The organism is Pandoraea pulmonicola, assembly GCF_000815105.2.
GTDB classification, from domain to species: Bacteria; Pseudomonadota; Gammaproteobacteria; order Burkholderiales; family Burkholderiaceae; genus Pandoraea; species Pandoraea pulmonicola.
In genome coordinates, this window is sequence record NZ_CP010310.2 from 1 (window position 1) to 57671 (window position 57671).

32 protein-coding genes and 2 pseudogenes are annotated in these 57671 nt (G+C 60.4%); 21 read left to right on the plus strand and 13 right to left on the minus strand.

Annotation, left to right across the window (positions count from 1 at the left end; all coding sequences use genetic code 11):
- The 6 genes from dnaA (at position 1) to avs1c (ending at position 13063) form a co-directional block, all read left to right on the plus strand.
- The gene (gene dnaA / locus RO07_RS00005) at positions 1 to 1551 is read left to right on the plus strand and encodes a chromosomal replication initiator protein DnaA (protein ID WP_039406925.1); all 1551 of its coding nucleotides are present in this window, start codon (positions 1 to 3) and stop codon (positions 1549 to 1551) included.
- Positions 1552 to 1791: 240 nt separating this feature from the next.
- Positions 1792 to 2898 (plus strand): DNA polymerase III subunit beta, encoded by a 1107-nt coding sequence (dnaN, locus tag RO07_RS00010; protein ID WP_039406928.1) that lies wholly within the window; start codon positions 1792 to 1794, stop codon positions 2896 to 2898.
- 180 nt (positions 2899 to 3078) lie between these two features.
- A complete protein-coding gene (gene gyrB, locus RO07_RS00015) occupies positions 3079 to 5556 on the plus strand; it encodes a DNA topoisomerase (ATP-hydrolyzing) subunit B (RefSeq protein WP_039406930.1) in 2478 nt (825 codons plus the stop codon).
- 227 nt (positions 5557 to 5783) lie between these two features.
- The gene (avs1a, locus tag RO07_RS00020) at positions 5784 to 6962 is read left to right on the plus strand and encodes an AVAST type 1 anti-phage system MBL fold metallo-hydrolase Avs1a (protein WP_039406932.1); all 1179 of its coding nucleotides are present in this window, start codon (positions 5784 to 5786) and stop codon (positions 6960 to 6962) included.
- Entirely contained in the window at positions 6955 to 12786 is a 5832-nt protein-coding gene (gene avs1b, locus RO07_RS00025) for an AVAST type 1 anti-phage system protease Avs1b (RefSeq protein ID WP_039406935.1), read from the plus strand. Before avs1a ends, avs1b begins: the two co-directional genes overlap by 8 nt.
- A 64-nt stretch (positions 12787 to 12850) precedes the next feature.
- Positions 12851 to 13063, plus strand: coding sequence for an AVAST type 1 anti-phage system protein Avs1c (avs1c, locus tag RO07_RS00030; RefSeq protein WP_218026553.1), 213 nt, complete (start codon positions 12851 to 12853; stop codon positions 13061 to 13063).
- 159 nt (positions 13064 to 13222) lie between these two features.
- Here the strand turns inward: avs1c and RO07_RS00035 are convergent, their stop codons facing one another.
- The 3 genes from RO07_RS00035 to RO07_RS00045 form a co-directional block, all read right to left on the minus strand.
- The gene (locus tag RO07_RS00035) at positions 13223 to 15544 is read right to left on the minus strand and encodes an AAA family ATPase (protein WP_039413683.1); all 2322 of its coding nucleotides are present in this window, start codon (positions 15542 to 15544) and stop codon (positions 13223 to 13225) included.
- Positions 15545 to 15900: 356 nt separating this feature from the next.
- Positions 15901 to 17601 (minus strand): eCIS core domain-containing protein, encoded by a 1701-nt coding sequence (locus tag RO07_RS26465; RefSeq protein ID WP_237171347.1) that lies wholly within the window; start codon positions 17599 to 17601, stop codon positions 15901 to 15903.
- A 642-nt stretch (positions 17602 to 18243) separates the two neighbouring features.
- Positions 18244 to 20022: a ShlB/FhaC/HecB family hemolysin secretion/activation protein gene (locus RO07_RS00045; RefSeq protein WP_174234873.1), complete on the minus strand. Its 1779-nt coding sequence runs from the start codon at positions 20020 to 20022 to the stop codon at positions 18244 to 18246.
- A 401-nt stretch (positions 20023 to 20423) separates the two neighbouring features.
- Here RO07_RS00045 and RO07_RS00050 point away from each other — a divergent pair, with 401 nt between their 5' ends.
- From RO07_RS00050 to RO07_RS00075, 6 genes and pseudogenes are all read left to right on the plus strand, one after another.
- Complete coding sequence (locus tag RO07_RS00050; RefSeq protein ID WP_160118088.1) at positions 20424 to 29363, plus strand: two-partner secretion domain-containing protein; 8940 nt, start codon at positions 20424 to 20426, stop codon at positions 29361 to 29363.
- 7 nt (positions 29364 to 29370) lie between these two features.
- On the plus strand, positions 29371 to 29805 hold the full coding sequence (locus RO07_RS00055) for a hypothetical protein (RefSeq protein ID WP_039406941.1): 435 nt from the start codon (positions 29371 to 29373) through the stop codon (positions 29803 to 29805).
- Between the two features lie 371 nt (positions 29806 to 30176).
- Positions 30177 to 30527 carry a hypothetical protein gene (locus RO07_RS25625; RefSeq protein ID WP_147284580.1) on the plus strand — a complete coding sequence of 117 codons (351 nt, stop codon included), beginning with the start codon at positions 30177 to 30179 and terminating at the stop codon, positions 30525 to 30527.
- A gap of 18 nt (positions 30528 to 30545) precedes the next feature.
- Entirely contained in the window at positions 30546 to 31769 is a 1224-nt protein-coding gene (locus RO07_RS00060; RefSeq protein ID WP_052266888.1) for a hypothetical protein, read from the plus strand.
- Positions 31769 to 32074: a DUF3630 family protein gene (locus RO07_RS00065; RefSeq protein WP_039406943.1), complete on the plus strand. Its 306-nt coding sequence runs from the start codon at positions 31769 to 31771 to the stop codon at positions 32072 to 32074. The genes RO07_RS00060 and RO07_RS00065 overlap by 1 nt, the downstream gene beginning before the upstream one ends.
- A gap of 821 nt (positions 32075 to 32895) precedes the next feature.
- Positions 32896 to 33009 (plus strand): annotated as a pseudogene (locus RO07_RS00075) (transposase); the annotation flags it as partial.
- A gap of 3 nt (positions 33010 to 33012) precedes the next feature.
- On the opposite strand, the gene RO07_RS00080 reads toward RO07_RS00075, so the two are convergent.
- Positions 33013 to 33636 carry an FMN-dependent NADH-azoreductase gene (locus RO07_RS00080; RefSeq protein ID WP_039406946.1) on the minus strand — a complete coding sequence of 208 codons (624 nt, stop codon included), beginning with the start codon at positions 33634 to 33636 and terminating at the stop codon, positions 33013 to 33015.
- A gap of 92 nt (positions 33637 to 33728) precedes the next feature.
- Here RO07_RS00080 and RO07_RS00085 point away from each other — a divergent pair, with 92 nt between their 5' ends.
- Positions 33729 to 34085 (plus strand): ArsR/SmtB family transcription factor, encoded by a 357-nt coding sequence (locus tag RO07_RS00085; RefSeq protein ID WP_039406949.1) that lies wholly within the window; start codon positions 33729 to 33731, stop codon positions 34083 to 34085.
- Positions 34082 to 34531: an SRPBCC family protein gene (locus RO07_RS00090; protein ID WP_039406951.1), complete on the plus strand. Its 450-nt coding sequence runs from the start codon at positions 34082 to 34084 to the stop codon at positions 34529 to 34531. Before RO07_RS00085 ends, RO07_RS00090 begins: the two co-directional genes overlap by 4 nt.
- Positions 34532 to 34656: 125 nt before the next feature.
- Here RO07_RS00090 and RO07_RS00095 read toward each other — a convergent pair whose 3' ends face one another.
- Positions 34657 to 36162: a hypothetical protein gene (locus tag RO07_RS00095; protein ID WP_147284579.1), complete on the minus strand. Its 1506-nt coding sequence runs from the start codon at positions 36160 to 36162 to the stop codon at positions 34657 to 34659.
- A gap of 293 nt (positions 36163 to 36455) precedes the next feature.
- A pseudogene (locus RO07_RS26470) lies at positions 36456 to 36590 on the minus strand (transposase); the annotation flags it as partial.
- A 1399-nt stretch (positions 36591 to 37989) separates the two neighbouring features.
- Here RO07_RS26470 and RO07_RS00105 point away from each other — a divergent pair.
- On the plus strand, positions 37990 to 39549 hold the full coding sequence (locus RO07_RS00105) for an amino acid permease (RefSeq protein ID WP_052266889.1): 1560 nt from the start codon (positions 37990 to 37992) through the stop codon (positions 39547 to 39549).
- A gap of 99 nt (positions 39550 to 39648) precedes the next feature.
- Here RO07_RS00105 and RO07_RS00110 read toward each other — a convergent pair whose 3' ends face one another.
- The 3 genes from RO07_RS00110 to fmdA all read right to left on the minus strand — a co-directional run bounded on the left by RO07_RS00110 (position 39649) and on the right by fmdA (position 44310).
- Entirely contained in the window at positions 39649 to 42315 is a 2667-nt protein-coding gene (locus tag RO07_RS00110) for an autotransporter domain-containing protein (protein WP_052266890.1), read from the minus strand.
- Positions 42316 to 42701: 386 nt separating this feature from the next.
- Positions 42702 to 43046, minus strand: a complete 345-nt coding sequence (locus tag RO07_RS00115) for an FmdB family zinc ribbon protein (RefSeq protein WP_039406960.1) — start codon at positions 43044 to 43046, stop codon at positions 42702 to 42704.
- A 25-nt stretch (positions 43047 to 43071) separates the two neighbouring features.
- On the minus strand, positions 43072 to 44310 hold the full coding sequence (gene fmdA / locus RO07_RS00120) for a formamidase (RefSeq protein ID WP_039406963.1): 1239 nt from the start codon (positions 44308 to 44310) through the stop codon (positions 43072 to 43074).
- 423 nt (positions 44311 to 44733) lie between these two features.
- Between fmdA and gdhA the strand changes: the two genes are divergently transcribed.
- Positions 44734 to 46077, plus strand: a complete 1344-nt coding sequence (gdhA, locus tag RO07_RS00125; protein ID WP_039406966.1) for an NADP-specific glutamate dehydrogenase — start codon at positions 44734 to 44736, stop codon at positions 46075 to 46077.
- 217 nt (positions 46078 to 46294) lie between these two features.
- Here gdhA and RO07_RS00130 read toward each other — a convergent pair whose 3' ends face one another.
- Positions 46295 to 46909, minus strand: a complete 615-nt coding sequence (locus tag RO07_RS00130) for a DUF4142 domain-containing protein (protein WP_160118087.1) — start codon at positions 46907 to 46909, stop codon at positions 46295 to 46297.
- A gap of 349 nt (positions 46910 to 47258) precedes the next feature.
- A complete protein-coding gene (locus RO07_RS00135) occupies positions 47259 to 48614 on the minus strand; it encodes a sigma-54-dependent transcriptional regulator (protein WP_039406968.1) in 1356 nt (451 codons plus the stop codon).
- A 216-nt stretch (positions 48615 to 48830) separates the two neighbouring features.
- Here RO07_RS00135 and RO07_RS00140 point away from each other — a divergent pair, with 216 nt between their 5' ends.
- Positions 48831 to 49787 carry a sigma 54-interacting transcriptional regulator gene (locus tag RO07_RS00140; RefSeq protein WP_039406970.1) on the plus strand — a complete coding sequence of 319 codons (957 nt, stop codon included), beginning with the start codon at positions 48831 to 48833 and terminating at the stop codon, positions 49785 to 49787.
- A 66-nt stretch (positions 49788 to 49853) separates the two neighbouring features.
- Here RO07_RS00140 and RO07_RS00145 read toward each other — a convergent pair whose 3' ends face one another.
- A complete protein-coding gene (locus RO07_RS00145) occupies positions 49854 to 50483 on the minus strand; it encodes a DUF892 family protein (protein WP_039406972.1) in 630 nt (209 codons plus the stop codon).
- Between the two features lie 118 nt (positions 50484 to 50601).
- Here RO07_RS00145 and RO07_RS00150 point away from each other — a divergent pair, with 118 nt between their 5' ends.
- Together RO07_RS00150 and RO07_RS00155 are read left to right on the plus strand one after the other, a co-directional pair.
- Positions 50602 to 51909 (plus strand): Nramp family divalent metal transporter, encoded by a 1308-nt coding sequence (locus tag RO07_RS00150; RefSeq protein ID WP_237171348.1) that lies wholly within the window; start codon positions 50602 to 50604, stop codon positions 51907 to 51909.
- A 159-nt stretch (positions 51910 to 52068) separates the two neighbouring features.
- On the plus strand, positions 52069 to 52872 hold the full coding sequence (locus tag RO07_RS00155) for a class I SAM-dependent methyltransferase (protein ID WP_039406974.1): 804 nt from the start codon (positions 52069 to 52071) through the stop codon (positions 52870 to 52872).
- Between the two features lie 74 nt (positions 52873 to 52946).
- On the opposite strand, the gene prpR is transcribed toward RO07_RS00155, so the two are convergent.
- Positions 52947 to 54953 carry a propionate catabolism operon regulatory protein PrpR gene (prpR, locus tag RO07_RS00160; RefSeq protein WP_084072805.1) on the minus strand — a complete coding sequence of 669 codons (2007 nt, stop codon included), beginning with the start codon at positions 54951 to 54953 and terminating at the stop codon, positions 52947 to 52949.
- Positions 54954 to 55178: 225 nt separating this feature from the next.
- On the opposite strand from prpR, the gene RO07_RS00165 reads away from it, so the two are divergent.
- Both RO07_RS00165 and RO07_RS00170 read left to right on the plus strand, forming a co-directional pair.
- The gene (locus RO07_RS00165) at positions 55179 to 56060 is read left to right on the plus strand and encodes an isocitrate lyase/PEP mutase family protein (RefSeq protein ID WP_039406977.1); all 882 of its coding nucleotides are present in this window, start codon (positions 55179 to 55181) and stop codon (positions 56058 to 56060) included.
- Between the two features lie 149 nt (positions 56061 to 56209).
- The gene (locus tag RO07_RS00170; protein ID WP_084072371.1) at positions 56210 to 57550 is read left to right on the plus strand and encodes an MFS transporter; all 1341 of its coding nucleotides are present in this window, start codon (positions 56210 to 56212) and stop codon (positions 57548 to 57550) included.
- Positions 57551 to 57671: the final 121 nt, after the last annotated feature.

The following is a 57671-nucleotide window of genomic DNA, read 5'->3' on the forward strand; positions in this document are numbered from 1 at the left end:
ATGAACGATTTCTGGCAACACTGTGCGACTCGACTCGAACAAGAGCTGACGCCCCAGCAATTCCGCACCTGGATCAAACCGCTGGCGCCGCTCGACTTCGACGAACAGGCGCGCACGCTCAAGATTGGCGCGCCCAACCGCTTCAAGCTGGATTGGGTGAAAAGCCAGTTTTCGGGCCGTATCCAGAGCATGGCAGCCGACTATTGGAACGCACCCATCGAGGTGACGTTCGTGCTCGATCCCAAGGCCGGCATGCGTGTGCCGTCGTCCACACCCGCCCCGGCGCCTGCGCCGAGTGCAGCCCCTGCACCGGTGCCCGCCAGTGTGGCGCGTGCAAACCCGACTGCTGCCGCCGCGCATGCCGCCGTTGCAGGCGGCCATGCCGCGAATGGCGCCAATGCGGGCGACGCCGCGTCGCTCGATGGTGAACGTCCCGACCTGGAGGCGAGCGAGGCCGAAGCCGTGCGCCGCAACTGGCGTGTGACGCCGCAGGAGCCGGCGCAGATCAGCGAAGTCGAGTCGATCTACGAGCGCTCGAAGCTCAACCCGGTGCTCACCTTCGACAACTTCGTGACGGGTAAATCGAACCAGCTCGCGCGCGCGGCGGCCATTCAGGTCGCGAACAACCCGGGCACGTCGTACAACCCGCTGTTCCTGTATGGCGGCGTTGGCCTGGGTAAAACCCACTTGATTCACGCCATCGGCAACCAGTTGCTGGCCGAGAAGCAGAATCCGCGCATTCGCTACATTCACGCCGAGCAATACGTGTCCGACGTCGTCAAGGCGTACCAGCGCAAGGCGTTCGACGAATTCAAGCGCTACTACCATTCGCTCGATCTGTTGCTGATCGACGATATTCAGTTCTTCTCGGGCAAGAGCCGCACGCAGGAAGAATTCTTCTACGCGTTCGAGGCGCTAATTGCGAACCGCGCCCAGGTGATCATCACCAGCGATACGTACCCGAAGGAAATCACCGGCATCGACGACCGGCTGATTTCGCGTTTCGATTCGGGCCTGACGGTTGCCATCGAGCCGCCGGAGCTCGAAATGCGCGTGGCGATTTTGATCAAGAAAGCGCAGGCCGAGGGTGTGGGATTGTCGGAGGACGTGGCGTTCTTCGTCGGCAAGCACCTCCGTTCGAACGTGCGTGAACTGGAAGGTGCGTTGCGCAAGATCCTGGCGTACTCGAAGTTCCACGGTCGCGAGATCACCATCGAGCTGACGAAGGAAGCGCTGAAAGATCTGCTCACGGTTCAGAATCGTCAGATTTCGGTGGAAAACATCCAGAAGACGGTCGCGGATTTTTACAATATCAAGGTCGCCGACATGTATTCGAAAAAGCGGCCTGCCAATATTGCAAGGCCGCGGCAGATTGCGATGTATCTGGCGAAGGAACTGACGCAGAAGAGCTTGCCGGAAATCGGCGAGTTGTTCGGCGGCCGCGACCATACGACGGTGCTGCACGCGGTACGCAAGATTGCAGAAGAGCGCGGCAAGGATGCGCAGCTCAACCACGAGTTGCACGTGCTGGAGCAGACGCTCAAGGGGTAAACCGCGGCTCTCGGACGGGGCGGCGGGCGGGGTTGCCTGTCTCCCTGTGGATAAGCTGGGGGCGGTTTGGGGGGAACTGGCGTTTTCGGGCACAATAGCGGGTCGGCGCACAATGCGTCCCCGACTCGTCCACAGCGTTTTCCGCCCTGTTATCCCTTCCGCAGAAGTTTGATTGATAAGGGAATTTTCGGGTTTTCAGTCGAAACCGGCACCCGTTAACAGTTACTACGAAGGATAAATATGCAATTGGTCAAAACTCAACGAGACAATCTGCTGCGGCCGCTGCAAATTGTGAGTGGCATCGTCGAGCGTCGCCATACGTTGCCAATTCTGGCCAATTTGCTCATTCGCAAGCATGGACAGGACATTTCGTTCCTGTCGACCGATCTGGAGTTGCAGATCACGACCACGGCTGATTGCGGTGTTGGCGCCGACGATATGGCGACCACCGTGGCCGCGCGCAAGCTGCTCGACATTCTGCGCAACATGCCGGATGCCGAAGTGGCGCTCTCGCTGGAGGATAAGCGTCTGATGGTGAAGTCGGGCAAGAGCCGTTTCCAACTGCAGACGCTGGTCGCGGACGAATTCCCGACGGTTGCCGAAGCCAAGGATTACGCCGCGAGCTTCGCGCTGCCGCAGCGTGCGTTCCGCCAGTTGTTGGGCATGGTGCACTTCGCGATGGCGCAGCAGGACATCCGTTATTACCTCAACGGCATGCTGCTGGTCGTCGATGGCGAGAAGATCGAAGCGGTGGCGACGGACGGACACCGTCTGGCGTACTGCAACGCGACGATTGCGGGCGAGAAGTTCACGCGTCAGGAAGTGATCATTCCGCGCAAGACGATTCTCGAGCTGCAGCGTCTGCTCGAAGACATCGACGATCCGGTGCAGATCGACGTGGCGCCGAACCAGGTCAAGTTCCGTTTCGCGAACGTCGAGCTGGTGTCGAAGCTGGTCGAGGGAAAGTTCCCCGACTTCAACCGTGTGATCCCGAAGGGTTACAGCAACAGCTTCGTGATCAGCCGCGAAGAGTTGCATCGCTCGTTGCAGCGTGCGGCGATCGTGACGTCGGACAAGTTCAAGGGGGTTCGTTTCATCCTGGCGGAGAACCAGCTCAAGATCAACGCGACAAACGCCGAAGCTGAAGAAGCGCAGGAAGAAATCGAAATCGATTACGCGGGCGAGTCGTTGGATATCGGCTTTAACGTGACGTATCTACTCGACGTGCTGTCGAACCTGAAGGTCGAGCAGGTGAAGGTGAGCCTCGGAGATGCGAATTCGAGCGCATTGATCACCTTGCCGGATAACGACGAGTTCAAGTATGTCGTGATGCCGATGCGCATTTGAGCGGACATACCGCCATACGCGCCGCCATATATGCGCGAAGGGGCCGAGCGCCCCTTTGGCGTTTCTAGAGAATTATCCTTTTGCGGGATAAGCCGCCTTCGGGGCGCCAAAAGCGCGCTGAAGGTGGCAGGTCATGAAGCAGTAATTCGTCAGAAATGACGCAGTAACCGGAAGATTGTCATGAGCGAACAGCAAAAGCAGGCCGAAAGCGGCTATGGTGCAGCCTCCATTCAGATCCTCGAAGGTCTGGAGGCTGTGCGCAAGCGTCCCGGCATGTACATTGGCGACACGTCGGACGGCACGGGCCTGCATCACCTGGTATTCGAGGTGCTGGACAACTCGATCGACGAGGCGCTGGCCGGTTACTGCGACGACATCCACGTGATCATTCACGCGGACAATTCCATCTCCGTGACGGACAACGGTCGCGGCATTCCCACGGGCATCAAGTTCGACGACAAGCACGAGCCGAAGCGCAGCGCGGCGGAAATCGTGATGACCGAACTGCACGCGGGTGGCAAGTTCGACCAGAACAGCTACAAGGTGTCGGGCGGTCTGCACGGCGTGGGCGTGTCGTGCGTGAATGCACTTTCCACGTACCTGAAGCTCACCGTGCGCCGTGACGGCAAGAAGCACTTCATGGAGTTCAACCGTGGCGTGCCGCAGAACCGCGAGATCGAGGTGGTGGACGGCGTCGAGACGTCGCCGTTGAAGCTGCTGGGCGACACGGACAAGCGCGGTACCGAGGTGCACTTCCTGGCCGACGAAACGATCTTCGGCAAGGTCGAATTCCATTACGACATTCTCGCCAAGCGCATGCGCGAGCTGTCTTTCCTGAACAACGGCGTGCGGATTCGTCTGACGGATCAGCGCACGGGCAAGGAAGACGATTTCGCGTTTGGCGGCGGCGTGAAGGGTTTCGTCGAGTACATCAACAAGTCGAAGGCGGTACTGCACCCGACGATCTTCCACGTGACGGGTGAGCGCGACGGTATTGGCGTGGAAGTCGCGATGCAGTGGAACGACAGCTACAACGAGGCGGTGCTGTGCTTTACGAACAACATTCCGCAGCGTGACGGCGGGACGCACTTGACCGGTCTGCGTGCGGCGATGACGCGCGTGATCAACAAGTACATCGACGAGAACGAGTTGGCGAAGAAGGCCAAGGTCGAGACGACGGGCGACGACATGCGTGAGGGGTTGACGTGCGTGCTGTCGGTGAAGGTGCCGGAGCCGAAGTTCTCGTCGCAGACGAAGGACAAGCTGGTGTCGTCCGAAGTGCGTGCGCCGGTGGAAGAATACGTGGCCAAGGCGCTCGAGGAGTTCCTGCAGGAGACGCCGAACGACGCGAAGATCATCTGCTCGAAGATCGTGGAGGCGGCGCGCGCGCGCGACGCGGCACGCAAGGCTCGCGAGATGACGCGCCGCAAGGGCGTGCTCGACGGCGTGGGTCTGCCGGGCAAGCTGGCGGATTGCCAGGAGAAGGATCCGGCGCTGTGCGAGATCTACGTGGTTGAGGGCGACTCGGCAGGTGGGTCGGCGAAGCAGGGTCGAGACCGTAAGTTCCAGGCGATTCTGCCGTTGCGCGGCAAGGTGCTCAACGTCGAGAAGGCGCGTTTCGACAAGCTGATTTCGAGCGAGCAGATCGTGACGCTGATCACCGCGCTTGGCTGCGGCATTGGCAAGGACGACTACAACATCGACAAGCTGCGTTATCACCGGATCATCATCATGACCGATGCTGACGTGGACGGCGCGCACATCCGTACGCTGCTGCTGACGTTCCTGTACCGTCAGGTGCCGGAACTGATCGAGCGCGGTTACGTGTACATCGCGCAGCCGCCGCTGTACAAGATCAAGCACAACAAGGACGAGCGTTACATCAAGGACGAGGCCGAGCTGGGCCAGTATATGTTGAAGCTGGCGCTGAACAATGCCGAGCTCACGCCGTCGGCGGGGGCTGCGCCGATTTCGGGCGACGCGCTGGGCGAGCTCACGCGCAGCTATCAGTTGTCGGATGGTGTGATCGAGCGTCTGAGCCGCATGTATGAGGCGTCGGTGCTGACGGCGGTGACCGAAGGCATCGAGGTCAATCTCGACACGGAAGCGTCGGCGCAGGCGTCGGCGAAGGCGTTGGAAGCGGCGTTGAGCGACGATCCGCTTGCGCCGGAGATCACGATTACGGCGGTGATGGAAGACGTCGAGAATGCGGATCCGGTGCCGTCGCTGCGCGTGGAGCGTCGTCATCACGGCAATGTGAAGGTGACGGTGATCGATCAGGACTTCCTGCAGACGGCGGACTATGCGCAGTTGCAGAAGACGGCCGAGACGTTCAAGGGGCTGATCGGCGAAGGCGCGACGATCAAGCGCGGCGAGCGTTCGCAGCCGGTGACGAACTTCAAGGCGGCGATGAAGTGGCTGATGGCCGATGCGGAGAGCAAGGTCTCGAAGCAGCGCTACAAGGGTTTGGGCGAGATGAACGCGGAGCAGCTGTGGGAAACCACGATGGACCCGACGGTGCGCCGCCTGCTGCGCGTGCAGATCGAAGACGCGATCGCCGCCGACGGCATCTTCACGACGCTCATGGGCGACGACGTCGAACCACGCCGCGCGTTCATCGAAACGAATGCGCTGCGGGCGGGGAATATTGATGTTTGAGGTTGTCTGTAGCGGGAACCATAACCTGAGATTTTGGGAAGTATCTATTGAGATTCTTATTGAATGACACGTCTCGATAGTTCACATCGATTCCTTGCTTACGATAGCTTGCTTCGGCAAGCAAAACGGCCACCTCATCGAGGTGGCCGTCTGTTTTTGTCGGCTAGCATCGCTGGTCGTGCACACCAGGAAAAGTACATTTAACGTAGAAGCAACAACCTACTTACATGTTTAGACTGAAGATGTACCCTGCCAAGAACGGCGATGCCTTCCTTGTTGACGCCGGCGGAACGTACCTCCTCATTGATGCTGGCTTCGCGAGTACCTACCAAGACTTCATTGCGGCGGACTTGGCGCAGCTTGCAAAGGAGGGAGGTCGGCTCGACCTGGTCGTCTGCACGCACGTCGACGCCGACCACGTAGGCGGCCTTCTGGAACTCTTCTCCGGCAATGGCACTTTTGCCAAACGAGGCATTGAGGTCGACGCCGTCTGGCACAACAGCTTACGGTCGTTGCCCGCCCCGACCGCAGAGCCTGACGGTTTTCATGACCGCATGGTTCTTGAAGCGATTCGGCGGCGTGGATTTCAGAAAGCTCCGATATCTTCGCCGAATCCCATAAGCGCTCGACAAGGAAGTTCACTCGCCAAGCTCCTTCGACAGCATGGCTACACTTGGAACTCGGGGAACGGCTCGAGCTGCATCAGTGAAGGTGACGCACTTACTTTGCCGGGTGATGTGAGTGTACACGTCATCGGGCCTACGACCGCCCGTCTCGAAGAACTGCGCAACCTGTGGCTGAAAGAGGTCCGAAAGCTCGGCTACAAGGGTTCGTCGCAGCCCAGCGACCTCATTGACGACGCGTATGAGATGTGGTGCGCCAGTCTGCCAGACCCTTCCTTTCCCCAAGCCACGCCCATAGCAGCTAACAGACGTCTGCGACTCGCCGACGTCTACACGCCAGACACCTCCATCACGAACGGCAGCTCCATCACGCTCATCATCTCCACGGGAAACAAGCGAGTCCTCTTCCTCGGAGATGCCTGGGCTGAAGATGTCGTAGCAAAGCTGCGCTCGCTTCATGCGCCGACTACGCCCATCATCTTTGATGCCATCAAGGTCTCACATCATGGGAGCTTCCACAACACGAGCGTAGACCTTCTATCGGTTGCAGACTCGCCCTGCTTCCTCATCTCATCCGATGGGACCCGCCATGGCCATCCGGACTTCGAGGTGCTAGCCGAAATCGTGGACCGTCCGGCGCCATTCAAGAGGCACCTATTTTTCAACTATGAAACGGCTGCGTCCAAGCAGCTTGAATCACATAAATCAAAGTCCGGCACAGCCTTCAGCATCCATGTGGCTGAGAACGACTGGATTCAAGTGGGGGAGAACAACTATGACTGAAGACGAAATCAAGCAGGCCACGTGCCAAATCCTTGGCAAGGACGAGTCCGGGACCGGGTGGCTTATCAAGGGGGACCTCGTCCTCACTGCATATCACTGCGTCGAAACTGAAGTACGTGCTGACGAACCCGTCATCGTTCAGTTTGGAGTTGGCTCATCCGCGTTTAAGCATACGGCGGTCGTTGGCCCACATGACGAAGACCTCGATATTTGCCTGCTGCAACTATCAAGCCCACTAAGCGTCGAACCCATACCCATTGACGCCGATGGCCTGCGTCCGGGCGAGAGGTGGTTCGCATTCGGTTATCCGGTGGCAAAGCTACAGCTGGGTCATGTCGTCAAAGGCGAAATTCAGCAAATGTTACCCGAGCGGGTGCATGGCGTTGACCTGGACCTGTCTGTAGAGCCAGGAACGCATCTATCGGACTACCACGGGCTCTCGGGCTCCGCGTTCATGGTCGGTGCCGTCTGCAAAGGTCTGCTGCGACTCAACATAGACAGTGCCATCGGAGCCTTGAGTCTCTCAATGCTGAAGCCCTTCCTGAGGGCGAACGGTCTGCTTACTGATGAGCCGGCCGACAATGAAGACCCTGGACCAATCGGAACGCGGCCAGCCTTTGACGCACTCTTCGAGTCTGCTATCGTCAACAAACGCGGTGGATACGTCTTTGTCGAAGGCTCGCACGGCGTCGGCAAGTCTACGTATTGCCAACAATTCAGGCCGGAGTCACCAGAGCTGGATAGGCTTGGCGTGTACCAGTTTACCGAGCGCGCCCGTGGCTCATCGCCAGCGCACCAAGCCCAACCAGAGGTTTTCTTCGACTGGGCAAACTCCCTGCTCTCCAAAAGGGCAACGGGCAAGCCAGCTCGGCTGATGGAGCTTTCGTACAGCCAGCTCATTGAAAAGACCGACGAGGTACTTCAATCTTTGGCGAAGCGCTGTGCGAAGGCAGGAAAGGTGGGCGTGCTCTTCATTGACGGCATCAATGAGGCAGCCGCAGCAGGCGAAGAAACCCTAAAACGATTCGTCAATCTGCTGCCGCAAAAGGTGCCTGACGGCCTGGTGGTGGTCATTACCGGCGTCGGGCTAGATTCGCTTGCCAGCAGTCTCGGGACAATCCTTCAGAGTGGGGAGCGATTAACCCTCCCGACCCTCGACCGCGACATCCAATACGGGGTTTGTGTCGAGTTTCTTGACAAGGACAAAGCAACCGCAGAAATCGTGGGAACACTTTGCGACCGAGCGATGGGACACCCGCTCTACCTTCGATATCTCGCTGATTTGGTGAACAGCGGAGCCACACAGGGTGACATTGCTGAGCTGCCGGTGTTTAGCGGCTCTATTCAGGACTACTACGAGACTATCTGGGCTAAGCTTGAGGCCAACACTGACGTCGTCAACCTGCTAGGCATCATTGCTCGTCTGCGTTGGGGTATCCCGGCCAGCAATTTGACAAGGATGCTGTCCTCTGCCGAATCGGGAGTGTTCCCCTCCGCACTCCTCCGAGTTCGGCATCTGCTTGTGAATCCCGAAAACACTGCAATTTATCACCCGTCATTCTCAGAATTCGTGGTGCACAAGACGGCATCTATCGGCGAAAGGGTGCACGGACGTATCGCGGAATTTTGCAACGCAAAGAAAAGCGGCGACTATGGAGTTCTGAACAAGGTCTACCACGGACTGAGGGGGGGCCAAGAGCATCTGCTGCTGGCCATTCAAGACTGTCGGCAGGAGTGGGTTGACGACTCTGTGCTACTCGGCGCAGAGCCAGATGTCCTGCTTGCGGATGTTGATGAAACCCTCGCTGCGGCTACCAGCGTCGGGACAGCAACCGACATCGTTCGCCTGCTGCTTCTCTCCCAGCGTCTAACCTTTCGGTACAACACCCTGTTCGTGCGGTCAGCCGAGCTCGTGGCTCTGGCACTCATCTCAATTGGAAAAACTGAGAGCGCGCTTCGGCACGTCGTCCGCAACGGTCGCCTCGTCGTCTCGGCGGATGAAGCTTTTGCCATTGCAAACACCCTGACGCAACAGGGCAGCCCCGAGCAGGCCATAAAAATTCTGGAGCTTGTTCAGCGTGAAATAAATGCAGTCTTTGAAAAACTGCACTCCGAGGACGGTGTCAGCACCCACGAATTCCTCAGCGCAGTGACCCTTCGACTGCATGCTTTTTCCCTTGCGCAAGCCGCAGGTGACGACCCACCGTTCACCAGATTCCTTCGCGCCATCGTCGAAGGCATCTTGCTACGTCCCGATGGCAACTTCTCGCCAGATGAGGGAGCTGAAATACTTCGGCAACTGAGTGGAGAGATGATGGGAGCGCGACTTTGCCTCAAAGGCGAATATCGATCTTTCCTGAGCCTAGACGTGCTGGCCGACGTGGACCCGCGCCACCAACTGCTTGTTTTTCTGCAGACTTTGGCGCATGCCGAAATGCACTCGGAGCACTATGGGGTCGCGCTCCAGCGTGAGATGGTTGACCTTGTGCTCTCGGACGTTGAAAGAGTTATCGGCGCACCTCTGCGCCCCGAGGACCGACGGTTCGTATTCACAGACACGTTGATTGAAGCGGGCGCGGATCCCGGCCTCGTCGAGTCGTACTCCGCCGGCGTAGATATGGGCGACGGGACGCTGCCCTTCTACGAGAAGAATCGAGCGGAGCCTGACGAAGCCATCTTCGAGAGTGCCATGCTGCGCCTTCGAGCATCCTCCTTCCTTGAGAACGGATATGCCGAGCCTTCCGTGCAAATGCCGACCGCCGAGGATTGGGAAGGGGCGCTCGAGGCCATCGCGCGAGCCGTTGCATGGTGCGACGGCAAGGGCCGGAGGGCCATGGCGGCAAAAGACCAAGCTGGCCTAGACGCCGTATGGTCATTTGTGGCCGATACCCTTCTTCCTTGTTTCGAGTTCAAGCTTGAATCGCGTATCCACTGGGATTCAAGCTACTTAATTCCCGAGACCGTGGTTCCGCGGCTATACCGGCGCGTCGCAAAGCTGGTGCTTGATTGTTTCCCGACGAAAGCAGCGGTCTTGCTCGACGCAATAGAGCGCGGGTTCGACGTACAGCTTGGCCTCTACAACGAAGGGTTTCGACAGGCGCTCCAAGGGGCGCTTCGCCTCTTCATCAAGCTCGCCCCCGAAGGGCCGAACGCGGATAAGGCCTTTTCGCTCGTATTGCTCTGGAGGGACTACGTCGCAGAGAACGTGGAGAACAGGTTTGAGCTCGTCCCAGAGCTTCTGCAAATTGTCCCGCTGTTGGCCAGGCTAAAAGCGCCCGAGGAGGCGCTTAGAACTTATAAATCGGTGCTGACCTTCTCGATGGGGCCGAGCTGGTACAAGGAAGACCAGCTGTCCATGATGACCAGCACCTTGGAGACGCTACCCGCTACGTCGCCCGTTCAGGCTTCGTCGCTCGCCCAAATCGCTGGCCTCTTGGAGCGTGCCACGGGCGAGATGACGTTCCAACGATTTATCCGTGCCGACAAGGGCAATTTCATCGGACAGCTCTGCCGTCGGTCGCTTTTCTCGGATGCGGTCAGATACTTCCAACATCAGAGCTGTGGAACCCTCGACGAGTTGTTCGCGCAGGCGACGAGTGGCAACCTCGACCGCGTCTCACCCCTTGTTGGTATGCGGTTTCCTGGGGCAGCATTGGAGGAGCAGGCCGCCCTGCTCGCGCTATTGAACCACACCCGTGAACAGGTGAGCTGGCAGTTGCGTTGGGCACTCCTTGAGGTGTACCAACATGGAGACGAACGGCACCTGACCGACTGGGGGCGAGAGTACGCCGCCATCATTTCGGAACTGGTCAATAGTCCAGATGACTTGGCGCGGGCAAAGGCCCGAGTTCGCTCGATTGCAACCTCGTTGAACACTGAGCGAGCCTGGCTGCTGTTAAGAACCCTTGTCCCAAGCCTGCCGGCTGACCTTCGCTCCGACTACGCGCCTCTCTTGGATGAGGTGAAGTCCAACCTCGACGAGCGCCAGATTGAACAGCTGACATCGAGCTTCGGTCTTCGCTATGGGCAAGATGACGGAGACAAGACTCCGAGACTTGAAGCTGGCACCACGAAGCCGACCGATGACGTAGCCGAGGAGGATGCCGACGATGACCGGCTGTTTATGCCCGGGACGTTTGGCAAACCTTCAGCAGTACGGGACGCCGCTACTAAAATTAAAAGCGCACGCGCACAGATGGGCCGACGCAACTTCTCTGCGGCGATTCAAGAGTGCATCGGGGCACTGCAGACCCTGCAGGCAGGGGGATGGTCGGTCTGGTCGGACAACCATTCCGGCAGCGACGCCGACCGACTCATCAGCGCTCAAGTCCAGAACGCCGATGAGCTCGCCAGACTGTATGGACCACTGGCCCTCGAAGAGCGCCATACGCAACGCTGGGCGATTGCATCCCACCTCATATCTCTGGTTGGACAAAAGGTTAGCGCAGCCCAGCAGGCTGAACTGCTAGCGGTAGCCATTGACCACGTCAGGCAAATCGTGGGCGGCGCCGCACCGGAGCCGTTCGAATACATCGGTAACTCTGCGGCTGGTGCTGCGTCTGAGGCCCTCCTTGAACTCTTGCTTTGGACACTAGACCATCCAGCTTGGGAACGCCGTGACAGCGGTGCGGCCATGGTGCTGTGGATTACCCGTACGAACGGAGATTGGCTCTCAAAACTCGCCCCTCTTGCTGTCTCGATGGAAAGGCGAAACCGAGCAGATATCGCTTCTGCAACGCTGGACATCCTTTCTCGTGAAGACTCGGTGGGGTTGTGGCAACGCATCGAGCCGCACATTGAACTTGCACAGGTTCTCGAGCAGTGTCGGCATGTTGGTCGGTTCGCGACGTTCATGCGAATCGCTGAGCGCGCTAGCAAACGCGGTGTCGATTCGGCCGTGACGGCCTTCAAGACGCTGCAGGAGCGATTCCCTGAGGCCTGTCCCATTTCCACTTCTGCCCCAGACAAAGGACCGCCAAGTTTTGTGCCACCGACGCTGCACGAGCTTTGGCGCGATTTGTCCGGATTAGGTGTCCTTACCGAAGGCGCTCTACAAGCGTTCGCAGCTCAGATGGCCGACTCCTGTTTGCCGCTGACGGTCGAAATGGCCTGCGCGTTGGAATCGCTTGTCGCGGAGGGCGGGCGAGAAGACCCGAATCTTCCAACGGGCCGTTGGGCTTCAACCGTTCGCCATGTGCTGAACACCACGCTCTTTCAGCCCATGCCTATTAGCAAGCTCAAAAGGGCCGAGGCCTTGCTCAGGGCCTACAACCCAGAGAGTCTTGTGGAACCCGACAACGGAAGGAACCTGCTGACAAGCCTGGTGGCGTGCGTGGAAAGCGGGAGAGAACGAAACTACCTGCCATCTTATGGAGACTTGGTCTTCCTAGATTTTCAATGCCTCCTGGAAATGGAACGACGTACCATTCACGTGGAGCTTACATCGCATCTTGTGCCTCCTGGGCAGTCACAGCCAGTACCGCCTACTCCACCTACCTTCAAGGCGACCGAGCTTGCCCGGCCAGGACCGGATGAGCCCATAGCTGTCTGTGGCAGAGTCCTGCCGACCATTGCTTACTTCGGTTCAGTTAGTCCGGCTATTCCAACGCCTCGATTTGTGCAGCTTGTGAGGGCTCAGGCGTCGAAAACCGTTCGGTACCATTGGAGAGATGGAGGTACTCTGACGAGCTCGGCTTCAAGTCGTCGACACGAGACCGCCTTACTTGCGATTGAGCGGGACGCGCTTGCACTGCCTGAAGGCTGGCAAATTGTATGGATTCTGCGAGTAAATGGTAAAGTCCGAGCGGTCCTTTACAAATTCTAGAGAACACAACGGTATGTTTACGCCTATGCACACGCCCTCCACTAGGGCCGAGTTTGAAGAGCGCATGAACTATGCGCGGGAGCAACTGATAAACGGGAAGATGCATTTCGCCAAGGGCCTTCGAGGCCCAGATAGTTTGCTCAATGTGCGCTACCTCCCAAACCGTCGAATTGACCTTCTCAGTATCGACGAGATGGCACGGCTGACCGCAAACCAGACCTATCAGATGCGCAACATGGATTTCGGCGAAATGCTCTCGGATGACAAAGGGCGGTAAGCAGCGACTTGTCGCCGTGGTGCGCGGGCCCTCTGTCCAGTACTGCGCCTTCTAATTGTTCGCTGCACTGCGGTAGAAGCTGGTCTAACTCTTTGAGTGAAAATGAGCGGGCACCGAACACTCTCATCTTGCTTGGGCTCAACGCGCTGACTTTGTCAGTCATGTGCACATTGCCATCATTCGCTCGAAGTGGTGTTTGTCGGACCACTTCAGCATATCTAGCACGTCGCGCAAGACAGATGGCGCCTCTGAAAGCAACGACTCGCTCTCGTGGTCCCCAGCGATGTTGGGGGCATGAGAATATGTGTCCAGAAAGCGGGAAATGCGCGTAGTTTTCGGCCCATCGTATTTCAGCTCATCCAGGCGTTGAATCATGGATTCGCGGCCGGGAACCTTGAACGCCAGAAAGGACTCAACCAAACGCCTTGCAAGATTCGGCAGTTCGTAATAATCCTGCATCGGCACGTTATTGGGCAGAGAGCTCGCGTCGACCACCCGCCGGAAGAGATAGTGATATTCTGACTCGAAATTCTTTAGCAGCGGGTCCATCTCGTGAATCGACGAGCTACGTATTCCGTCTCGTGTAGTGGCCCGTAGCATGAAAAATCTCGATTCCTTCTTGGGTACGTGCTGCAGCCAATTCTTGACGAGCCTGAGAAACGTGAAATTGTGCGTCATCACAAAAAGCTGCCCCACATCGACAAGCTTACGCTTCATAAACCCGAAGGCGCTGTAGATTGCATTGGAGTCGAGACTTGAGATTGGGTCATCTACGACCACGATACCGTTGGCGAGGTCAAATGACCTGTCATCAAGTGATTTCAGAAAATAGAGGAATGCAATCGCTGTACGCTCCCCCTCGCTCAAGTGCGTAGCCACGCCGCCTCGCCGTACTATGCGGTAACCGGTATCCTCCGCTGAAACTTGTATCTCATCATGTCCAAGGTATGTCACAAGGTCACGGTTGAGCTCATCAGCTGACCGCCGATGCTCCAAGATGGTCGATTCCAGCTGTTGAGCTTCTTCATCTGCTTTTGTCTTCTCGCCGCTAGCCTGGGTAGCTTTGGACTTGGCATGTTCAAGCTCGGACTGCTCTTGCCGCCAGTCAGTAAGAACCGCACTGAGTTCGTGTCCGAGCAACCGTTCGCGAGCCTTGATAACCTCTTCGGCAAACGAATTTGTCTTCTCGTTATGCTTCTCGACAATACCTTTCAGGGTCTGAAGTGCTGACCTTCCAACGAATTCGCCAATAACTGCGGGAACGCCCGTGCCAAGCACCTCGAAGAATCGTCGCATCATTAACTTGTTCGTGTCCGGTACGCCATCACCACCGAGAATCAAGTCCTCAAGGTCAAGCATCTTGAAAACATGCTCTTGCTTGAAACGAAGTGCAGAGGCAAGAGCGACGAGTATTTTTCCGACGTTGTTTAGGTGTAAATCGAGTTGGCCTAATGCTTTTTCATACTCCTCTTGAAGGTCTGGGTACAACTCCGTCGCTTTGGGCAAAGCCGATACCGACACCGATTGGGCTGCACTCTCGACCCGTATCGTCAACGCCTTCAACGATTCTGTAAAGCGACGAAACTCGTCATTGAAGTGAGCTTCGATCTGACGCAAACGGCCCGCAGCTATCGGTTGTTCGCAAAATTGGCAGATAGCTGAGTCGCCATCATGCGTATGAAGAGCCAGACCTGCTCGAATCAAGGCCGCCAACGATGGATTTGACGCAAGGCTGTCGATGACCTGCGAGGCGACGGTTTGTTGAAGTGCGTTTCGTACGCCCGCGTAGAGATTGCTGACATCCGGGAAGCTAATGTCGGAAACTCGCACGTGAGGCAGCGGCTTGGCTACCTTGAGTTCCATGTCCCTCGCATATTCCGCATCCGAGAGTTGAGGTTTAGGCGCTAGGTGGTATACACCAATATCTCGGCGAAAATCGGCAGCGTTGTAGTTGTTGAACTTGGCACCCTGCGCGACGAGAAGATTCTTAATCGTTCGAGCTGTGGCTGTGGCGAAATCTTCGAGAGACTTTGATGCACGCCGTTCTTGCTCGTTTGCCTCTTGTACTTGTCTGGCAAGCTCCGACAATTTGACCTTTAGGGCGTTGAGCTGCCCCTGCTTTTCTGCGCTGTCCTCCCCGAACACGTAAACAGGCGCCAGCTGAGAATTGACACTTCCAGAACTTTCGAAGACGCTGTTAGCGACGGTCGCGTGATTGAACACACGGACCTGAGGTCGTGCATTTGCTGTGGACAACGCACTTCCGGAAACCCGATTTCCCCCAAAGATGAAGTCTATCTGTCCGTCACGTATATCGGAATGAACCTGAAGCGCCTTGAACAAGTTAGATAGCGTGGTTTTACCGCTTTCATTCCAACCGTAAAGGAGGTTGTAGCGTCCAAACCCTTCTAGGTCATGAGGCCACGAAAAGTCTTTGAATATTCTGTAGCCACGAATCTTGTCAAAACGCTCGAACCGCATCTTCCTCTCCTCGGATGTCTTTTGGGTATTGGTACATTGTCGGGTGACAAAGAAAGCGAAAATCTCGACAAGTGTAGAAGTCGCTTGATACATCCGGGACTTCGTCACTGTGATGCGCAAATTTTTTAGCCCCCACTGACCAATCGAAAAAAGGCAAAAACTGCCCGCTAGACCCCTGCTGCTCGGTCGGCTTCGCCTATGGATTCGCTAACGAACCGGCCGTACAAGGAAGGGGAATGCACGCGCTAATGCTTAATGTTGGCTGAAAGGTGCAGGCAGAGACTACTGATATCAGGACGCGTCCGGTTCAGCGTTCATGAACCTCGACATGACGGACCTCCGGGAGCCTGCGCCCCTCAGTCCTCGTCGGAGTCGAATTCTTCGTCGCGCAGCGGTGCCAGTGGGTTGTCGTCGGAGTCGCTCCCCGACTCGTCGTCCGAGTCGTCTTTCCCGACACGCGAAAAATTCAGCTTGATCGGTTTGAGGTCGCTTGGGGGTATGTGCGTTGCCGAGAATTCGTGATGCGTGCGGACTTCACGGGTGGGAACGCGTTTGTCGTCGACGGTGACAATCTCCTTATTGCCCTTTGTCGTCGCGACACCCTTCGCGATCCGATGGGGAGACATTTCATATGCCGCCTTGGTTCCGGGCGTCATCGAGCCGCGCTCGAAGTGGGAGTGAATGCGGTTGCTCACGCGCACATTATTGGTGGAATGGCTGCCAAGGTCGGGAATGTTGCCGTGCAACGAATTCGCCTTGTACAGCAGAGGCGCCAGCAGGGAGAGATCCTTCTTTGTTTTCGGTGCAGACCATAGTTTGACCACACGATCGCGCTCTTCGTTAAATTCTTCGATCTGCTCGTCAACCATCTCCTCATAACCTTCAGGCAGAAGGCCTTTGACGTCCCATTTCAAATTGAGCAGCTTGCGCATCTCGGTAGCCTTGACGAGTCGATCCGTCCAGCGAACCAGATCCAGCGAAGTCTCCGTGCCGTTGCCGAACAGCAGCACGCTCCTGCGAATGTCGGAGAACGGCATGCGATGGGGAAGCGCGAGATCGTTGTCGCTGAGGCTGATGTCGCTCATGTCCTTGCCGCTTTGCACTGACGCCGTGCCTTTGGCTAGCGTGTAGGCCTTCTTGGGGAACGATGGTCGTGCAAGCTCGTCGCTGCTCTCCTTGAGGTACTCGGCGTCGAGTGTCTCCATGAATGCGCCGAAGTCCTTGTACTCGTATTCGTCGTCCTTGTCCGCTGCCATGTCTCTGACGTGTGTCTTCCAACCACGTCGCCAGGCTTCCGAGCGATCGTCCTTCTCGATTTTCGCGACGAGACTGTTCGTGTCCTTACCGTTTCGCGTTTTGTAATCGTCTTTGGCGATCTTGATGACACGCTGCACCACGGAGCCATTGGTGGGCACGTCAGCGTGCAAAGCGGCGACACTGCGATGCGCAGTCGCAGCCCGCGGGCTGTCGTCGATCAGCGCCGAAAGCGCCTTTGCACCCATCTCGTCGGCTTCTCGTTCCAGCCCGGCGTCGTCGTTGACGGGCACACCGGCCTTCATCTGCATCGTCGGCCGCACCCGGCCCTGCGCCTGCTGCACCACGTGCCAGGCTTCATGCGGAAGATGATGCTCCTGCCCGGTCGCCAGATGGATGTCGCTGCCCTGCGCATAGGCATGCGCACCCAGTTGTGCCGGACGCGACGAGTTGTAGTGCACGCGAACCTGATCCATGCTCACGCCGGAAAGGGATTCGACCCCCGCCTTGAGCGAATCGGGGAGTCCAGTCCGATTGATCGCGGCCTGTGCCTGCCGCTGCGCCGTCATGCGTGGGCTGTTGTGAAGGGTCTGACCGGAAGATTGTGTCGACATCGCCTGAATGCCGTTTTGCAACGCACGATGTCGGGTACTCTGCGGAGCGTTGTCCGCCATGGCCTGCAGCTGACGCACCCCGTCGGCCTCAGGACGATTGTCCTCAAAGCCCGCCTGCGCGTGCACCCGCCTGGCTCCGCGTTGTGCAACTGCGCCTGCCGCTTCCTCTGTGTCAACGGATTTGCGCATTCGATCGCCTGTTCCGCTCATGCCGTTCCCCGCCGATGACCGCTGTGTGGACACCCTTCCCCGCCTGTCTTCCCGCCCGGATCGCAGACGCGCTGTGCGTCGGATCGGATGTCAGGCTCGACAGGCTCCCTGAGGGAGGGGGTTCTGTGATGTCATTACGCAAGTTGCCGACGAATGGTAAGGGGCAAACTTCCCAAAAACAAGTGGGTGGCACACCGCCTCAAGCACCCCCCGCCCTTGTCCTACGTATGAGCGCTTTTCTAAGGCACTTCCCGGAAATCAAATAAGGCGAATAGCGCTTGTTTGTCCTAACGGCGTGGGGGCGAATCGCGGGGCAGTAGCTCAGTCGAAAAGCGAATGTGCGACGAAGTTGTCGCGACTGCTCTACGTCTGTCGTCGCTACGTCATTTGCTGAACTTACGGTTACGGTTTAGAAGTCCGTAGGTCGAGTGTCCGAGCTACTCACAGCCCACCGTCTAGATTCGACGCTGGCCACTCCAAGTAGAGTGTTCAGTTTCATTCTTGCGCCGGATTTCCGCGACCGAACTCCCAGTCCCAGAACCGCGGCCAACGATTAGAATTTCGCTCGCGCTGTACAGCAAACGGCAACGTTGGCTCGTAGATCTGATGGGCCAAGCGACGTCAGAATTGCGCCGTGAGCGAGAATCCCACCGTTGTGCGTGCGGTTTGGAAAGTCTTCGGTTTGTAGACCGGAACTCCCGCAAAGACTTCTCCAGCGACGAAGCCGAACGGCAACTTGGCATTGCCCCGCATACCAATGACAGCCCCGGCGAGTTGCGTGCCGGCGAGATAGGCGGCGTTCGGACCGCTCACGCGCCCGTAATCGACGCCAGCGAACAGTGAGACGCCGGACGCACCCAACATCCATTGCAACTCGTTGCGCCAGTAGAAACCCTTTTCGGCCGCCAACGACGACTCACCGTCAAAACCCCTCACCGTGTAGCGGCTGCCGATACTCAAGTCGTCGATGTAGTGCAGAACGTCGTTGGTGAACTGCCCGTGAAATGTCGTGACGTAGCGAAGTGGCAATTGACCCATCGGAAGTGACAGGTTGGCATCGAGTACGACCATCTTGAAACGGTACGTCGGGGTGCCGGGAACCGCGTTGTCCCGTGCGGCGCCAAGCCCTGCGACGCTTTGCCGGTACATGAGGCTTCCGTCGAATTGTCCCGCACCGATGTAATGACGATCCACAATGCCGAACTCGATGAATGTGTTGTTCCGGTACTGCTGGTCGATTTCCGCGTCTTCGAGGAAACTCCTTCCAAACCGCTTGCTCAGGCGAACCTGCGCGCTCAACACGTTGCTCTGACTACGCTGAATCACACGGGACAGCTTGAAGTCGAGGTTCTGCGACTGTCCGCGAGTTACGAAGGTGTCATTCACGCCGGCGATCTGCTGGTTGTACCGGTTGGCATAAGCCGCGAATGTGGCGGTCCAATATCCCCACGGGATCGAATAGAAGGCATTCCATCCATTCGAGCCGAAGCGCTTGTCGGCGAACGCGAGATCGTGCGTTGCGCCGACGTTCAGGATGTCGTTCAGTCCAAGCGGATTGTCGATGCCAAGCGCAAGGCTGCCCTGCAATTTCCCCGTATCGCGAGAGCCCGAATTGTCGACCGACGCAACGACACTCCATCGCTTCGCGCGTTTCACCTCAATGACGACGTCGCTTTCACCGGCTAGCGCCGTCGGCACGATCTGCATGGTGACGTCCTGACTTGCGACGCGCTTCATTTGCTCGAGCCCCTGCTCCAGATCGCGCAACTCCAGAAGGTCGCCGGGGCTCGTCGGGAAGGCGTTGCGCCACGTGCCGTATTGCGACGCGTCCGAAAAGCGGATGTCGTGCAGCATGCCGGGGATCAGCGTGAGCTTCAGTTCGCCCGAGGTGATGTCCTGCTCCGGCACCAACACGCGCGTGGTGACGTAACCCTTCGCCAGAATCGCCTTCGTCAACCCTGCCGTGATGTCCGTGATCCCCTGTTTGCCGATGCACTGGCCGCGGTAGTGCGCTAGCCAGGTCGCGGCGAAAGCGAACGGATCGAGCGGTAGCGACGAGGCCCCGGCGGCTTGCGCGCGCGGCGGGGACGAGGGCGGCACTTCCAGTGAGAAATCGTTGATCCGGAAACAGGGCGTCTCCGCAGGCAGTGCGGGAAAGCCATCTGCTGCCGGCAACGCGGAGCGAAGCGCCGGGGCATTGACGGTGGCGGCACGCTCCTGCGCCTGCCGTTGTTGCTCCAGAAGCTGTTGCTGGCGCGCGCTGGTTCCGGCGGCATCGACGGCTGCCGGTGTTTGCGCGATCGCGAGCGACAGCGTCATGGGGGACGTCAACAAGGCGGCAACGAGAAGCGGACTGGCGGCGCGGGAGATGCTGAAAGTGCGAATTGAATCGTGATTCATTTCGATACGTCGGACGTCTGGTGCCGCAGGAGGACGAGCGCCAGCCCAGCCTGGATTCAGGCCGAAGTCCATTGCAATGGTGGAAGAAACGCCCTGACGTGGGCAGCCCTGAAATCAGGCGTCGAAACTTATCATGATCCCCGGCGATATTGGTTAGGTATATTTATTTTTCGGAATATTACCGTTGTTGATCATTTTATGAAAGATGAAGGTTAACTAAGAAACAAAAAATTGAATATTTAGTAACATTCGGTGTGCGAAGTTTGTAACGATGTAAACAAAATCGGGACGTAGATCCCGGTCATAACAAGTCGTACAAAGATCAGATGAAAACACACGAGAATCGGCGTGCTCGAGGCACGTCTGGCGGCGCTCGCGCGGAAGCGGGGTTCCAACGCGCCATGGTTCGGGCATTGGTATTGGCCCAGGTCATCGCACCGCTGTCGGTGCGCGCGCAGGTTGTGGCGGCGCCGGGCGGCAATGGGCCCTCGGTGGTGCAGACGGCCAATGGACTTCAACAAGTCAATATCACCACGCCCACGGCCGCAGGCGTATCAAAGAACGTCTATACGCAATTCGACGTTCCCCGTCAGGGCGTGATTCTGAATAACTCGCCGACGATCGTGAATACGCAGCAAGCGGGATACGTCAACGGGAATCCCAACCTTGCCCGCGATCAGGCCGCGCGTGTCATTCTCAATCAGGTCAACAGCAACTCTCCGAGCCAGCTTCGTGGCTATCTGGAAGTGGCGGGCAAGGCGGCGCAGGTTGTCGTGGCCAACAGTGCCGGCATCATGGTCGATGGCGGCGGCTTCATCAACACTACGCGGGCCGTGCTCACGACCGGCACGCCCATCATGGGCGCCGACGGCAGCCTCACCGGCTATCAGGTCAACGGCGGACGTCTGACGATTCAAGGCGACGGCCTGAACGCCGCGAACGTCGATCAGGTCGATCTCATCGCGCGTGCGGTGCAGGTCAACGCAGCGTTGCACGCCAAGCAGCTCAATGTGGTGACGGGCGCGAATCGCGTCGATCATGAAAGTCTGGCCGTCCAGAAGATTGCGGCGGACGGCGCCACTCCGGACGTTTCCATCGATGTCGGCCAACTCGGCGGCATGTATGCGCAGCGCATCTTCCTCGTGGGTACGGAAAATGGCGTCGGCGTGTCGAACAAGGGCGTGGTCGCGGCGCAGGCTGGCGACCTGACGCTGACGACGCAAGGCAAGCTCGTCAATACCGGCAAGACAGAGGCCAGCGGGAATGTCGCGCTCAACGCGCGCGACGGGATCGACAACCAGGGTAATGTGTACGCAGGTGGCAGCGCCGATGTGCGCACCGGCGCTGCGTTGGAAAATCATGGCTTGCTGAGCGCCGCTGGCAACGTTGGTGCGCAGGCTGCGAGCGTGCTGTCGGATGGAACGTTGGGTGCCGGTATCGATGCGAATGGCCAGGCTACGCTCGCTGGCAGTCTGAGCGTCACGGCTTCCGGCAAGGTGACGGCTACGGGGCGTAACGTCGCGCGAGGCGATCTGAGCATCACCGGCAGTGCGCTCGACCTGTCCGGCAGCCGCACGGATGCCAGCGGCGGCCTTACACTCACATCGCAAGCGGGCGATATCGATATTCAGCGCGCCATCGTCTCGGCGTCCAATGCGCTGAAAATCAGCTCCGCACAGCATTTGCTCAACGCGAGCGGCAATCTTGGCGCCGACACCATCACGCTGGCGGCGATGGGGAAAATCGACAACCGCGACGCGCAGTCGGTCGCCACGACCCGTCTCGATGTCAGCGGCACGAGTATCGACAACCAGCGCGGGCTGCTGCAATCCGGTTCGGCGCTGAAGATCAGGGGCGCTTCGCTGGACAACTCGGCGGGTCGTGTCGTGTCCCTCTCTGGCGACGATGCGGTCGTCGATGTCGACGGCGAACTTCGCAACGCAAGCGGGACGACCGCCGGCGGCAAGACGGGGGGTGTGATCGGTGGCAATGGCGATCTCGAGCTTCACGCCGATTCGCTGGTCAATTCGGCGCAGATCGTGGCGGGCAAGGCGTTGAACCTTACCGGCCGGCAACTGGACAACGCCGGTGGGACCGTCTCAGGGGAGAACATCGACGCCACGCTTGGCGGTGCATTGATCAACCGCCAGGGGGTGATTTCCGCGACGACGTCCAAGCTCCTGACGGCGAGTCTGGACAATCGGGACGGCTTGATCGACGCCGATGCGCTGTCGCTCACAGCCACGGGCGACGTCTCGAACGGGACCGGGCAGATCAAGCAATATGGTCAGGCGGTGCAGACCGTCAGGATTGGCGGCCTCTTCGATAACACCAGCGGGAATGTGATGTCGAACGCAAGCGCGTTGACGCTCGACGTCGGCGGATTGACGAACGACGGCGGTAAGGTGAGTCATCTCGGCGGCGAGAGGCTGACCGTCCTCGCGACGGGCGGGTTCACGAATGCATCGGGCATCTTGGGCAGTCTCGGCGCGCTGACCATGACCGCAGCGCGAATCGACAACACGGCCGGTGAACTGAGCGCGGGCGACACGGCAACGCTTTCGTCCACGTCGTACATCCGCAATCGCGATGGAGGCAAGGTCCACGGCGCCAAGGGGCTTTCGGTCTCCGCAACAGGCGACATCGACAACGCCGCGGGTTCGCTTCAAGCGGCAGGCAACGTGAGCGTAGCCGCCACGGGCGTGCTAACGAACACCGGCGGACGCATCAGCGCGAACGGCGCGCACGATAGACTGACGGTCGCGGTCGGCAGCATCGCCAACGCGTCCGGGCAGATCACGAATGCCGGCGATGGCGACACCGAACTTACCGCCGCGCGCGACATCGGAAATGCGGCCGGTACGCTCGGCGGCAACGGAAAGCTCGCGATTGCGGCGGCATCGCTGAGCAACGTGTCCGGCGGGAAAGTCATTGGCGGTGGCGCGGTTACGCTCGGCGTCAGCGGCACCATCGACAACACGGGCGGACGCGTGTTCGGCGGCACGTCGCTCGCAGCGACGCAGGAAAGCGCGAGTGTGGTCAATGCCGGTGGCACCATCGAAAGCGCTGGCGACGTCGCGCTTCAGGTCGCGTCGTTGAACAATGCGGATGGCGTGATCCGTTCGAACCGGGATGTCGGCGTGGGCGGTGCCATGAGTGGCGCGGGCCAAATGACGGCCGGACGCAATCTGACGTTCGCGGCGATTGGCGACTACGTGAACTCGTCCACCAATCGTCTGCGCGCCGACGGCGTGCTCAAACTCACTTCCACGGGCCGGCTGACGAACACTGGTGCGTTAAACGCGCCGGGAACGCTGGATATTCACGCCGCGGAGATCGTCAACGCAGCGGGCGGCGGCTTCAATGCGGCAACGACACGCCTGAATGCGGACGGACTGTTCTCCAATGCCGGCAGCGTCGGCGGTGACACGGTTCGGATTCAGGCCGGCAGCTTTGTCAATGCGAACGCGGTGCTGGGTAACGACGTACAGGTCAACGCCACCAGCGTCGAGAACAATGGTGCGGCGGCTGTCATGGGGGGCGCGAAGCGGCTTGCGCTGTACGCAACGAACAACGTGTCGAACTACGATGGCGCGTTGATGTACAGCATTGGCGATATCGAAATTGCGCGGGACGGCACACGTGACGGCGCTGGTCTGCTTGCCAATCAGATTGCGGTATTGGACAACCGCTCGGCCAGCATCGTCGCGGACGGCAATCTCGACATTGCAGCGCGTGCCGTGAACAACACGCGCACGAGCATCGTAACGCGGCCTGGAACGCCGGAATCCAGTACGCAGGGTTACAGCCTGTACACAGCCGGGCTGGTGGGCGGAACGGAAACACAGTCGCACACGAGCCTGACTTTCAAGGAGTGGGTCTGGGGGGCGGGTGCAGCGCCCATTTCGTCGATGCTGCTGGAGCGCCTTGCGGTGCCAATCACGGTCGATGTGCCGAAGTCGCAGGTGACGAACCTGAACATGTCGGCCCGGACGTTCAGCCTGACAAAGCCGCTCGAAGAATCGTATCAGGACCTCACGACCTCCGGTCAGGGGCCGTGCGACGACCACGGGCAGTGCGCGTCGACCACGAAGACGCGGGAAGTCGGCAAGAACCCCACGCAGTATTACAACAACATCGTCGACAACGGTTCGACGTATCGCATCACGTTCTGGCCGGACTGGGATCCGAAGACGATGATCCGCCCCGATCAGGCGATCTCTCGCGGCGATCTGGGCATCGATCAGCGTGACTACAACGAAATCGCGCGTTACGTGACGACGACCCGCACGCGCGACGAACTCGTGAGTGCGTCCCCGGAAGCCAAGTTGCAGGCGCAAGGGTCGATCCGAATCAATGCCGACGGCGGCGCCGTCAACAACCAGTCGTCGACGATGACGGCTGGCCGGGATCTCATCCGGCGCGCGCAAGGCGGCACGATCAACGACGTGGGTATCCTCTTGCAGGAGACGGTCACGCAGTCGCAGACGTCGACCTTCTACTGGCATCAGAAGTCGGGGGGCGACAGCGAGCAACTGGACGTGGCCTACCCCGTCACGCCGCTGCCGCCGGTGACGCTGGCCTCGCTGCCGGCAATCGCGCTTGGCGGGCAGTCGGTGCAGTCGTCGGGACGGAACATCACGGTCGCGAGCGTCGATCGCTCCGGCAACACTGTCGGCAGTGCTGGCGTGACCGGCGGGAATGCCACCGGCACGCAGTTGGGCAACCTGTCTGGCGGCGTGGCGAATCGGCAAACGCTGGGCTCGTCGGCGCAGCCCATTCCCGGTCTGACGTTGCCGCGCAATGGTCTGTTCCAGTTGCGCACGGCTCCCGGACAAAACTACCTGGTTGCGACCGATCCACGCTTTACCGACTACGGGAAGTTCATCTCCAGCGACTACATGCTCGCTGCGCTGAATCTCGACCCGCAGAAGACTCAGAAGCGCATCGGCGACGGCTTCTACGAAACGCAGCTCGTGCGGGATCAGATTACGGCGTTGACCGGCAAGACGCTACTCGCCGGCTACACCAACTATCTCGACGAGTACACTGCGCTGCTCAACAACGGCGTGACCTACGGCAAGCAATTCGGGCTGTCCGTTGGCGTGGGGCTATCGGACGCGCAGATGAAGCAGTTGACGAGCGACATGGTGTGGCTCGTCTCGCAGGACGTCACGCTGCCGGACGGCTCGGTGCAATCCGTGCTGGTGCCGCAGGTGTATCTGGCGCAGGCGAATACGGTGGATCTCACGAACACCGGTGCGCTGGTCGCCGGCGGCAGTGTGAAGCTTGCCGCGACGGGCGACGTCAAGAACAGCGGCCAGATCGTCAGCGATACCGCGACGACGATTCTTGGCGACGCGATCGTGAACCTGGGCGTCGTTGGCAGCGGTGGCACGACGGCGCTCTCGTCGCTGGGCGACATCCGCAACACGGGCGGTCGCATCGGCGGCAAGGACGTCGTGGTACAGGCCGGCCGCGACCTCATCAACGAATCGACCACACTGACCCAGATCGCAGGGACGAACAACGGCGGCAGCTTTACGTCGTCCGCGTCGGCCACCGGTATCGGAGCGGTCGGCATCATCTCGGGAACGAACAGCGTGGCGGCGGTGGCCGGACGCGACGTCACGCTCAATGCAGGCGCCATCGCCAGCGATGGGGTTGTGGTGGTTGCGGCAGGTCGCGATATCAAGGCCAACACGGTGACGGTTGGCCAGTCGCAGACCGTTGGTACCACCGACGGGAAGAACGGCGGCAGCGACGTCATCGTGCAGAACGTTGGCAGCGCGATCTCCGCCGGTGGCAATCTGACGACGGTCTCGGGGCGTGATACGACGTTGCGTGGCGCGACGGTGGCAGCGGGCGGAAATGCGACGGTGCTTGCCGGCAACGACGTAACGGTGACGGCGGTCAAGGACTCCCACACGCACGACGAGTACTCCTTCGGCGGGTCGTTGCAGTACACGAAGTCGTCGCTGGACGAGGCGGTGCGAGGCTCGTCCGTGAGCGCGGGCGGCAACTTGCTGGTCGGCGCCGGGCAGACGGGTGCGGTCAACGGTGTTCTTGGGGCTTACCAGATCGGTCCGGTCGCGGCGTCGTCCGGGTCGGGCAATCTGACGGTGCTGGGTTCGTCCGTTTCGTCGCAAGGCATCGGTGCCGTGGCGCTGGCAGCCACAGGGGACGTCAAGATCGGGACGATTTCGGAGACGCACGACAGTAGCAGCTGGAAACACGACAGCAGTTCGGGATTCCTCTCAAAGACGGAGGAGACATCGTCGTCCCGCTCGCATCAGACGATTGCAGTGGGCTCGACGGTGTCAGGCAATGCGGTTGGCGTCTCGGCGGGACGGGATCTCGTCGTCAGTGGGTCGACGGTCGTTGGGACGCGGGACGTCGCCCTGCAGGCCGGACGCGATCTGCGCATCGAGTCGGCGCGGAACGAGAGCCAGAGCAGCACGTTCTACGAGAAGAAGAGCTCGGGGCTGGGTTCGTCGGGTGGCGTGGGGATCTCGTACGGCAAGAACGAGCAGCGTGACCGGACCAACGATAGCAGCGTGACGCAGACGGGTAGCCTTGTCGGTAGCCTGAACGGCAACGTGAGCATGGTGGCGGGCAATGACCTTCTGGTTCGTGGCAGCAATATCGTGGCGGCAGGGGACGTGACCGGTATCGGTCAGAACGTCACCATCGACTCGGCAGTGGAGCGTGAGCACCACGACGAGATGCACGAGTACAAGAGCTCGGGATTTACGTTGGCAGTGAAGTCACCGGTCATCGATGCCGTGCAAAACGTCACCAATCAGGTCAAAGCGGCGGTGGATTCGGGCGGCGACGCGCGAGTCTCGGCATTGCGTGGATACGCTGCGGCGAGCGGGGCTTACGGGGCGTATAACGAGGCCAAGGGGGCGCTGAATGCTCTCGCCGATCCGAAAGCGAAGCCTGAAGCCAAGGTCGAGTTGAGCTGGGGTTCGTCGAGCAGCAAGTCGACATCGTCGTTCGACAGCACGAAGAACATCGGCAGCAACATCAAGTCGGGCGGCACGACTGCATTCATTGCCACGGGGGATGCAGCTTCCGGCAAGGGCAACGTCAACATCATCGGATCGAACATCGATGCGAAGGACGTCCTGCTGCAAGCAAGCAACCAGGTCAATGTGCTCAGTAGCAAGGACGCGGAATCGACCCGCAGCGACAACGAGTCGAAGGGCGGCAGTTTTGGCGTTTCGTTCGGCACGGGCGGGTTGGGCGTGTCGGCGTCGATGTCACGGGCGAATGGCGATGCGAACTCGGATTCGACATTCCAGAACAACTCACACATCAACGCCAGTAATACGGCAATGATTGTGAGCGGAGGCGATACGAATATCGTCGGCGGCGGCGTGAGTGCCGACAAGGTGATGGCGCGTGTAGGTGGAGATCTGAATATCGCCAGCGTGCAGGATACGAGCGAGAGCTCGGCGCATCAGGAGAGTATGGGCGGTGGTTTGAATCTCAGCATGGGCGGCGCGTCAGGGAGCTTCAGCTATTCGCGAGGCAATGCGAGCGGCAACTACGCGGGTGTGGTCGAACAGTCGGGGATTCAGGCGGGCACCGGCGGGTTCGACGTTAACGTTGCGGGCAACACCGACCTGAAGGGTGCGTACATCGCGAGTACGGCGGACCCGTCGAAGAATCAGCTGACGACGGGCACGCTGACGTTCTCGGACATCCAAAACCACTCCGACTACAGCGCGAACAGCTTTGGTGTGGGTGGTGGCTTCACGATGGGCGACGGCGGCGCGAATGAGCGCCGGACCGGACCTTCGTCCGGCAAGAACACGGGCGGCATCTCACCGATGCTGCCGCAGTCGGAAAGCGGAAGCGAGCGAGGAACGACGCGTAGCGGTGTCAGCGATGGAACGATCACGCTGACGAACGGCGCGAGCCAGACACAGGACGTCGCAAGTCTGAACCGCGATACTTCGAATCTGAACGAAACGGTGAACCGTACACCGGATCTGCAGAAACTACTGGGTGATCAGTCGCGACTGATGGCGGCTGCGACGGCTGCAGGGGAGGCAGTGGCGCGGGATATTGGGACGTATGCGGACAAAAAGAGAGAGGCGGCGCAAAAGCTAGCCGACGGCACGACCGATCCGGAGTTGAAGGCGCAATACCAGAAAGAGGCAGACGACTGGAAGGAAGGTGGGGACTACCGCGCGGCGATGCACGCGGCAGGCGGAGCGATTGTCGCAGGCCTTGGTGGCGGCAATGCACTGGGCGGTGCGTTGGGTGCGGGGTTGACGTCAAAGCTGGGCGGGGTGCTGAATGAACTTAGCGACAACATTCAGAAGGCACGTCCGACGGGCAACAAGGATATCGATCAGGCATTGGCGCAGATCGTGGCGACAGGCGTTGGCACTGTGATTGGTGCGGCGGCTGGAGGGAGTTCCGGCGCGTTCACAGGGTTTAACGTCGATCGCTTTAACCGGCAGTTGCATCCGGATGAGAGGGTGCTCGCGCGGAGAATCTTAGAAGATGCAAAGAGTCGCGGCATAGTCAATCCGGATGGTTCACCGATTTCGCTCACGCAGATAGAAAACACCATGCGTGCAGCCAATAACAGTGCCTATGGAGAAAGCGCTTGGACCGGTGCCGTAGTGAAACTCAATGCCGACACGAAGGCCAGCGAGGTTTACGATAACGAAGGCATGCGCGTATACAGTGACGCGTCCGGTAACAAATATCTCGTTCAGGACGCGGCGATGCTGGCACCGCCTCCTGACGCGCTGCGCGACTTGATTTTGGCGAGTACGGGAGGGGGAAGTTCGCCGTACAGTTGGAATGTGCCGTCGTCGCAAGCGGTACAGACCAATGGCTCCTCGTCGAAGATTGACTCCTATGGACCGTTTTCACCGGGGTGGAATATTGGTGACAATTCAGCTGGGTTTCAACGGCCGGGTATCCCTTTCCCCGATTACATCACGGCCAGCGGCAACGCCTTGGGTTTGGCGGGAGCAGTCACGTTGAACCTACATAACGGTCAAGTATTTATCGGAGGCGGTGGTTCTGTGCCAGTGGTGTTAGGCGCGAGCGTTGGATTGGGGTGGCTACCGTCGGTCTATGGGGCGCCCAAAAATGAAAAAGCATGGAATACAAATCAACTTCTCGAGGGAGGCGCCTACACGGCAGCTGTCTGTGCCTATGGCGCCTGTGTTGGTGCGAATCACGCTATCGGCGGAAGTACGGCTGTCGAGATCGGTCTGGGAATTGGTGCACCGACAAAAGCGATAAATCTCGGTGGAAGTGCGGGAACAGGGGTGTCTTTGCCAATGTTTAAAATTCCTATGTCGCAATAGTTGAATCATGTTGAATAAAAAACTCTTTAAACACTATGCAATAGCACTAGGGGTAGTGTTGTGGCTGTTCGTCGTCATTTTTGCGATGGTGAAAAATCCATCAACGACCGATGCAAGTGCGAAGATGACGATGATGAAGGCGGATATGGCGCGGATGCTCGCAAACGGAGGGGATGTTATTTATCGAAATGAGAGCGCGAAGTTCGGCGGTGCGCTCTTATCGATCATGATCCGCAAGGCGGCATGGACGGAGCGGCTTCGGGATATGTACATCGAAACTCTTGTGGGTCTCGGCTGGCGTCAGACCCAAACCGGCCCCGCTACTTTCTGTAAAGGGGGCGTGATTGCGGAGATTCACCCAAGCGTCGAAGACTACAAGGGCGTGCCAGTAGTACTTATCGGCATGATGTACGACGCCACGACAATTAACTCGTGCAAATAGTCAACATGTAGAGGCACCACCTACTGCCTCAGGAAGTGTTTGATTCAATCGGCAACCGCGTATCGTAAGTTCGGTGGGGGCAAAGAATCTAGAACCTGAACTGAAGTGGGTTAATGGCCAAAAGGTATCGGGCAGTAGTTTGCAAAAAACGATGACCGAAAATTTCATTTCGAACAACGTGACTGAGCCCGTAGATCATCTGCATTCAGGCGGGCACCGGCGGGTTCGACGTCAACGTTGCGGGCAACACGGATCTGAAGGGCGCGTACATCGCGAGTACGGCGGACCCGTCGAAAAATCAACTGACAACGGGCTCGCTGACGTTCTCGGACATCCAAAACCACTCCGACTACAGCGCGAACAGCTTTGGTGTGGGTGGTGGCTTCACGATGGGCAACGGCGGCGCGAATGAGCGCCGGACCGGACCTTCGTCCGGCAAGAACACGGGCGGTATCTCACCGATGCTGCCGCAGTCGGAAGGCGGAAGCGAGCGAGGAACGACGCGTAGCGGTGTCAGCGATGGAACGATCACACTGACGAACGGCGCGAGCCAGACACTGGACCTCGCAAGTCTAAACCGCGATACTTCGAATCTTAACGAAACGGTGAACCGTACGCCGGATCTGCAGAAACTACTGGGTGATCAGTCGCGACTGATGGCGGCTGCGACGGCTGCAGGGGAGGCAGTGGCGCGGGATATTGGGACGTATGCGGATAAATAGAGAGAAGACGCTCTCAAGTTGGCAGAGAAAACAGACGATCCAGCGCTGAAGGCTCAGTACCTACAGGAGGCAAAAGACTGGGCCGAGGGCGGCGATTCACGTGCACTCATGCACGCAGCGGGTGGTGCCATCGTGGCTGGACTGGGTGGCGGAAACGCACTTGGCGGTGCGCTAGGCGCGGGGCTGACGTCGAAGCTGGGTAAGGAACTCAACGATCTGAGTAAGGATCCGCGCAAGGATGAGCGGAAGCGGATTCAGCAAGATATCGCTCCGCAATTCGCTGCGGCCCATCCCGGAATGACTGTTGAGCAGGCAACTCAGATACTCGCAGATCAACTTCTGAGGCAAGTGGACACAACTGCCGCTGCCAAGGGTGGTTGGAACCAGGATGCTGCGAACTACTTGAACAACTACGCCGCCGCACATGCGAGCGAAACCGTTGGTAAAGATCAATGGGGAAATGCCGTACCGCTGTTTGGGACTGCAGCTGGATATCAACGTAACGACAGTACGATCTTCAGCGCAAATCCACAGACGGAAATTCCACCGCCAGCATTAGGTTTTGGTTCTCTTGGCGGCTATTTCAAGGGGGTGGGGCAAGGTCTAGCTGAAACGCTGGGACATCCGTTAGACACCATTTGGGGGAGTCTGAAAGGCGTCTACACCACTATCGCCGATCCTGTGGGGACGGCGAAGCACCTGCAAGACGAGGTGCGAAACGCAGTTATTCAGGTTGGGCATGGCGATTTTGGACCAGCAGGGAACAACATCGGACAGCAACTCGACACGACGCTAATAGATTCTGTGACGGCGACCGGCGGTGGTGTTTTGATTGGAAAAGTGATTCCAGGTGTCAAGGATTCGAAGGCGACGGCGGGAACCGCTGACGCTACGGCCAACAACAATTTCTACCGAGATGGCCTTCCGTATGATGTGAGGCGCATCGCGTACGAGGCTGACTCGAGGAGTCTTTCCAATACCGTAGATAAGATGCGGGTATCAGGATCGAGTGAGGAGGCTGTCGCGCGATGGGCGGTCGACGAGAGAAACGCTCTTAAACTGCAATATCGAGATATATCCCCTCCGGAATTCGTGGCGGCGGTGGAGGCGAGAAACGTCGAGAAATACGGTAACAAGCTAGGGCCCACAGTCGAGCAACTTAGACAAAAGGGACTGTCGTGGACAGAGATCGCTAACGCTGCTGCTCGTCCTGGTGGGCAAGATTTGGGATTCGGAAAATAATGGAAATTTCATTGGAAACATCGCCGACGGGATTCCGATATATCGCGGTTCTGCGGCCCGTTGATTGGGAACGTGCTCCGAGAATTGTCGCGGAGATCCTTAGCCTCTTAGATGCTTCTGAGGTGACGACGATTGCGAATGACGACGCGATATCCGTTGATACAAAATGGTGGAATTTCACCTTCAACGGAAAGCGATTCAGGATAGTGTACGAAGAATGGCCGAAGGGTCTTTCGATAGAGCCGATTGAAACCGTAGACTTACAGATTTTGCTAGAGATTTCCCAGAAACTCTTGGCTGCGTAATCAAAGTGATCTGTTGCAAAGAGTGCGGTGAAAAAATGGGGATGTCACGTCGAACATTGGACTGCTCCAAGTTCGGGCAGGATCTCCGAGGTGGTCAGGCCTGATCGTCATGGCTTTCTTAAGTCTTGCGTTCGAAAGGCGTCTTGATTACATGCACGAGCCCGTGAAATTTGAAGCAGGTGCGTGGTGGGCTTCAGCAGGCACGCTTGCACTTCTCGTGATCGGAGCAATGACCATCAGGTGGAAGGGCTACAAAAGCGCGGGTGTGCGAAGAGGGGCAATCGTCCTAACTGGAGTGGCTCTCATTGCATTGCTGCTAATCTCCGGGGGAACAGTTGTTGTCTGCTGAACAATACAAATACTCTGAGAGGCTGTTGCGATATTAGTTAACCAGAGGCTTGAGACGCTTCCAGTAAATCAAGGCACAAACCAAGGGCATAGAGGCCTCGTGGACATGAGCGTAGCGTTCGTAACGAATCATGCGGGATATCAATTGGGGGCAAGATTTTATGCAATTATTCTAATTGGAATATGCAGAAGAGTAATTGACTTGAGTGACAATGTTCCTGTATTTGCTCTTGGAATTCCATTCTTTATTATCGTGTTGGCCTTATTCTGAACGTTCCCGCCCGCGCGTTTGCGTGGGGCAGGGATATTGAGCGACGCTCCAGAAAAATTCGGGCCATGGTTCAAGCATGTCTCCTAGGCCTAGAGCGATTAATCTGAGCTCAAAACTTGAGGGGTCGAAAAGATGACTGACCTTCTCCCTCTGAAGTATCCCACTGTAAAGTTAGTGGCAAGGCCGCGGGAGAAACCTTGTCATGAAGAAGTCGCGGTTCAGCGAAGAGCAGATTATCGGGGTGTTGAAGGAAGCCGATGCCGGCATGAAGATCGCAGACCTGTGTCGCAAGCACGGCATATCGGATACGACGTTCCCCCTACCAAAACAACCTCTGCACCGTCCTGATATGCGGAGCAAGAAACTCCGCCGGATCGACTTGCCGAGTGAACACGCCTACTGCGCCGTCCGCGATTACGAAACGCAAGTCCTCCATACCCAGAAAGCGGAACAGCACGCGTAGCCACGGCGTGAGGAAGTTCAGCTGTGCCTGCGCCTCGTCCGGCCCATAGACGGCACCCGCTGCGATGATAAAGGTCGCGCGGCGCTCGCCGAGCAATCCGCGCGTGCCGGAAAGCGTCGATTTAATCGTCTCCTCATGTCTCACGATGTGGTCCGCCCACAGCTTGAAGCGCGCAGACGGTCCCCAGTTGTGCATCGGCATGCCGATCACGTATTCGTCGGCACTGCGAAGTTCTGATGTAAACGTCGTCGACAGCGCCAGCCGCTCGTTCTGTGCCTCGGTTCGCTCTGCCTGTGGCGTAAAGTTCGCCGCAATCCACTCCGCGTCGATCGGCGGCATATCGACGCGACATAGATCGCGCACCATTACCCGGCCATCCGGATGCGCGCGCTGCCAGTTGCGCGTATATTCCCGCGTCAGCTGACGCGAAAGGGACGCCTCGCCCATCGGGCTGGAATCGATTTGCAACAACGTGACCATTGGGCTTCTCCTGTTAGAATCGGCCCAATAATATTCTACCGATCGGTTGATGGTCAACTTTTTGGTTGAATATAATTTCTCACCATCGCCCTATGAATCCAAACGATCGCTCTGATGATCGCTTAAACGCGATATTCGGCGCCCTTGCCGACCCGACCCGGCGCTCGCTGCTTAGCCAGCTGCGCGAAAGCAGTCTGACCGTAAGCGAGTTGGCCGCGCCATACGACGTGAGCCTCAACGCGATCTCCAAGCACGTCAAGACGCTTGAGAAGGCTGGACTGATCCGCCGCGAGATCAGAGGCAGGGAGCATACGTGCCAACTTGACGCGTCAAATCTCGAGGAAGCGCGGAGGTGGCTCGATCACTACACCGAGTTCTGGGGCGAGCGGCTGGAAGCGCTTGGCCAACATCTCGCCAGGAAACAGAAGCGCAAGTCGTCCCAGTCATGAGCGGCGATGTCATCACGGTCCGCTCGCTGTTGCACGCGTCTCGCGACGAGGTATTCGATGCGTGGCTCGATGCCGACAGCCTGTGCAGGTGGATGTTGCCCGGCACGATGAAGCACTGCGAAGCCATATTGGACCCACAGGTAGGCGGACGTTTTCACATCCTCATGCGTTCCGAGCGCATCGAATACGTGCACTCCGGCGAGTACCGGGTGATCGATCGGCCGTCGAAGCTGGTTTTCACGTGGGTGTCGTCGTACATGAGCCGACAGGAAACGCTCGTCACGGTCGACCTGTTCGATCTTGACGGTTTGTGCGAACTCGTGCTGACCCACGAACGCGTGCCGAGCGAGCTTGCGCCGAAGGGTGTGGGGGCTGGGTGGCGGCGAATGCTGGATAAGCTGGACGCGTCGTTGCAGTCAACTCGCCGCAGCGTCGCGCGAACGTAGATGTCGACCGTGCTCCAACTGCAGTCGCGCGAGCCCGCCTGACTCAGATGCTTGACCGAGTGCACCGTTTGCGTCGACCCGAACAGTCATTGCAGAACAGCGTCGTGATGAAGCGCTTGCGCGGTTCACATCGGCTGCGCGGCATCCCTGCCGAGCCGCTCCTCGGCGCGTTTCGTCAGCGTGCCGTCTGCGCGAAGGTAAATTCTCAGCGCGCCAGCCGTGACGTCGTACTGCCTGGCCACGCCGTCACGCCCGCCCGCCTTTTCAACCCCCTGCTTGCCTAGACGCTGCCACTCCCGCAACATCGCGAGGGTAATCTCCGCGCCCGGCGGATCGAGCCGGTCCTCGGCGAGCTTCGTCAGTGTGCCGTCCAGACGAAGGTAACGGTTCAGCGTGCCAACCGCAACGCCGTACTGCCTGGCCACGCCGTCGAGCCCGCCCGCCTTGGCAATCCCTTGTTTGCCGAGGCCTTGCCACTCCCGCAACATCTCGTCGGTGATTTCCGTGCCCGGCGGGTTGAGCCGATCCTCGGCGCGCCTCGTCAGCGTGCCGTCCGCACGAAGGTAGATTTTCAACGCGCTAGCTGTGACGCCATACTGCCTGGCCACGCCGTCAAGCCCGCCCGCCTTGGCAATCCCCTGCCTGCCGAGGCCCTGCCACTCCCACAACATCTCTGGGGTGATTTCCCTGCCCGGCGGGTTGAATCGGTCCTCGGCGCGTTTCGTCAGCGTGCCGTCCGCATGAAGGTACATTCTCAGCGCGACAGATGTGACGCCGTACTGTCCGGCCACGCCGTCAAGCCCGCCCGCCTTCTCAATCCCTTGTCTGCCGAGGCCTTGCCACTCCCGCAACATTTCGTCGGTGATTTCCCTGCACGGTGGGTTGAGTCGGTCCTCAGCGCGTTTCGTCAGCGTGCCGTTTGCACGAAGGTAATTTCTCAGCGCGCTAGACGTGACGCCATACTGCCTGGCCAGGCCGTCAAGCCCGCCCGCCTTGGCAATCCCTTGTTTGCCGAGGCCTTGCCACTCCCGCAACATTTCAGGGGTGATTTCCGTGCCCGGCGGGTTGAGCCGGTCCTCGGCGTGCCTCGTCAGCGTGCCGTCCGAACAAAGGTAATTTTTCAGCGCGCTCAACGAGACACTGTACCGACCGGCCACGCCGTTAAGCCCGCCTGCCTGACTAATTCCCTCCTTACCGAGGCGCTGCCACTCCCGCAACATCTCGAGGGTGACCGTCGTTCTCCTGCGCTCCGTGCACGTTTCTTTGCGGACGGTTTGGGCCGGCGGAGGCATTAAATCCGCGTCGCCACGACTGCCTGCGTCTTGCGTCGCCACGCGTTTTCGATCGCCGCCGCTGGCGTGCGTTTCCCAGGTTTGGGGTTGCAGCGATCGTTGGGCCGGGGACGCCGGCACGCCATGCATATCCAGCACCGCATCAAGTATCGCCGCCGTCGAGGGGCGGGATGGCTGTTGGAGCGGACTCGACAGCATGCCAGACACCACCCCGACATGCGGCGCTGGTATGCCTTGCATGTCCAGCAGCACGTCAAGTATTGCCGGTGTTGTCGGGGGAGGCAGATGTTCCAGCCAGATCGACGGCACGCCGAAGGATTCACCATTGGCCTGATACACCGCACGCACATTGGCGGCCAGCGTAGTTGGTGGCGGGGCGCTTTGTCGGGGCGATGCCGAGGTCGATGCAGTCACTGGGGACCGGGGGCACTGAGCCTCTGTGCCGGAAACGGGAAGCATAGCGTTGCCTGATTGAAATTCCTGTGATATCGCGATGCACCTGCCATCGCCAGTCGGCCCATCGTGGGCGTCATTACTGTTGCACAAGCCCGCCATCGGCACTTGCATGAATCGCTCACCGGGGTGGCAACGCCGTAGCCCCCGTCCGGTGCACTCCCGGCCGACCGGCCTTGTGCTCCGCCGAGCTTGCCCTCCCGGTCAGCCTTGATCCGGTCGGAAATCGACTGCGCCGGCACGCCCGGCGTGCCGGCCACCGCCGCTACGCTCAGGCCGGTCTTGATCAGTCGAACCGCTTCCAGCTTGAACAGCCTCTCCTCTGGCGATACGGTTTATTTCCTCCAACGACAATTGGAGAGTTTCCATAAGAAATGTCACGACATTCCAATACTTGGCAGATTCTTCAGTGTGCTCTCCGAAATGCAGATAATAATTTTCCAACCACCACACATGTTCGTCCGCCGCCTTGCTCGCACCGATGTCCCGTACGTGACCACGGTATCCCTCCGCCGACGAACTATGGTGGATAAATCGTTTTCCGGGAAGCGCCATGCACAGAGATTCATACATTCTCGTTTGCAGGATGCATTCGTGCCAAACTTCGTCAATATCCTGATTAACTGCGATATAGGAAATTTCACCTTCCTTTAGACGAACGGACGCAAGAAATAGGAATTTGACGCACTCGTCAATGCGAACGTCCTGCTCAGCTCTGGTCAGGTGCGACAGCTTCTTGTGAAGATGACTTAAGAGTGAAGTTGGAGCAAGATCGCGAACGGCTTTGCAAGCAAGCATAGATACTCCTCGCGTGGCGGAAATAGAAAAGGCCGCATACTTAGCGGCCTCTATCATTAAATCTGCAATTTCAGTATGCTGAGCACCATCTGCAATATGCGTCCATACTTTTTTCGAGTTTTTCAATCATTTCTTTTTCGGCTAGCATCAAACGAAGAGTCTTCAGGGAAATAACTTCGCTCATATATCACCTCATTATTTGGAAATAACTGCGTCGTCGAAATTGGTGGTCAAGAAAATATCCATTGTGATATTCCTTGCCATTTGAGGATTCCATTGTGGTAAGATTCTATTCCAATGATTTAATTTCAATTAAAATTAAATAAAGGAAATAATTCAAATCAAACCGATTTAATGATAGTCAAGCTCTCTGATGTTCGCCAATAGAAAAAGCAAATGCGAAATCATGGTCTTTAAAAATTCCCGATCTTGTGTGCCTATCGAATGGCGGCATCAGCGATGCGCTGAACGTTTCGTATGCCGAATGAGCTCGTCAAGAACGGCGCCGTCGGCAACGTCCCGATACGCCACCAGCGCCGCACGCACCTGTGCGGCAACGGGGAGATGTCGAACCCACGGTATACTTCGGCATTCCCCGAGGGACGCTTGGACCCGGTGCCGCAGTAATTGGCGAAGCCGGCAACCCCGCCCAAGGGGAATCGCTACAGTGGCTCGCAGTGACGCCACAACTTTGCGACTCGGCGAAACCGCTGACGCAGCCGATCCGCCGTGGAATCGGAGTTGCAGCCGAAGTCATGAGAAAAGCAGGACGGGAACCGAAAAGGCCTTTGATTTTTCAGGCCTTTTTTCGTATCCAGAGATCAAAACAGCCCCACTTGAACAAGGCATGAAAATCACGCGGTCGTCTGGGGCGTGGCACCGCGTGATGTGTATTAGCTCTTAAGGAAAACAACTTTGGCACTATCGGAACACGACCAACACCCCGAGGGCGGAAAAGCCGGGGCATCGGCCCCGTCCGAATTGCGCCGTGCGCTGTCGGCGCGACACCTGACGATGATTGCGGTGGGCGGGTCCATCGGAACGGGCCTGTTCGTGGCCTCCGGCGCCACCATCGCCCAAGCGGGACCGGGCGGTGCGCTGCTCGGTTACGTGCTGATCGGCCTCATGGTCTATTTCCTGATGACCAGCCTTGGCGAGCTGGCTGCCGCGATGCCCGTGTCCGGCTCCTTCTCCACCTACGGCGCGCGCTACGTCGACGAAGGCTTCGGCTTCGCGCTGGGCTGGAACTACTGGTACAACTGGGCCGTCACCGTGGCGGTGGATCTCGTCGCCGCGCAGCTCGTCATGGCGTACTGGTTCCCGGACGTGCCCGGCGTCTATTGGAGCGCCCTCTTCCTCGCCATCACCTTCGGGCTCAACGCGCTATCCGCACGCGGTTTCGGCGAAGCCGAATTCTGGTTTGCGCTGATCAAGGTGATCGCGGTGCTTGCCTTCGTCGCGATGGGGGTGATGATGCTGTTGGGCATCATCCGCGGCGGCGAAGGTGGCGGCGCAGCCAACTGGACGATAGGCGACGCGCCGTTCGCAGGCGGTTTCGCCGCCCTGATCGGCGTGGCGATGGTGGTCGGCTTCTCGTTCCAGGGCACCGAACTCATCGGCATCGCCGCGGGCGAATCCAAGGATCCGGCGCGCAACGTGCCGCGTGCCGTACGTCAGGTGTTTTGGCGCATCCTGCTGTTCTACGTGATGGCGATTCTCGTCATCGGCCTGCTGATTCCTTACACCGATCCCCACCTGCTGCGCAACGAAGTCACCGACGTGAGCGTCAGCCCGTTCGCCCTGATCTTCGAGCGCGCGGGACTGTTGGGGGCGGCGTCGGTCATGAACGCGGTGGTGCTCACCTCCGTGCTCTCGGCAGGCAACTCGGGCATGTACGCGGCGACACGCATGCTCTACAGCCTCGCTCGCGACGGCAAGGCGCCACAGTTCTTCGGTCGCGTCTCGCGCAACGGCGTGCCGCTGCGGGCGCTGCTCGCCACGGCTGCCGTCGCGGCGCTGTGCTTCTTCACCTTCGTGTTCAGCCCCAACGCTGTCTACATCTGGCTGCTCAACACGTCCGGCATGACGGGCTTCATCGCGTGGCTCGGCATCGCGATCAGTCACTACCGGTTCCGTCGCGGCTATCTCAAGCAGGGTCATGACGTGTCGAGCCTGCCGTACGTGTCGCCTTTCTTCCCGTTCGGCCCGATCTTCGCCTTCGTGCTGTGCCTGGTCATCACCCTTGGCCAGAACTACGAGGCGTTCCTGCAGGACAGGATCGATTGGGGCGGCGTGGTCGCGACTTACATCGGCATCCCGCTGTTCCTGCTGATCTGGGCGGGCTACCGGCTGGTGCGCGGATCGCGCTTCGTGAAATATGGGGAGATGACCTTCCCGTTCGCACGACCGCATTCGCGGGCCGAAATCCAGACATCCGGAACCGCGATCGAGAGACTGCAAAGCGAAGGCCAGTAATCGCGTCGGCCACAACAAAGCCCCATAAGCGTCCGCCTATGGGGCTTTGTTCCATCGAGGGGCGACGAGCTTCCATTCCGCCGCGGCACCTTCGTCAGGTCAGAACGGCGCCGTCATCGTCAACCTCACGCCCTGCTGCAGCCCGCCCATCCCGGTGGTCGCGCTGTAATCGAGTCCGAACACCAGCGTGCGAGTCCTGAGCTTCGTTCCCACGCCAATCTGCACGCGATCGCTGCCGTAAGGGCTGCCGGGGACGAAATACACCGGCCCGCTCGACGCGAGATCCGCATACGCGAGTCCCGCCAGGCTCTGTCCGTTGAAGTCGTGCTGCAATTCGACGCGGATGTAGGGCGAGAACGTCCCGATGGGCGTCGCCTTCGCGAAACCCGCCCGCACACCCAGCGCCCCCGACAGCGTATTCACGTTTTGCTTGAAATACGTCAGCGCATTGAGTCCCGCGCCCGACTCGCTGTATTGATCGAGCGTCGAGCGCGACGCGCTCAGACGTCCGTACGGCGAGAACAACCAGTCGTCGCTGCGGTACTCATACCCGGCCGACAACGAGCCGAAGAACTGCTGGCCGTTGCGCTTGCCCGTCGCGTAATCGTTCGCGTCGATCACCCAGCGTCGCGAATCGAAGCTCAACGTCCCGAAGCCCGCCACGGCATCGACGAACAACGTCGGCGTCGGACGGAAGCTCGCGTACAGCGCGCCGCTGTAGCTATCGCCCGTGCTGCGCGTACCCGAGCTGCCGATATCGGTCGAATCGTGGCCGTAGCCCACGCCGGCCCCCAGCGAGAACTGGTCCGAAAACCGGTAATCCGCGCCCAGCGTCACGCCGCCCGTCGTGAAGCGAAACCCCGAGCGCTGCGCCGACGTGTTGGCGAAACCGAAGTCCACCGTCCCCGCCGTCCAAAACGCGAAGCGCCTGTCTTCGTTCGTACCCACGCCGGGCAGGTTCGGCGCGCTGCCATCGCCCGTTCCGATCCCGCTCGTGCCCACGGACTTGTCCCGCACGTCGAGACTGCGCGCCTTGCTCAGCGCCGTCGGACTCGCGTCGCCGCGCAGACAGGCGTCGCGCTCTGAAATGCCGACGACGTCGTCGCAGCGCGATGCATCGCGCTTGCGCTGCGCGTTCGGCAGGATCACGTTAAGCCCGTTGCTCGACGGCGCGCGTCCCGTGCCGTGCAGCGCTTCGAGACGCGAGTTGTAGTTGCCGATCTGCGTTGTCGCAAACCGGCGTGCCGCTTCCACCTGTGCGCCGATCAGGCCGGAGACGTCAGGATCGGTCGACGGATCCTTGCGCGGCGCAACGGTGACGCGTGCGGTCGCCGGCGCCGATGTCGCGTTGGCGTTCGACAGTGTGTAGGTGACGATCGCCGTCCCGGCGAAGGCGGCCGCCGACGCGAAACGCAAGCTGTAGCGGTTGCCCGTCGCCCCGGCCGACGCCGGTGTGGCGATGAGCGTCACGGTACCCGCATTCGCCGGCGACACCGACACGATGTTCGCGGCCGTGAATGGCCCACCGATGGCGCCGCCGGTGATGTCAATGTCCGTGGTGCCGTTGGCGTCGACCGTCGCTTGCAGGTTCGACGCCGCCACCGGCACCGCGGCTACCGTCACGGTCACGGCGATGGGCGCCGATGTGCCGAAGGCATTCGTGAGCGTATAGGCGAACGACACATTTCCATTCGTGGTCGCTGCCGGCGTGTAGACGATGTCTTCGCCATTCACGACGGCCGTGCCGCTCGAAGGCGACGTGGAGATTGCCACGCGCGTGAACGGTCCGCCCACCGCATTGGCCGTTGCATGGATGGTGACGGGCGTGCTCGAGGACGTCTGCGCCTGTACCGCAGGTGCAGACGGAACCTGATTCGAAATCGCGGGGTTGATCGTGAGCGGCAGCGCTTTCGTCGTCGAAAACGGCGCGCCGGGGCCGGTCGAGCTGTCGGTGACCGTGATGGTGATGTTGTATGGCCCACCGGCTTGCGTCGGCGTCCCGGCAATGGCGCCATTGGAGATGCCCAACCCCGAAGGCAGACCGGTGATGGCGTAGTTGTAGGGCGCGGTGCCGCCGCTGACGGAAAGCGGCTGATTGTATGGCTGCCCGACGGTGCCGGCGGCCAGCGCGGTGGTATTGATCGCCAGTGTCGGGGCGACCGCCGTGTAGGTGAAGCGGTCGTTGCCGTTGGCGGCGCTCGTGCCGCCGGCGGACGTCACCGTGATATCGACCGTGCCGCTGCCGGGCGGCGACGTCACCGTGAGACTCGCCCCATTGTTGACGATCACGTTGGTTCCGGGCGTTGCGCCGAAAGACACGCCGGTGACGTCCACGAAATTGGTGCCGGTGATCGTCACGACCGTCCCGCCAGTCGCCGGGCCGGAAGCCGGCGAGACCCCCGAGACGGTCGGCACGCCCACAAAGGTGTATGCGGCGGCCACCGACGTTGCGTCGCCCGGTACGGCAACGGTGACGGTCGAAGGCCCCACGGCCTGTGGCGGTGTGATCGCGGTGAGGTGCGAGGGGTCGATAACGACGACGTTCGCGGCCAACGCGCCTCCGAAAGTCACCGTCGTCGCTCCTTGGACGAACCCGCTGCCCGTCAGCGTCACCGGCGCGCCGCCCGCCGAAGGTCCGCTGGGAGGAGAAACCGAGGTGAGGGACACGGCTGCGATGGCCGATGACGCACTTGAAAACATCAGTACGGCAAGCACGGCGCGAAACCCATTGCGCCAGGACGCGGGCAGTCCGCCGCGAATATTCATTCTTGTTTCCCCGAATTGCTGACTTCCGTTACGCCGCGATCGGTTTCGATGGACCGCCGCCGGTGCTGCGTTCTTATACGCCGAGATCGTTGCCGTTCGATGAATGTTCTCTAGTCCTGATCAATGCCCGGCAAGTCGCGCGAAAGAGTAAAAAAGCTTTAATTTTCCGTCAAGCGCCGTACGACTCCCAACAAGGGCGCGCGGTCGGATCCGCGGGTAATCACCGACGTTTTTCGCACTTTTCCGGATTCCTGCCGACGTCCCACCGGCTCGAACGGCCATCGACGTCCTGTGCCCAGCGGGCCTGGTCGCACGCAAAAGAAGCCCCATAAGTCTCTCGACCATGGGGCTTCCTCATTGCAAGGCGCGTTACACCCACTGCTCCGCTAGTGGCTGATCATCCACGGCCGTCCGGCCGGTCGCTTGAGGCCATTCGAAGCTTCGCGGCTCGCGCCGGCCAGCGCCACCTTGCCGCCGGAGCAGCAACTGCATCCTGCGCGGTGAGGCCGTGACGGCGCGTCGCCAGAGTGGCGCGGTGCATTCGAAGCCCGCTCATTGGTCGCATGAGCGGAGCGACGCGTGCTTTCCATCAGCGCCAGCGACGGCGCGGTAATCATTCGCGTTCCCTCGACGCCACAGTCCGGGCAATGGCATGGGGCGTCGCGGTCCGCGATCCGCCGCATCAGCACAAAGGGTCCACAGGTGCCACATTCGTAGTCGTATATCGGCATGGTCGTCTCCGTGTCGCGCAACGCATCACGACTTCACGAGGTCGGGCGAACACGGCATGTCGACCCCACCCTTCACGTGACGCACCGGGCCGTCGGCGTTCGGACGGATGTCGAAATCGAAGATCTGCGTTGGCAGCCACAGCGTCGCACAGGCGTTCGGAATATCGACCACGCCGCTGATGTGCCCCTGCACCGGCGCACAGCCGAGTATCGAATACGCCTGTGCCCCCGAGTACCCGAACTTCTTCAGGTACTCGATGGCGTTCAGACAGGCCTGGCGGTAGGCCACCGTCACGTCGAGGTAGTGCTGCCCGCCTTGCTCGTCCACCGAAATTCCTTCGAAGATCAGATAGTCGTTGTATGCTGGCGTAATCGGGCTCGGCTGAAACACCGGATTGCGAATGCCGTACTTCGCCATCCCGTCCTTGATCACGTTCACGCGCATGTGCACCCACCCGGCCATTTCGATGGCGCCGCAGAACGTGATTTCGCCGTCGCCCTGGCTGAAGTGCAGATCCCCGACCGACAGGCCCGCCCCGTCGACGTACACCGGGAAGAAGACCTTCGAGCCGCGCGACAGATCCTTGATGTCGCAATTGCCGCCATGCTCGCGAGGCGGCACGGTGCGCGCGCCCGTCGCGGCCGCCTTGTCCCGGGCGGCGCCGGAGAGCTTGCCCATATGCGCTGTCGCGGCGAACGGCGGATTCGCCAGGGGCGGCACCCGCTCGGGCGCCGTCGCGATCAGCCCGGTCTCGCGCGCGTTCCACGTCTCCAGCAGCTTGGGGTCAGGCAGACAGCCGATGAGCCCCGGATGAATCATCCCCGCGAAACTGACGCCGGGGATATGGCGCGAACTCGTGTACAACCCATGGAAGTCCCAGATCGACTTCTGCGCATGCGGGAAGTGTTCGGTCAGGAAACCGCCCCCGTTCGTCTTCGAGAAGAAGCCATTGAAACCCCATTGACTGTCCGCCTTGGCGCCAATGTCGAGCAGGTCGACCACGAGCAGATCGCCCGGTTCCGCGCCTCGCACTCCCACGGGACCCGAGAGGAAATGCACGATCGACAGATCGATGTCGCGCACGTCGTCCGCACTGTCGTTGTTCTTGATGAAACCACCGGTCCAGTCGTAGGTTTCAAGAATGAAATCGTCGCCGGGCTTCACCCAACACGCCATCGGAATATCCGGATGCCAACGGTTATGGACTTGCTCGTTTTCGTACGCGGACTGGTTCAGGTCGACCTTGATGAGAGTTTCAGCCATTGCGCTCGCTCCTGGGTTCAAATGCCGGTGTGGGCCACCGGCGTTTTAATGGACGCCATCCGGCGTCGGTCTTGCTCAGAGAGGTATTCGCGGACGTACTGATACATCGACTACCGAGACATTTCGCCGCATCGGATCCCAGGGGGCAGCCAGGCGACAGGACGGACCCAGTATAAATGTTTCGGCATGCTTGTCTTTATTCCTGCCGTCCGCCATGGAAGGCGAAGTCATCTCGATTGCTGCATACCGGCAAAGACGAACGCCCCACCCACGATCGCCGGCGCGCCCTTTGCACGACTTGCCGTTGCAGCACAACCTGCTGAAAATCCCACCCAGATTTCCGTATTTTTGCCGTACCGATGTCCCCAAATGGTGCAAAATGCTGTTCCGCACAAGAACAAGCACCATCGATGGGCGTCCGAAATGAAATATCAATCACTTGATGAGTTCCTGCGCTTTACCGCCGAGCGCAATCCTGGCCAACCGGAGTTCCTGCAGGCTGTCACGGAGGTGATGGAAAGCCTTTGGCCCTACATTTCGAAACATCCGAAGTATGCCGAGCACGGCCTGCTCGACCGTCTGGTCGAGCCCGAGCGCATCGTCATGTTCCGGGTGTCGTGGGTCGACGATCATGGCGACGTGCAGGTCAATCGCGGCTATCGCATCCAGCACAGCTCGGCCATCGGGCCGTACAAGGGCGGTCTGCGCTTCCATCCGTCGGTCAACCTGTCGATCCTCAAGTTCCTCGCCTTCGAGCAGACCTTCAAGAACGCGCTGACCACGTTGCCCATGGGCGGCGGCAAGGGCGGCTCCGACTTCGACCCGAAGGGCAAGAGCCCCGGTGAAGTCATGCGCTTCTGCCAGGCGTTCGTGAGCGAACTGTTCCGTCACGTCGGCAGCGACACGGACGTGCCCGCCGGAGACATCGGCGTGGGCGGTCGCGAGGTCGGCTTCATGGCCGGCATGATGAAGAAGCTCTCGAACCGCGCCGACTGCGTGTTTACCGGCAAGGGGCTGTCCTTCGGCGGCTCGCTGATCCGTCCGGAGGCCACCGGCTACGGCACCGTCTACTTCGCCGAGGAAATGCTCAAGCAGTCCGGCCGCGGTTTCGACGGCCTGCGTGTGAGCGTGTCCGGCTCCGGCAACGTCGCACAGTACGCCGTCGAGAAGGCGATGGCCCTCGGCGCCAAGGTCGTCACGGTGTCCGATTCGAGCGGCACGGTCGTCGACGAAGACGGTTTCACTCCCGAAAAGCTGGCTGAGTTGATGGACGTGAAGAACCATCACTACGGACGCGTGAGCGACTACGCGCAACGTACCGGTCTCACCTTTCTGGCAGGCCAGCGCCCGTGGCACGTGCCGGTCGACGTCGCGTTGCCCTGCGCCACGCAGAACGAACTGAACGACGACGATGCCGCGACGCTCATCGCCAACGGCGTGATCTGCGTCGCGGAAGGGGCCAACATGCCGTCCACCAACGAGGCGGCGAAACGCTTCGAGGGTCACGGCGTTCTCTACGCACCGGGCAAGGCGAGCAACGCCGGCGGCGTTGCCACGTCGGGACTGGAAATGAGCCAGAACGCCATGCGCATCTCCTGGCCGCGCGAGGAAGTCGATGCGCGTCTGCACGACATCATGCGCAGCATCCACGAGGTCTGTCTGCACCACGGTCGTCGCGCGGACGGCTCGGTCAGCTATGTGAACGGTGCTAACGTCGCCGGCTTCGTGAAGGTTGCCGACGCCATGTTGGCGCAAGGCGTGATCTGAGCGACGGACCACCTCCCGCCGCACAAGGGCTGAATCCGGAACACCGGGTTCAGCCCTTTTTTCATCGGGCAAAAAAACCGCCGACGAAGCGGCGGAAAGAGGGAGTCTCCACGTGCGGTTTCGTGGTGTCCCTTCCGTTGCATGAACCTCATCCTGGACGCAGCCATTGCCGTTCCATCGCCGCACGCGGTCACTGTCCTGCGCGGCATATCGCGGCCTATTGGTTGGGGAACACCTTCTTCTCCAGCGCTTGCGCCATGCTCAATTCGCGATGGAGCGTCGTGAGCGCGGACGTCGCAAACTTTCGGATATCGGCCTCCCGGCCGTGCTTCGCTTCGTCCTCGTACACGAGGATGATCCTGCGCAACGCGGCCGATCCCGCGACCGACAGGTAATGCCGATCCACGGCGGGAAGTTGCTTGCTTGCCATCTCGTTCAGGTTGGACTGATTCGGCGGCGCGTTCGGCGTTTCGATCGAATGCCGCATGCTCAGACTATGAAGCGCTTCGGCGAGCTTCTCGTGTTCGAGGCTCATCCGACCCGCGTATGCGCGAATTTCCGAGTTTCCCGTCTCGTGCGCGATGACCCGGCTCGCGGCGATCTGATCTCGGCTGAAGCCGACTGCCGCGGCAAGGAATTCGGCGTCCATGTCCGTCGCGCTGCGGGCCTGGCCCTCGTCCGTGGTCGCCGGCGACATCGCATCGTCACGGTGACCCGCGCCGAGCCCGCTGCCCGCCGCGAAACTCTGGGCGCAAGCGCCCACGGTGAACAACACGAGAGCCGCAACACGGCCCGCGCAAACGCACCCCCGCCCGGTTTTGCCTGTCAGCATTCGATGGCTCGTGCGCATGGGGACTCCCGTCGTCTGGAACCGCGCCGTGAATGACGCTCACCCCCCTATATGCAAATTGCATACCGGCTTCGCGCCCCCGCCGCGAGCACCGCATCACGAACGCCCATTGCCCGGCGACGCCCGGAACCGGGTGTAAATTGGAAAAAGTTGTACCGAAGCACTGATCCGCTGTCTGCGACACGACAGCCGTCATGCGTCCGTCCGACAGCCGGATTGGCAGTCACCGGGATTCGTTCTCGGAGATACGGCCGGACGAAAGCGGTGGAGTGGGGCATCGGGCGAGCCGGAACGCGGTGCGGTGCACTGAGTGGACTTGCACCGCGATACCTTATGCCGCTCCGGTCTTTCCGTCGCCATCGAGACGGTTGTACAGCGTCTTCAGACTGACATCGAGAATTTCCGCGGCGTGCGCCTTGATCCCGCCGCATTTTGCGAGCGTGGCGTTGACCAATGCGCGGTCGAGCTCCTCGAGCGTGGATTCCACGGGAAGAACCACCGCATCGTCGGACGTAATGGCCTCGTCCGCTTCCAGCATCGCGGGACGCGGAAGCGATTCGATGACGTCGCCCTCGGTCAGGATGTGGGCGCGCTGCACGAGATTTCGCAGCTCGCGAACATTGCCATCCCAGGAATAGTGGCCAAGCGCTTCGAGTGCGCCTTCGGAAAAGCGCATGCGCCGCCCGCTGCGCTCCGAAAATTCGCGCAGGAACGCATTGGCCAGCATGGCGATGTCGTCGCCGCGCTCTCTCAGGGGCGGCATGGTGATGGGAAACACGTTCAGTCGATGGAACAGGTCCAGGCGGAACGTGCCGCGCTCCAACGCCTTCTCGGGAGCCACATTGGTTGCGGCGACGATTCTCACGTCGACTTCGATTTCCTGACTGCCGCCCAGCCGCGTGAGGCGTCCCGTCTCCAGCACGCGCAACAGTTTCACCTGCGACGCCAGCGGCATCTCCGTGACTTCATCCAGAAAGAGCGTGCCGCCATGCGCCCGCTCGAAGAAGCCTTTGTGCTGTCGATCCGCGCCGGTGAAGCTGCCCCGGTCGTGACCGAACAATTCGCTCTCGACCAGATTCGCCGCGATGGCGCCGCAGTTCACCGCGACGAACGGCCCTTTGCGGCGCAGGCTCAAGTCGTGCACCGTCTGCGCGGCCAGCTCCTTGCCCGTGCCCGATTCGCCGGTGAGCATCACCGATGCCTCGCTCGGCGCAACGCGCGCGATCGCCTCATAGATTTTCTGCATCGCCGGCGAGCTTCCCAGCATTCGACCGAATCTGCCGAGACGCTGCAACTGTGCGCGCAGATCGGCGATCTCCGCCCGGAGCTCGTCGGTGCGGGGCACGCGCGCGAGAATCGTATCCAGCCGCTGAACGTTGATCGGCTTTTGCAGATAGTCGGCGGCGCCGTGCCGCAACGCCTCGATGGCCGATTCGACGCTGGCGTTCGCCGTCATCGGCACCATCTCGACGTTCAGGCCGCTCGGTAACGCTTCGAACAGTTCCAGACCGTTGCCGTCAGGCAGGGACAGCTCCATGAACACGACATCCGGCACCCGGCTGCGAATCTTGCAGCGGGCCTCGGCAAGCGTTCCTACGGCATCGTTCGCCAACTGTTGTGCCGTGGCGGCGGCGCCCAGCATCGTACGCGTGGATTCGTCGCCGTCGACGATCAATACATATGGCATGGAGGCTCCATGTTCTGTGTGCGAACTACATCGTTCTGCGAGATTTCGTATCTAAGTACAGTCCGTTCGACGCGCGCCAATAAAACATTTCTATCCCGTCGTGGACATCGAAAAGAATTATTGATGTAACTTGCCCGTATGTTTCCCCTCTCTATAGTTAAGCTGTACGTTTCCTTGCGAAGTTAACAACTGAGGATCGAATTCTGGGAGGAATCGATGCTGAAAGTTGGGCAGGCCGAACACCGTCTGATCGGTGAATCGTCGGCGATATGTACTCTGAGAGCGACGATCGACCGATTGGCGCCTACCACCGCGAGCGTGCTGATCGTCGGTGAAACGGGGAGCGGCAAGGAAGTCGTTGCCCGCTACCTTCACGAGAAGGGCCTCAATGCCGCAGGCCCCTTCGTTTCCGTAAATTGCGCTGCCATTCCGGAGGATCTCGCGGAGTCGCTGTTCTTCGGCCACGAGCGCGGCAGCTTCACCGGCGCGCATCGCGCCAGCGCGGGATATTTCGAGTCGGCGGCGAGCGGCACCATCCTGCTCGACGAAATCCAGGACATGCCGGCGGGGCTGCAGGTCAAGCTGCTCCGCGCGCTGGAAACGCGCACTGCGTTTCGCGTGGGGGGCACGGAGCCAGTGGCATTCAACACGCGCATCATCGCCGCAACGAACGGCAACCCGGCGCACGCCACCCGCAAAGGCACCTTCCGCGAAGACCTCTTCTTCCGACTGGCCGCTTTCACGGTTTCGGTGCCGCCGTTGCGCCGCCGCGGAAATGACGTCTTTGCCCTGGCGGAAATGAAGTTATCCGAACTGAATGGCAAATGCGGAACGTCGAAGTCGTTTTCGAAGCGATCACTGCAGACCCTCGGCCGATATCATTGGCCAGGCAACGTGAGAGAGCTGCATAACGCCATCGAGCGCGCGTTTATCCTCGCCGACGACGAGCTCGAACTCGTGCCGTCACCGGGCCCCGGCGCGAAGGCCGTCTTCGAGGGCGGCATGGTGTCGATACCGGTCGGTGCTCCGCTTTTCGAGGCGCAGCAGTTCATGATTGCCTCCGCGTTGCGCCACTTCGACGGCGACAAGCCGGCCGCCGCCAGATCGCTCGGCATCAGTCTGAAGACGCTGTACAACCGACTGGGGCGGATCGCACCACCCGACGCGTCTTGACGTGCGAGCGACCCGTGGCGCAGCACAGGTCGTCGGACGCGCTACGTAGGCTACATATGCGACGTATCAGTGCCGTCGCGGAATCATCTTCTCTCTCGCCTGCTCGGCACGCGCCGCCCCGATCGCAGACTCCACGTGCTTTCTTTCCTCTGGCGGCGGCAGGACGGCCGGATAGCCCAGCGTATCGATCCACAGTTCGCGGGCCCAGCCCATCGTGTGATACAGATGGCGATCCTCCTGCGTTTCCACGGCCGAGACAGCGTCCTGCAGCACCTTCTTGAGATCGCCCTCGGCATGTTCCGTGACGCTCGCCAGCAACGTCCAGTTCTGATGGTCCTTGGTCTCGGCGAGCACCACGCATTCCGCCGCGACGATCTCCGCGAGGGCGGCGTCGCCCGATTTGGCGGCGAGTTCAATCGCAGCCACGAGCGATGCGCCATGGTGCGCGACGATTTCCCGGCCCGGTGTGCGCTCGTCGAGGTTCATGTCCAGTGAGGAGAACACTTCCTCCAGCGCCTCCTGGTGTCCCCTCGTCTGCTTGAGGTACTCGTTCCATTCTTTCTCAAGGTCTGTATTTTTTACACACTTGAGGGCGGCGGTGTAGACCTTCTCGCCGCCCAGTTCCGTCTCATAGGCCTGATACAAAAGCTCACGGAAGCCTTGCTCGTTCGGCTGCTGCTTCTTGTGGGATGCCATGGTTTTCTCCTTCGTCACGACGGTCGATGACCGCCTCGGACGCGATGTCACGCAAGGACCATGCCGACTTGCCGATGGCGCGTTAATTGCTAAGGTAGTTGAAAAGGGAGAGCGCACCATGAAAACGACAGAAGAAGCATCCGTCATGAACGGGAAGGCGCGCGATGGCGGCCGTCTGCGGTCGATGTTCCGTCGGTTGGGACCCGGCCTGCTGACCGGTGTGGCCGACGACGACCCGAGCGGCATCGCGACCTATACGCAGGCCGGATCGCAGTTCGGCAACAATGTGCTTTGGTCCGCGGTCATCACCATCCCGCTGATGGTGTGCATCCAGGTGGCGTCCGCCCACATCGGACGCGGCGCGGGCCACGGCATATTGGCGGAGGTCCGGAAGCACTACTCGCGCGCGACGGCGATCGTGATTGCGACGCTCATCGTCATCGCGAACGTCATCAACGTCGGCGCCGATCTCGCGGCGATGGGTGACGCGACCGCGGAAGTCATCGGCGGGAAGAATTACTGGTACGCGGTATTGTTCGCGGCGCTCACGCTGATTCTCCAGGTGAGGTTGAAGTACGAGGCATACGCGCGCTATTTGAAGTGGCTGACGCTCGCCCTGTTTGCCTACATCGCCAATCTGTTCGTGATCCATACCGATTGGCGCGCCGCGCTGCATGCCATCGTGCTGCCGTCGATCTCGCCGACGAAGGCGTATGCGACGACGCTGGTGGCGATTCTCGGCACCACGATCAGCCCTTACCTGTTCGTGTGGCAGTCGGCGCTCGAGGTCGAGGAGATCGAGGCGCGTGACGACGAGCACCCGGTGAAACACGCGGCGGCCGAGCACGATGCGCAGGAGAGGCGCATTCTGGCCGATACCTGGGTGGGCATGCTCACCTCCAACATTGTGGCGGCCTGCATCATGATGACGGCGGCTGCGGCGTTCTTCACGCATGGCGTTCACGACATCGAGTCGACAAGTCAGGCGGCGAGCGCGCTCGAACCGATCGCCGGAAAGTCGGCCAGGCTGCTTTTTTCTTTGGGACTCATCGGATGCGGGCTGCTCGCCATTCCGTCGCTGACCGGCAGTTCGGCCTACGCCATTGCGGGTGCGCTTCGGCAGCCTGCCGGCATGAGCCGGACGCCGCGCACCGCCAGGACCTTCTACGCAGTGATCGCGCTGTGCACGGTGGTCGGTGCGATCGTATGTTTCAGCCCGATCAACCCGATCAAGGCGCTGTACTGGAGCGCGGTCATCAACGGCGTGGTGGCCGTGCCATGCATGGTGATGGTCATGGTGCTGTCCTCGCGCGAGAAGGTGGTGGGGAAGATGAAGAACTCGCCGGCCATCGCGATCGGTGGATGGATTGCCACGGTGCTGATGACGGTGTGCGTGGTGGTGATGGGGTACACCATGGTCGCGTGAAGCGTGAAGCGTGAAGCGTGGGGCGCGGGGTGTGGGAGCGAAATGCCGGCCGACCGGATGAGCGCGTAACATACCGGACATCGCTTTCCCCGCTTCTTCCGCATCCTCGTTCTGCCAAGGCAGTTTTCCCCATCGCCCACATTGCCACAGAAAAACACTGTGCCTGACTCCCGACTGCAACCCCTCGATATCTTTGAACATAACCGCGCCGCATGGAACCGTCAGGCAACCCGGCAGGGCGAATGGTCGCGGCCGGTAAGCGCCGAAGTGATCGCCGCCGCACGCCGTGGCGAGTGGACCGTGCATCTGACGCCATCGGCCCTTCCCCGCGACTGGCTGCCCGACGACGTGCACGGTTTGCGCATTCTGTGCCTTGCCTCCGCAGGCGGCCAGCAAGCCCCCGTCCTCAGTGCGGCGGGCGCGGACGTCACCGTGTTCGACGCCTCGCCCGCGCAATTGGCGCAGGACGAAACCGTGGCGCGCCGCGATGGCCTCGCGCTCACGACCGTCGAAGGCGATATGCGCGATCTTTCGGTGTTCGACGCGCAGACGTTCGACTACGTCTTTCACCCGATTTCCAACCTGTACGTGCCGGACGTTCGTCCGGTTTGGCGAGAGTGCTTCCGTGTACTGCGTCATGGCGGACGACTGCTCAGCAGCTTCTTCAATCCGGTGGTGTTCGTCGCGGATCGCAACGCCGATGATTTTGCGCAGGGCATCATTCGCCCGCGGTTTCGCATCCCTTACGCCGACGTGCGCGATCTCACGTCGTTGGAGATGGCCGAGAAACAATCGCGGGGCGAAGCGCTGGTATTCGGTCACAGCCTGACGGAACAGATCGGCGGCCAGCTGGAAGCGGGGTTCGTCCTCAAAGGCTTCGTGGAAGACGAACAGCCGAACCCGCGCTTCGTCATCGACAAATTCCTGCCGACGTTTCTCGCGACCTGCGCGGTGAAGCCGTAGTCGTCTGTTGCCGGCGCGAACAGGACGCATCGGGACGCATCTCATCGTCGCCCCGGCATGCGCTGCCGTCGTATTCAGCCCGTCGACTTCATCAGTCGCCAGAACGTCGTGCGGCTGATACCCAGCGCGCGGGCCGCCGCCGCGCGATTGCCCGCCGCCGCCTCCAACGCGGCGAGCGCAGCCGCGCGGGTGATCGGCGCATGCGGCGCATCGGTCCCGCGCGTCGCGTCCTGTTTGTTCTGCTGCACGTCGTGACGCGGTCCTTGCAGACGGGATAACTCCGGAAACACCTCGTGCAGCGCCTGCGCCTGCTGCGCCACGTCGCCGTCGAGATAGATCGCGGCGCGGGCCAGCAGATTCTCCAGCTCGCGCACATTCCCGGGCCAGTCATAGTGGTCGAACAGCGGCGCCAGCGCGTTGAGAATCCGCGCGGAGGCGCGCACGTCGAGCCCGTATTGCGCAGCGTTGCGCGCGAGCAGCGTGCGCGCCAACTGACGGATGTCGGCGCGTCGCTCGCGCAGCGCGGGCAACGCGATTTGCAGCAGGTTTAAACGGAAATACAGGTCGGCGCGGAAACGCCCCTCGGCGACGAGTGCGTTCAGGTCCCGATGCGTGGCGGCAATGACGCGCACGTCGACCGGCACCGGACGCCCGGAGCCCAGCCGCATCACTTCCCGCTCCTGCAACACCCGCAGCAACCGGCTTTGCAAGGCGGCAGGCATTTCGCCGATCTCGTCGAGGAAGATCGTGCCCGTATGCGCGATCTCGAACAGACCCGCCTTGCCGCCGCGCCGGGCGCCGGTGAAGGCGCCTTCGTCGTGCCCGAAGAGCTCGCTTTCGATGAGTCCTTCGGGCAGCGCCGCGCAGTTGAACGCGACGAACGGATTGCCGCGCCGGGCGCTCGCGTTGTGAATGCCCTGTGCGACGAGTTCCTTGCCCGTGCCGCTCTCGCCCGTCAGCAGCACCGTGGCATCGTGCGAGGCCCCGGCGCGGGCGAGTCGCTTCACGCGCTCGATCTGTGGTGAGGCGCCCTCGAACTCGTCGAGTTCGTGTCTCGCGACGAGATGCCTGGGCCGCTGGGTCGTGCGCAACGACCGGTCGATGCGCTGTGCCATCTGCGCGTCCTGCACCGTGACGACCGCACCGGCGCGCAGGCCGTGCTCGTGGATCGGCACGCAGCTCACGATGAATGGGCGCGAATCGATATGCGCCAGACGTTCCTCGATGGCGACGCCGCCTTCGGACAACTCGCGCAGCAACGGACCGAGCTTTCGCGTCAGCTCGAACTGACGCTCACCTGCCGTCGCCATGCGCTCTTCGTCCACGCCAAGCAGCGAGAACATCGCCGGGTTCACAGCTTCGAGTTGTCCGTTCTCGTCGAATGCCGCGACGCCGTCGCGCATGTGCGCGACGATGGTGTTCAGGCGCATGCGCTTCGCTTCCTTCTCGCGGCTCACCCGTGCGAGCTCGACGGAGCGCTCGAACGCCTCTTCCACCGCCCCGAGCGAATAGAGGAAGACGTGCTCCAGACCCACTTCCTGCGCGAGATCGCATGCCATGCCCGGGCCGATGATGACCTTGCAGCCCTGCGCCGCGAGCGTATCGACGGCGGCCTTCACTTCGCCCACGGAGCGATAGGCGTGCTGACGCAACTGGATCTTCAGCAACTGACCGAGATCGTCGAGCTCACGCGAGACCGTTTCGTGGAGCACGAGTCCCAGCGGGCTGTCGGGCCACGTCGTCGTGGCGCGCGTGATCGCGCTGAGCACGTCGAAGCCATTGACCTTCACGGTGACCACCGGCACGGACAGGTTTTCACGCAGATACGCGCCGTTCGAGCCGGCGGCCAGCACCACGTCGACGGCACCCGATTCCACGTACGGCTGCAGCGCGGCGACGGCCGCGCCATACCCCTCGCGCACGGAATAAAAGCGCGCGCGATCGGTGTAGCGCGGCGCGACGGTTTCGCACAACGTCTGCAAGCGGCTGATGCTCACGAGCGCAATGCCCGGACGGCGGCTGCGCGGATCGAGGGGCGCGGCGTGGCGAGGCGGCTCGGTACCGGTCAGGGCGGGGGGCATGGCGATGTCTCCGTACGGCAGGGTGAAACGTTTCGGAAGGCGTTTCATTGGTGTTTCATGAAACGTTCCAACGAATTTCCCCGAATTCTGCCACAACCGAAAAAGTGGGGCATCGATCGCAATTCTTTGTTTTCATGGGGAAATGTCCGGTGTTATCAAATCCGGCTTCAGCTGGCACGCACATTGCAGACGGTTATGCCATTTACCGATATGGAGATGTTTGTCATGACCACTGCGACTGCCCAGCGCCGCGCCGAATTCCGCCGCAAGGTCGAAGCCCGCCACGGCCTGCTCGTACCGGGCGCGTTCAACGCCCTTTCCGCCCGCGTCATCGAAGACGCGGGATTCGAAGCGCTTTACCTCACCGGGGCCGGCGTGACCAACATGTCGCTCGGCCTGCCCGACCTCGCCTTCGTGGGACTGGCGGAGATGGCCGAGCACACGGCGCGCGTACGCGACGCCGTTTCGCTGCCGATCATCGTGGACGCCGACACGGGCTACGGCAATGCGCTGAACGTGCGTCACGCCGTGCGCGTGCTCGAGCGCAGCGGCGCGGACGCCATCCAGTTCGAAGATCAGGTGTTGCCGAAGAAGTGCGGCCATTTCAATGGCAAGGCCGTGGTCGGCACGCAGGAGATGGCCGGCAAGATTCGCGCTGCCGTCGATGCGCGCGAGGACGCCAACCTGCAGATCATCGCCCGCACCGACGCTGTGGCCGTCGAGGGCATCGAAGCCGCCATCGAGCGCGGTCATCGCTTGATCGAGGCCGGCGCCGACATCCTGTTCATCGAGGCGACGCGAACGCTCGCCGATATCGAGCGTCTGCCCACGCTGTTCGAGCGCCCGCAACTGATCAACATCGTGATCGGCGGCAAGACGCCGACGCAATCGCAGCCACGCCTGGCCGAACTCGGCTACGGCATCGTGCTGTATGCCAACGCCGCGCTGCAAAGCGCGGTACTCGGCATGCAGAAGGCATTGGGTACGCTGCGCAGCACGGGGCGTCTGGACGAAGACCCGTCGCTCGTGGTGCCCTTCGCGGAGCGTCAGCGCCTGGTGAACAAGCCGTTCTACGACGAACTCGACAAGCGATACGAGGTCGAGTGACGGTCGGCCTTCGCCCTCGGCGACTCCCTTGGCGCGGCGCATCGTCGATGCACGGTCGCTCGCCGCGCCGCATATATTCCCCCCGCAGTCCGGCAGTACCCGCATCACGGCAGTACCGCAGCTGCATCACACAAAAGTAACGGAGACAGATGGTGACGCCCTCCTCGGATTCCCTTGCCGCGCGCCCCACGGGCCACGTTGGCGCTTCGCAAACCCAGACGGCTGCCGAGCGCACGCCGGTCAGAATCGGCTCAATCGTCGGTGGCCTCGCGGGCAACCTGATCGAGTGGTACGACTTTCTGGCGTACAGCATCTTTTCGATCTACTTCGCGAAAGCGTTCTTCCCGGGCGACAACCCGACGGTCCAGCTCATGAACACGGCGGCGATTGCGGCCGTCGGCTATGTGGCGCGTCCGCTCGGCAGCTGGTTGATCGGCCTCTATGCCGACCGGCGTGGGCGCAAGGCGGCGCTCACCGGCTCGGTGCTCGCGATGAGCGTCGGCTCGATGATGATTGCGCTGACACCCGGCTACGCGACCATCGGCATCTTCGCCCCGGTCGTGCTGATCGCCGCGCGGTTGCTGCAAGGTCTGTCGATGGGTGGCGAGTACGGCACGAGCGCTACGTATCTGAGTGAAGTCGCACCGGAGAACCGCAAGGGTTTCTTTCTCGGCTTCCTGCAGGTGAGCGTGGTCGCCGGTCAGCTCGTCGCGCTCGGCCTCATGATGCTCATGCAGCGTGTGCTGCTCACCGCCGAACAGATCGAGCATTGGGGCTGGCGCATTCCGTTCGTCATCGGCGGCGTGCTGGCCCTGTTCGCGCTGTACATGCGTCGTAACGTGACGGAGAGCGAGGCGTTCGTGGACAGCGCGAAGAAGCGCGAGTCATCGATTGCACGGGAGGTTTTCGCGCACTGGCGCCAGATCCTGCTCGCCATCGGCATCACCATCGGCGGCACGGTCGCGTTCTACACGTTCACCGTCTACATGCAGAAGTTCCTGGTGAACACCGTGGGGTTGTCGAAGGAGTCGTCGACGTTCGTGTCGACACTGGCGCTGCTGCTCTACATGCCGCTGCAACCGCTGTTCGGGTTGTTGTCGGACGTGATCGGACGTCGCAAGGTGCTGATGATCTTTGGCGTGAGCACGACGCTGTTCTCGGTGCCGCTGTTCACCGCGCTCAGCCACACCAAGGATCCTGTGGCGGCGTTCGCGCTGTCGTTCGCGGGGCTTGTGATGCTCTCGGGCTTTACGTCGGTGCACATGCTCGCCAAGACGGAGCTGTTTCCGCCGCGTATCCGTGCGCTGGCAGTGGGCTTCCCGTACGCGCTGACGACGGCGATCCTTGGTGGCACGACGGAGTTCGTTGCGCTGCGCTTCAAGGCGAGCGGTCACGAATCGTACTTTTACTGGTACGTGACGATCTGCGCGGCCATCTCGCTCATCGTCTATCTGAAGATGCCCGAAACGCGCGGCCGGAAATTCGACTGACGCCGGCGGATGAAAAGTCCTTTCGTCCCGGGGTGTAAACGGAAAAAGGCAGAAGCGCTTACGCTCCTCTGCCTTTGAATTTCTGGTGTCCGGCGCAGGAATCCGCAGGTCTTGCCGCAGC

Excerpts from the sequence above, each read along its gene's own strand:
- dnaA (WP_039406925.1), top strand. The coding sequence starts at position 1 with ATGAACGATTTCTGGCAACACTGTGCGACTCGACTCGAACAAGAGCTG.
- dnaN (WP_039406928.1), top strand. The coding sequence starts at position 1,792 with ATGCAATTGGTCAAAACTCAACGAGACAATCTGCTGCGGCCGCTGCAA.
- gyrB (WP_039406930.1), top strand. The coding sequence starts at position 3,079 with ATGAGCGAACAGCAAAAGCAGGCCGAAAGCGGCTATGGTGCAGCCTCC.
- avs1a (WP_039406932.1), top strand. The coding sequence starts at position 5,784 with ATGTTTAGACTGAAGATGTACCCTGCCAAGAACGGCGATGCCTTCCTT.
- avs1b (WP_039406935.1), top strand. The coding sequence starts at position 6,955 with ATGACTGAAGACGAAATCAAGCAGGCCACGTGCCAAATCCTTGGCAAG.
- avs1c (WP_218026553.1), top strand. The coding sequence starts at position 12,851 with ATGAACTATGCGCGGGAGCAACTGATAAACGGGAAGATGCATTTCGCC.
- RO07_RS00035 (WP_039413683.1), bottom strand. The coding sequence starts at position 15,544 with ATGCGGTTCGAGCGTTTTGACAAGATTCGTGGCTACAGAATATTCAAA.
- RO07_RS26465 (WP_237171347.1), bottom strand. The coding sequence starts at position 17,601 with ATGCGCAAATCCGTTGACACAGAGGAAGCGGCAGGCGCAGTTGCACAA.
- RO07_RS00045 (WP_174234873.1), bottom strand. The coding sequence starts at position 20,022 with ATGAATCACGATTCAATTCGCACTTTCAGCATCTCCCGCGCCGCCAGT.
- RO07_RS00050 (WP_160118088.1), top strand. The coding sequence starts at position 20,424 with ATGGTTCGGGCATTGGTATTGGCCCAGGTCATCGCACCGCTGTCGGTG.
- RO07_RS00055 (WP_039406941.1), top strand. The coding sequence starts at position 29,371 with ATGTTGAATAAAAAACTCTTTAAACACTATGCAATAGCACTAGGGGTA.
- RO07_RS00065 (WP_039406943.1), top strand. The coding sequence starts at position 31,769 with ATGGAAATTTCATTGGAAACATCGCCGACGGGATTCCGATATATCGCG.
- RO07_RS00080 (WP_039406946.1), bottom strand. The coding sequence starts at position 33,636 with ATGGTCACGTTGTTGCAAATCGATTCCAGCCCGATGGGCGAGGCGTCC.
- RO07_RS00085 (WP_039406949.1), top strand. The coding sequence starts at position 33,729 with ATGAATCCAAACGATCGCTCTGATGATCGCTTAAACGCGATATTCGGC.
- RO07_RS00090 (WP_039406951.1), top strand. The coding sequence starts at position 34,082 with ATGAGCGGCGATGTCATCACGGTCCGCTCGCTGTTGCACGCGTCTCGC.
- RO07_RS00110 (WP_052266890.1), bottom strand. The coding sequence starts at position 42,315 with ATGAATATTCGCGGCGGACTGCCCGCGTCCTGGCGCAATGGGTTTCGC.
- RO07_RS00115 (WP_039406960.1), bottom strand. The coding sequence starts at position 43,046 with ATGCCGATATACGACTACGAATGTGGCACCTGTGGACCCTTTGTGCTG.
- fmdA (WP_039406963.1), bottom strand. The coding sequence starts at position 44,310 with ATGGCTGAAACTCTCATCAAGGTCGACCTGAACCAGTCCGCGTACGAA.
- gdhA (WP_039406966.1), top strand. The coding sequence starts at position 44,734 with ATGAAATATCAATCACTTGATGAGTTCCTGCGCTTTACCGCCGAGCGC.
- RO07_RS00130 (WP_160118087.1), bottom strand. The coding sequence starts at position 46,909 with ATGCTGACAGGCAAAACCGGGCGGGGGTGCGTTTGCGCGGGCCGTGTT.
- RO07_RS00135 (WP_039406968.1), bottom strand. The coding sequence starts at position 48,614 with ATGCCATATGTATTGATCGTCGACGGCGACGAATCCACGCGTACGATG.
- RO07_RS00140 (WP_039406970.1), top strand. The coding sequence starts at position 48,831 with ATGCTGAAAGTTGGGCAGGCCGAACACCGTCTGATCGGTGAATCGTCG.
- RO07_RS00145 (WP_039406972.1), bottom strand. The coding sequence starts at position 50,483 with ATGGCATCCCACAAGAAGCAGCAGCCGAACGAGCAAGGCTTCCGTGAG.
- RO07_RS00150 (WP_237171348.1), top strand. The coding sequence starts at position 50,602 with ATGAAAACGACAGAAGAAGCATCCGTCATGAACGGGAAGGCGCGCGAT.
- prpR (WP_084072805.1), bottom strand. The coding sequence starts at position 54,953 with ATGCCCCCCGCCCTGACCGGTACCGAGCCGCCTCGCCACGCCGCGCCC.
- RO07_RS00165 (WP_039406977.1), top strand. The coding sequence starts at position 55,179 with ATGACCACTGCGACTGCCCAGCGCCGCGCCGAATTCCGCCGCAAGGTC.
- RO07_RS00170 (WP_084072371.1), top strand. The coding sequence starts at position 56,210 with ATGGTGACGCCCTCCTCGGATTCCCTTGCCGCGCGCCCCACGGGCCAC.